Annotated in this window: 47 protein-coding genes (1 of these 47 running past the window's edge); 24 read left to right on the top strand and 23 right to left on the bottom strand. The window is 33.1% G+C overall.

Features of this window, described 5'->3' with window-relative positions:
• Positions 1-495: the 5' portion of an AraC family transcriptional regulator gene (locus ACVCXO_RS02525; protein WP_452228024.1), read on the bottom strand. It extends 405 nt beyond the left edge of the window; 495 of the gene's 900 nt are visible here — the first part of the coding sequence; the start codon lies at positions 493-495; the stop codon falls past the left edge of the window.
• A gap of 202 nt (positions 496-697) precedes the next feature.
• Here ACVCXO_RS02525 and ACVCXO_RS02520 point away from each other — a divergent pair, with 202 nt between their 5' ends.
• From ACVCXO_RS02520 to ACVCXO_RS02500, 5 genes are all read left to right on the top strand, one after another.
• Positions 698-2,113, top strand: coding sequence for an aldehyde dehydrogenase family protein (locus ACVCXO_RS02520; RefSeq protein WP_452228023.1), 1,416 nt, complete (start codon positions 698-700; stop codon positions 2,111-2,113).
• A gap of 9 nt (positions 2,114-2,122) precedes the next feature.
• A complete protein-coding gene (locus tag ACVCXO_RS02515; protein WP_452228022.1) occupies positions 2,123-3,409 on the top strand; it encodes a phenylacetate--CoA ligase family protein in 1,287 nt (428 codons plus the stop codon).
• Positions 3,410-3,438: 29 nt separating this feature from the next.
• On the top strand, positions 3,439-5,922 hold the full coding sequence (locus ACVCXO_RS02510) for a TonB-dependent receptor (protein ID WP_452228021.1): 2,484 nt from the start codon (positions 3,439-3,441) through the stop codon (positions 5,920-5,922).
• Between the two features lie 91 nt (positions 5,923-6,013).
• Complete coding sequence (locus ACVCXO_RS02505; RefSeq protein WP_452228020.1) at positions 6,014-8,011, top strand: copper amine oxidase; 1,998 nt, start codon at positions 6,014-6,016, stop codon at positions 8,009-8,011.
• 1 nt (position 8,012) lies between these two features.
• Complete coding sequence (locus ACVCXO_RS02500) at positions 8,013-8,654, top strand: SCO family protein (protein WP_452228019.1); 642 nt, start codon at positions 8,013-8,015, stop codon at positions 8,652-8,654.
• 5 nt (positions 8,655-8,659) lie between these two features.
• Here the strand turns inward: ACVCXO_RS02500 and ACVCXO_RS02495 are convergent, their stop codons facing one another.
• On the bottom strand, positions 8,660-9,130 hold the full coding sequence (locus ACVCXO_RS02495; protein ID WP_452228018.1) for an Lrp/AsnC family transcriptional regulator: 471 nt from the start codon (positions 9,128-9,130) through the stop codon (positions 8,660-8,662).
• Between the two features lie 264 nt (positions 9,131-9,394).
• Here ACVCXO_RS02495 and ACVCXO_RS02490 point away from each other — a divergent pair, with 264 nt between their 5' ends.
• From ACVCXO_RS02490 to ACVCXO_RS02475, 4 genes are all read left to right on the top strand, one after another.
• A complete protein-coding gene (locus ACVCXO_RS02490; protein ID WP_452228017.1) occupies positions 9,395-9,715 on the top strand; it encodes a GIY-YIG nuclease family protein in 321 nt (106 codons plus the stop codon).
• Positions 9,705-11,060: a dihydrolipoamide acetyltransferase family protein gene (locus ACVCXO_RS02485; protein ID WP_452228016.1), complete on the top strand. Its 1,356-nt coding sequence runs from the start codon at positions 9,705-9,707 to the stop codon at positions 11,058-11,060. Before ACVCXO_RS02490 ends, ACVCXO_RS02485 begins: the two co-directional genes overlap by 11 nt.
• A 117-nt stretch (positions 11,061-11,177) precedes the next feature.
• Positions 11,178-13,229: an alpha-ketoacid dehydrogenase subunit alpha/beta gene (locus ACVCXO_RS02480; RefSeq protein WP_452228015.1), complete on the top strand. Its 2,052-nt coding sequence runs from the start codon at positions 11,178-11,180 to the stop codon at positions 13,227-13,229.
• A 75-nt stretch (positions 13,230-13,304) separates the two neighbouring features.
• Entirely contained in the window at positions 13,305-13,661 is a 357-nt protein-coding gene (locus tag ACVCXO_RS02475; protein WP_452228014.1) for a hypothetical protein, read from the top strand.
• 59 nt (positions 13,662-13,720) lie between these two features.
• Here the strand turns inward: ACVCXO_RS02475 and ACVCXO_RS02470 are convergent, their stop codons facing one another.
• From ACVCXO_RS02470 to ACVCXO_RS02455, 4 genes are all read right to left on the bottom strand, one after another.
• Positions 13,721-14,257 carry a DUF4136 domain-containing protein gene (locus ACVCXO_RS02470; RefSeq protein WP_452228013.1) on the bottom strand — a complete coding sequence of 179 codons (537 nt, stop codon included), beginning with the start codon at positions 14,255-14,257 and terminating at the stop codon, positions 13,721-13,723.
• Positions 14,258-14,280: 23 nt separating this feature from the next.
• A complete protein-coding gene (locus ACVCXO_RS02465) occupies positions 14,281-16,260 on the bottom strand; it encodes a urocanate hydratase (RefSeq protein ID WP_452228012.1) in 1,980 nt (659 codons plus the stop codon).
• A 14-nt stretch (positions 16,261-16,274) separates the two neighbouring features.
• Entirely contained in the window at positions 16,275-16,448 is a 174-nt protein-coding gene (locus ACVCXO_RS02460; protein WP_452228011.1) for a DUF5522 domain-containing protein, read from the bottom strand.
• Between the two features lie 367 nt (positions 16,449-16,815).
• Positions 16,816-21,291 (bottom strand): T9SS type A sorting domain-containing protein, encoded by a 4,476-nt coding sequence (locus ACVCXO_RS02455; RefSeq protein WP_452228010.1) that lies wholly within the window; start codon positions 21,289-21,291, stop codon positions 16,816-16,818.
• A gap of 192 nt (positions 21,292-21,483) precedes the next feature.
• Here ACVCXO_RS02455 and ACVCXO_RS02450 point away from each other — a divergent pair, with 192 nt between their 5' ends.
• The 3 genes from ACVCXO_RS02450 to hemL are packed head-to-tail and all read left to right on the top strand — an operon-like array spanning position 21,484 to position 24,467.
• Complete coding sequence (locus ACVCXO_RS02450) at positions 21,484-22,374, top strand: 1-aminocyclopropane-1-carboxylate deaminase/D-cysteine desulfhydrase (RefSeq protein WP_452228009.1); 891 nt, start codon at positions 21,484-21,486, stop codon at positions 22,372-22,374.
• A gap of 3 nt (positions 22,375-22,377) precedes the next feature.
• Positions 22,378-23,175: a glucosaminidase domain-containing protein gene (locus ACVCXO_RS02445; protein ID WP_452228008.1), complete on the top strand. Its 798-nt coding sequence runs from the start codon at positions 22,378-22,380 to the stop codon at positions 23,173-23,175.
• Between the two features lie 5 nt (positions 23,176-23,180).
• The gene (gene hemL / locus ACVCXO_RS02440; RefSeq protein ID WP_452228007.1) at positions 23,181-24,467 is read left to right on the top strand and encodes a glutamate-1-semialdehyde 2,1-aminomutase; all 1,287 of its coding nucleotides are present in this window, start codon (positions 23,181-23,183) and stop codon (positions 24,465-24,467) included.
• A gap of 66 nt (positions 24,468-24,533) precedes the next feature.
• Here hemL and ACVCXO_RS02435 read toward each other — a convergent pair whose 3' ends face one another.
• Together ACVCXO_RS02435 and ACVCXO_RS02430 are read right to left on the bottom strand one after the other, a co-directional pair.
• On the bottom strand, positions 24,534-24,977 hold the full coding sequence (locus ACVCXO_RS02435) for a hypothetical protein (protein ID WP_452228006.1): 444 nt from the start codon (positions 24,975-24,977) through the stop codon (positions 24,534-24,536).
• Positions 24,978-25,055: 78 nt separating this feature from the next.
• The gene (locus ACVCXO_RS02430) at positions 25,056-26,567 is read right to left on the bottom strand and encodes a hypothetical protein (RefSeq protein WP_452228005.1); all 1,512 of its coding nucleotides are present in this window, start codon (positions 26,565-26,567) and stop codon (positions 25,056-25,058) included.
• 153 nt (positions 26,568-26,720) lie between these two features.
• Here ACVCXO_RS02430 and yiaA point away from each other — a divergent pair, with 153 nt between their 5' ends.
• The 4 genes from yiaA (at position 26,721) to ACVCXO_RS02410 (ending at position 30,858) form a co-directional block, all read left to right on the top strand.
• Positions 26,721-27,206 (top strand): inner membrane protein YiaA, encoded by a 486-nt coding sequence (gene yiaA / locus ACVCXO_RS02425; RefSeq protein WP_452228004.1) that lies wholly within the window; start codon positions 26,721-26,723, stop codon positions 27,204-27,206.
• Between the two features lie 108 nt (positions 27,207-27,314).
• Entirely contained in the window at positions 27,315-28,595 is a 1,281-nt protein-coding gene (locus ACVCXO_RS02420; protein ID WP_452228003.1) for a DUF2157 domain-containing protein, read from the top strand.
• 7 nt (positions 28,596-28,602) lie between these two features.
• Positions 28,603-29,160, top strand: coding sequence for a GDYXXLXY domain-containing protein (locus ACVCXO_RS02415; RefSeq protein WP_452228002.1), 558 nt, complete (start codon positions 28,603-28,605; stop codon positions 29,158-29,160).
• 45 nt (positions 29,161-29,205) lie between these two features.
• Positions 29,206-30,858, top strand: coding sequence for a dipeptidyl-peptidase 3 family protein (locus tag ACVCXO_RS02410; RefSeq protein ID WP_452228001.1), 1,653 nt, complete (start codon positions 29,206-29,208; stop codon positions 30,856-30,858).
• 84 nt (positions 30,859-30,942) lie between these two features.
• On the opposite strand, the gene ACVCXO_RS02405 is transcribed toward ACVCXO_RS02410, so the two are convergent.
• The 5 genes from ACVCXO_RS02405 to ACVCXO_RS02385 all read right to left on the bottom strand — a co-directional run bounded on the left by ACVCXO_RS02405 (position 30,943) and on the right by ACVCXO_RS02385 (position 35,664).
• A complete protein-coding gene (locus ACVCXO_RS02405; RefSeq protein ID WP_452228000.1) occupies positions 30,943-32,184 on the bottom strand; it encodes a fibronectin type III domain-containing protein in 1,242 nt (413 codons plus the stop codon).
• 115 nt (positions 32,185-32,299) lie between these two features.
• On the bottom strand, positions 32,300-33,457 hold the full coding sequence (locus tag ACVCXO_RS02400) for a M20/M25/M40 family metallo-hydrolase (RefSeq protein ID WP_452227999.1): 1,158 nt from the start codon (positions 33,455-33,457) through the stop codon (positions 32,300-32,302).
• 128 nt (positions 33,458-33,585) lie between these two features.
• Positions 33,586-33,720, bottom strand: coding sequence for a YceI family protein (locus tag ACVCXO_RS02395; RefSeq protein WP_452228094.1), 135 nt, complete (start codon positions 33,718-33,720; stop codon positions 33,586-33,588).
• Positions 33,721-34,114: 394 nt separating this feature from the next.
• Positions 34,115-34,639: a YceI family protein gene (locus tag ACVCXO_RS02390; protein ID WP_452227998.1), complete on the bottom strand. Its 525-nt coding sequence runs from the start codon at positions 34,637-34,639 to the stop codon at positions 34,115-34,117.
• Between the two features lie 155 nt (positions 34,640-34,794).
• A complete protein-coding gene (locus ACVCXO_RS02385) occupies positions 34,795-35,664 on the bottom strand; it encodes an energy transducer TonB (protein ID WP_452227997.1) in 870 nt (289 codons plus the stop codon).
• Positions 35,665-35,719: 55 nt separating this feature from the next.
• On the opposite strand from ACVCXO_RS02385, the gene ACVCXO_RS02380 reads away from it, so the two are divergent.
• On the top strand, positions 35,720-36,670 hold the full coding sequence (locus tag ACVCXO_RS02380; protein WP_452227996.1) for a winged helix-turn-helix domain-containing protein: 951 nt from the start codon (positions 35,720-35,722) through the stop codon (positions 36,668-36,670).
• A gap of 22 nt (positions 36,671-36,692) precedes the next feature.
• On the opposite strand, the gene ACVCXO_RS02375 is transcribed toward ACVCXO_RS02380, so the two are convergent.
• A complete protein-coding gene (locus tag ACVCXO_RS02375) occupies positions 36,693-38,420 on the bottom strand; it encodes a T9SS type B sorting domain-containing protein (RefSeq protein WP_452227995.1) in 1,728 nt (575 codons plus the stop codon).
• Between the two features lie 179 nt (positions 38,421-38,599).
• Positions 38,600-40,294, bottom strand: a complete 1,695-nt coding sequence (lysS, locus tag ACVCXO_RS02370) for a lysine--tRNA ligase (RefSeq protein WP_452227994.1) — start codon at positions 40,292-40,294, stop codon at positions 38,600-38,602.
• A gap of 230 nt (positions 40,295-40,524) precedes the next feature.
• Between lysS and ACVCXO_RS02365 the strand changes: the two genes are divergently transcribed.
• The 4 genes from ACVCXO_RS02365 to ACVCXO_RS02350 all read left to right on the top strand — a co-directional run bounded on the left by ACVCXO_RS02365 (position 40,525) and on the right by ACVCXO_RS02350 (position 43,078).
• Positions 40,525-40,683, top strand: coding sequence for a YqaE/Pmp3 family membrane protein (locus tag ACVCXO_RS02365; RefSeq protein ID WP_303421848.1), 159 nt, complete (start codon positions 40,525-40,527; stop codon positions 40,681-40,683).
• Positions 40,684-40,730: 47 nt separating this feature from the next.
• A complete protein-coding gene (locus ACVCXO_RS02360; RefSeq protein ID WP_452227993.1) occupies positions 40,731-41,516 on the top strand; it encodes a hypothetical protein in 786 nt (261 codons plus the stop codon).
• Positions 41,517-41,532: 16 nt separating this feature from the next.
• A complete protein-coding gene (lipB, locus tag ACVCXO_RS02355) occupies positions 41,533-42,249 on the top strand; it encodes a lipoyl(octanoyl) transferase LipB (RefSeq protein ID WP_452227992.1) in 717 nt (238 codons plus the stop codon).
• A 382-nt stretch (positions 42,250-42,631) separates the two neighbouring features.
• On the top strand, positions 42,632-43,078 hold the full coding sequence (locus tag ACVCXO_RS02350; protein WP_452227991.1) for an FKBP-type peptidyl-prolyl cis-trans isomerase: 447 nt from the start codon (positions 42,632-42,634) through the stop codon (positions 43,076-43,078).
• A gap of 85 nt (positions 43,079-43,163) precedes the next feature.
• On the opposite strand, the gene ACVCXO_RS02345 is transcribed toward ACVCXO_RS02350, so the two are convergent.
• The 4 genes from ACVCXO_RS02345 to ACVCXO_RS02330 all read right to left on the bottom strand — a co-directional run bounded on the left by ACVCXO_RS02345 (position 43,164) and on the right by ACVCXO_RS02330 (position 46,589).
• A complete protein-coding gene (locus ACVCXO_RS02345; protein WP_452227990.1) occupies positions 43,164-44,213 on the bottom strand; it encodes a nucleoid-associated protein in 1,050 nt (349 codons plus the stop codon).
• 104 nt (positions 44,214-44,317) lie between these two features.
• The gene (locus tag ACVCXO_RS02340) at positions 44,318-44,911 is read right to left on the bottom strand and encodes a hypothetical protein (RefSeq protein ID WP_452227989.1); all 594 of its coding nucleotides are present in this window, start codon (positions 44,909-44,911) and stop codon (positions 44,318-44,320) included.
• A 354-nt stretch (positions 44,912-45,265) separates the two neighbouring features.
• Positions 45,266-45,850, bottom strand: a complete 585-nt coding sequence (locus ACVCXO_RS02335) for an outer membrane beta-barrel protein (protein WP_452227988.1) — start codon at positions 45,848-45,850, stop codon at positions 45,266-45,268.
• Between the two features lie 61 nt (positions 45,851-45,911).
• Positions 45,912-46,589, bottom strand: coding sequence for a DUF4412 domain-containing protein (locus ACVCXO_RS02330; RefSeq protein WP_452227987.1), 678 nt, complete (start codon positions 46,587-46,589; stop codon positions 45,912-45,914).
• 316 nt (positions 46,590-46,905) lie between these two features.
• On the opposite strand from ACVCXO_RS02330, the gene ACVCXO_RS02325 reads away from it, so the two are divergent.
• On the top strand, positions 46,906-47,475 hold the full coding sequence (locus ACVCXO_RS02325) for an RNA polymerase sigma factor (protein ID WP_452227986.1): 570 nt from the start codon (positions 46,906-46,908) through the stop codon (positions 47,473-47,475).
• 5 nt (positions 47,476-47,480) lie between these two features.
• Positions 47,481-48,245, top strand: a complete 765-nt coding sequence (locus ACVCXO_RS02320) for a tetratricopeptide repeat protein (RefSeq protein WP_452227985.1) — start codon at positions 47,481-47,483, stop codon at positions 48,243-48,245.
• A 123-nt stretch (positions 48,246-48,368) separates the two neighbouring features.
• Here ACVCXO_RS02320 and ACVCXO_RS02315 read toward each other — a convergent pair whose 3' ends face one another.
• The 4 genes from ACVCXO_RS02315 to ACVCXO_RS02300 form a co-directional block, all read right to left on the bottom strand.
• Positions 48,369-51,131, bottom strand: a complete 2,763-nt coding sequence (locus ACVCXO_RS02315) for a CHAT domain-containing protein (RefSeq protein WP_452227984.1) — start codon at positions 51,129-51,131, stop codon at positions 48,369-48,371.
• A gap of 69 nt (positions 51,132-51,200) precedes the next feature.
• The gene (locus tag ACVCXO_RS02310; protein ID WP_452227983.1) at positions 51,201-51,845 is read right to left on the bottom strand and encodes a hypothetical protein; all 645 of its coding nucleotides are present in this window, start codon (positions 51,843-51,845) and stop codon (positions 51,201-51,203) included.
• Between the two features lie 120 nt (positions 51,846-51,965).
• Positions 51,966-54,401 (bottom strand): ribonuclease HII, encoded by a 2,436-nt coding sequence (locus tag ACVCXO_RS02305; RefSeq protein ID WP_452227982.1) that lies wholly within the window; start codon positions 54,399-54,401, stop codon positions 51,966-51,968.
• A gap of 227 nt (positions 54,402-54,628) precedes the next feature.
• Positions 54,629-55,228, bottom strand: a complete 600-nt coding sequence (locus ACVCXO_RS02300; RefSeq protein ID WP_452227981.1) for a ribonuclease HII — start codon at positions 55,226-55,228, stop codon at positions 54,629-54,631.
• Between the two features lie 131 nt (positions 55,229-55,359).
• Here ACVCXO_RS02300 and ACVCXO_RS02295 point away from each other — a divergent pair, with 131 nt between their 5' ends.
• Positions 55,360-57,330: a putative porin gene (locus ACVCXO_RS02295; protein ID WP_452227980.1), complete on the top strand. Its 1,971-nt coding sequence runs from the start codon at positions 55,360-55,362 to the stop codon at positions 57,328-57,330.
• Positions 57,331-57,671 lie beyond the last annotated feature (341 nt).

The raw sequence follows: 57,671 nt of genomic DNA, 5'->3' as shown, positions 1-57,671 counted from the left end.
CTCTCTTAATATTGCATTATTGACATGCGTGTCTAATCCTGAATTTCCAGCTTTTAAATATTTGTAAAAACGTTCAAAGCTTTCAATGGTATTTGTATCGTTAGAAATAAAATGAGAATGTTCTTCGCTTAATAAATATTCAAAATTAGCACTCCAATCTTTGTCTTCCATTAATTCTAAGACAAGCTTTTCAATAAATTCAGGAGAAATATCTAGTACTAAACATTTTGTTGGGTTTGTAAAACTCGCATTACTAATTTCTACTTTTTGAACTACATCTTTCTCTGGAATAAAAACCATTCCAGGAAAGAATTCCACTTTAGCATTTTTAGAAACCACCGTTTTATGGCCAGATAACATGATGGTAATCATGTGTTTGTCAAAAGTAAAAGAGATGTCTTTACAAGGAGAGTTTGTTTCATATATGGTTAAAAGACCATCATCAAACTTATATTCCGTGCTTTTTTCAATAAATGTCTTTCTTTCGGGTTTCATATTGTGAATTATAGTTAATAAAATCGGTTAATAATTCAAATATATTGAAAATAATTCACAAATTCTTAATAATCGTGTTATAGTTTATCTATTGTGTATGATAATTCAATTATTATAGGGCTAACCATAGTAATTTGGTTGATAATTCATAGGAACTCATTTAGCAATCATTAAAACGAATATTAATTTATAAACAAAAACAATGAAAACGTATCATACTATAATTGGAGGAAAACAAATTATTTCAGAAAACACATTCGAAGTTAAAAATCCAGCAACAGAGGAGCTTATAGGTTATGCTCCAATTTCTACAAAAGCGGAAGTTGCGGAAGCGGTAGCCGCTGCGAAAAAAGCACAACCAGCTTGGGCTGCTCTAGACGATGATAAAAGAAAAGAGTACATCATGAAAATTGCAGAAGTGCTTACGGATAATACCGAGGAATTGGCAACATGGATTACAAAAGAACAAGGAAAGCCTCTTGGTGGGCCGGGTTCTATGTTTGAGATGCAAGCTTGTGTAGGTTGGACTCAGGTTCCAGCGTCTTTAGATTTACCTGTAGAAGTTGTTTTTGAGGATGAAACGAGACGCGATGAATTACATAGAAAAGCTATCGGTGTTGTTGGAGCAATTGCGCCATGGAATTGGCCTTTAATGATTGCTATTTGGCAAATAATTCCTGCGCTTAGAGTTGGAAATACAGTGGTTCTAAAGCCATCGGAATACACAACAATAGGAACTTTAGAAATGGTAAGAATGATTAATGAAGTTTTGCCAGCTGGTGTTTTAAACACCATTAGTGGACCGGGAGAAATTGGAGCAGAATTGGTAGGTAATAAAGATATCAATAAAATAATGTTCACGGGTTCTAATAGTACAGGACAAAAAATTATTGAAGCTTCTGCTGGTAATATGACGCGTTTAACATTAGAGTTAGGTGGTAATGATGCGGCTATTGTTATGGAGGATGTAGACCCGAATGCGATTGCGGAAGGTTTGTTTTGGGGAGCATTTTTAAATATGGGACAAACCTGTGCTTGTGCAAAACGCTTATATGTACACGAAAGTAAATATGAAGGTGTAATAAGTGCGCTTAGTGATTTGGCAGAAAAAATGCCAATGGGAAATGGTTTAGAAGAAGGAATTGTTTTAGGGCCAATTCAAAATAAAATGCAATATGATAAAGTAGTAGACTTAATTGAAGATGCTAAGGCGAATAATGCAAGAATAGTTTGCGGGGGAGCTCCTAAAGAAGGAAAAGGTTTTTTCTACCCAATTACTATCGTTGCAGATGTAGAAGACGGATTAAGATTAGTAGATGAAGAGCAGTTTGGTCCAGTTTTGCCAATTATAAAATATTCTAATATCGAGGATGCTATAAAAAGCGCGAATAGATTAGAAGCGGGTTTAGGAGCTTCGGTTTGGTCTTCTAATTTGGAAGAAGCGAAGAAAGTAGCAGCAAGAGTAGAAGCTGGTACAGTTTGGATTAATCAGCATGGTGCAATCCATCCTATGGTGCCGTTTGGAGGTATTAAGGGTTCTGGTTATGGTGTGGAATTTGGTTTAGATGGTCTGAAATCAGTAACACAACCTCAGGTGATTAGTATTAATAAAGCTTAATTTTTTGATATGATTTATAATAAGGCTATAGAAACATTACCTATAAAGGAACTTCGAAAGTTGCAAAATGAACGTTTAGAAACCATGCTAAACCGAATTTATACGAAGGTGCCTTTCTATAAAAATAAACTCGATGCGCTTGGTCTGAAACCCGGAGATATAAAAGGTGTTCAAGATTTGCATCGGTTACCATTTACAAAGAAAACGGATTTAAGGGATAATTACCCATTCGGACTTTTTACTTGCGATGTGAGCGAATTAAATCGAATTCACTGTTCTAGCGGTTCTACAGGAAAGCCAACAGTAGTTGGTTATACTAAAAATGATTTAGATGTTTTTGATGAAGTAGTAGCGAGATCACTTGCATGCGCAGGAGCAAAACCAGGAATGCGTTTACATAATGCATATGGTTATGGTCTGTTTACTGGAGGTTTAGGGATACACGGCGGAGCAACAAAATTAGGTATGGCTGTAATACCTATATCTGGAGGAATGACAGATAGACAACTGCAGCTTTTAGAAGATTTTCAATCGGAAGTACTTTGTTGTACACCTTCTTATGCGCAAACCCTCGCAAATGAATGTGAAAAAAGAGGTATTGATCCTTCTAGATTCAATTTAAAATATGCAATTCTAGGAGCAGAACCTTGGACAGACGGAATTCGAAATGAAATAGAACAAAAACTAAATCTTAAAGCTACAAATATTTATGGCTTAAGCGAGATTATTGGCCCTGGTGTTTCGCAAGAAGATTATGAAGAACAAGGCACGGGAAGTTATATCTGGGAAGATCATTTTTATCCAGAAATTGTAGATAAAGATACCGGTGAACCATTGCCATATGGAGAAGAAGGCGTTTTAGTAATAACCACATTGACTAAAGAGGCGTTTCCTGTTTTAAGATATTGGACAAATGATATTTGTAGTTTATCCTACGATCATAGTATAAAACGTACACATATAAAAATGAGTGCCATAAAAGGACGATCAGATGATATGCTAATTATAAGAGGTGTTAATCTTTTTCATACACAAGTGGAAGATGTTATCTCTAATATAGAAGAGCTCTCTGTAAATTATCAGCTTATTGTAACCAAACAAAATGCGATGGATACCGTAGAAGTGAAAGTAGAAGTGGTAAATAATGAACTGCTAGACAATGAGCAGCTGATTAAAAAATTCTCTAAAAAAATAAAAGATAATATTGGATTGTCTATGAAAATCACCCTTCACCCCGTTGGAGAAATACCTAGAAGTGAAGGTGGTAAATTAAGTAGAATTATGGATAAAAGATAAAACTAACTAACTAACTAACCGAATTAATCATGAAAAAAATTAAAATAATTTTAGTTCTATTGCTGCTAATTAATTTTGCGGGTTATGCGCAAAAACAAGTTGGTGGTAAGGTTACAGACCAAGAAACTAGCCAGCCTTTATTAGGTGTTAATGTTATAGTAAAAGGAACGTCAAAAGGAGTAGCCACCGATTTTGACGGGAATTATAGTCTAGAAGTAAATACTAATGATGTGTTAGAATTTATATACCTAGGTTATACAACAAGTACGCTTATTGTTTCAGATGCTGCAGACTATAATGTTAAAATGGAAGAATCTGCACAATCCTTAGGAGAAGTATTATTAACCTCTCGTAAAAAAGCAGAATATGCCAAAGATATTCCTATTAGTATTACCGCTATCGGAGCGAAAGAATTGAAAAAAAGTGGTTCTTTTGAGTTTAGTGATTATGCTTCAAAAGTGCCAAACTTATCTTTCGGTAAGCAAGGTGGTGGTGGTGATCTTGCAGATGGTAGAACTTCTAATTCTATATCGATTAGAGGTATTACAGGTAATGCAACTACCGCTTTTTATTTAGATGAAGTGCCGTTGCCAGAAACAGTAGATCCTAAATTGGTAGATGTAAAACAAATAGAGGTTTTAAGAGGTCCACAAGGAACTTTATACGGTTCTAGTGCTATGGGAGGTGCGTTAAAAGTAATTACAAATGAACCTACAACTTATGCCTTTTCTGGTAATGCTGGTATGGAAGTGAGTTCTGTAGATGAAGGTGGTGTTAATTACTCCGGAGATCTTACCCTTAATATTCCTGTTGTTAAAGATAAATTGGCAGTGCGTACGGTAGCGTTTTATAATTTTAAAAGCGGAATTTTTGATAAGGTGCCTTTAACTTCCGAAGATACTCCAATTACCTTACTTAACGATAATCATTCCTTATTAACCAAAACAAAGGAAGATGTGGATGATGAAACTACTTTCGGATTTCATCTAGGAGCAAAATGGACACCAACAGAAAGATTAACCATACTTCCTAAATTTATTTATCAAAGTACAGAAGCAGATGGTTATAATTTAGCCGATACAAAACCAGGTAACTTTGATCAGGTGCGATTTGCAGATATAGACGAAAATTTTGAGGATAGATTTAGTAACCTAAGTTTAACCACAAAATATAAATTAGATAAGGGAGAATTTGTGTTAGCAATGTCTTCATTTGATCGATATTATTATGAAAAAGAAGATTTTTCAGAATGGTTAACCTATACGGCTTTCGAGATTCCACAATCCGATGAGGTAGGTTATCCAGTAGAGATATGGAGAGAAGCAGATTTTGAAAAGTTTGTTACAGAGTTTCGTTATGTATCTGATTTAGATGGTAAATTTAATTTTTCATCTGGTATCTTTTATGCAAAAGAAAAGAGTAATGAAAGAGGGGAAAGCTATTCTTCAGGTTTAGGAGAGTTTATAGGAGAAACCAGTCCTGAATTTGACTACGTTTATGAATTTGTAAATGGTGTAGAAATAAAAGAAATTTCTTTATTTACAGAGATGTATTATGAAATATCCGATAAGTTAAAAGCAACATTCGGACTGCGTTGGTTTGATGCGGAAAGTTCAAGATCTAGAACGGTATTCTCTTCTCTTGTTTCGGGATATGAAGATATCACCGGTGATTTGCCAGCAAATAAAGCGAGTGGTTTTAATCCGAAATTTGGTTTAAAATATAAGTTCAACGATAATAATATGATGTATGTTAGTGCGTCAAAAGGATATCGTTTAGGTGGTGTTAACGGAGTTTTGCCAGCGTATAGCGAATCAGAAGCTGTAGATCTTTTAGGTACAATAAATGTTCCGGCAACGTATAAAGATGATTATTTATGGAGTTATGAGCTTGGAGCAAAAGCAGGGCTTACCAATAAAAAGTTGCTAGTAAATGCAGCTCTTTTTTATAACGATTGGCATAATATTCAACAAAGAACCAATTTGCCAGTATCTGGGTATAATTTTATCATGAATATTGATAAAGCATATAGTTATGGTTTAGAAATGGATGTGCATGCATACCCAACCAGTCAGTTAACGTTATCTGGAAGTATTGGTTTAATAAAATCTGAAATTACTGAGGTAGGTGAAGATGCGCATTTAACCGAAGCAGAAAAGGGAGATGAAATATTGCTTATTCCAGATATTACGGCTTCTGCAACTGCAGAATATAGGTTTAAAGCGTTTAACAAAAAAGATATGTTTGTAAGAGCAGATCTTCAGCATTCTGGAACGAGATATAGTAATTATGATAGATCTCCAGCGCGTACTTTAGATGCATATACCTTAGTTAATGCAAGAATAGGTATTAGCTTAAATAAGTTTGATGTTTCTTTATTTGCCAATAATTTAACCAATGAAAATGCAAATTTTGGGGATATTATCTCTCTTGCGGCAGAGTTAGAGGGTAGAACAAGATATGCAACAAGTAGACCTTTTACAGCCGGAGTTTCTTTAAGAGCAAAATTTTAAGTGTTGTTATAATTAAAGTTGCTAATTTGCTTGAAGTATAATTTGGCAACTTTAATTTTTTTTAAAAGATTTTAATATAGAGTAAAAGAATATGAAAAAAATAAGAATAGTAATGCGTGTCGAAAAAATGTCTTTTGTGCTTTTAGTTATTTTGTTAAGCTTTAGTTCTTGTAATAAAACGGAGCAAGAAACAAATACAGAAAAAGTGGAAGTGGTTGTTTCTAATGAAATTGTACATCCTATGGATGCTTTAAGTCAGTTAGAATTAACAGATGTGAAATCAATTCTTTTAGAGGCTAAAAAAGTTACAGAAGCCTCGCGTTTCCCGGAAATCACTTTAAAGGAACCGCAAAAAGAAGCGATGTATGCTTGGGAAGTAGGGAATGTTATCGAGAGACAAGCTAATATTGTAATTAGACAAAATAAAAAGACCTACGAAGCAGTTGTAGATATCACCAATAAAAAGCTGTTAGATTGGAAAGAAATAAGTAATGTGCAACCTGCATTACTTATGGAAGAATGGATGCAAGCTGGTGCGTTATGGAAAAAAGATAAACGTGTTATTGAAGCGTTAAGAAAACGTGGCTATACTAATTTAGATGAAGTTGCAGGTGCGCCATTAACAACAGGTTATTTCGGAACAGAAAGTACAGATCAAAGACTTTTAAAAGTTTGGCTATTGGATATAAAAGGTGTGAAAACTAATCTTTTTGCAAAGCCAATTAATGGAATTACCCCAGTTGTAGACGTAAATAAAGGAGAAGTTGTAGATGTTTTAATTGAAGAAACCATCGCGAGAAATGATAAGGTTTATGATTATGATGAAGCGTCTGTTGGTGCATACAAATTAAAACCAGTAATAATAACGTCGCCAGAAGGAGATAATTTTTCATTTAAGGATGGGAAAATAGAATGGGATAGATGGAAGTTTCATTTTAGAATGGATAAGCGCTTCGGAGCAATCATTTCTTTAGCAGAATTTGACGGACAATCCGTAGCGTATCAATTATCTGCAAATGAAATGTTTGTGCCTTATATGGATTCTGCCGAAGATTGGAAATATCGTTCGTACATGGATATTGGAGAATATGGTTTTGGCTTATTATCCTCACCAATAGAATTAGGAACCGATGTTCCTGGAAATGCAACCTTATTAAATGCCGTGATTCCTATGGATGATGGTACGCCATTATTACAAGAAAATGTAATAGGTGTTTTTGAGCGTAATACAGGAAGACCACTTTGGAGGCATTCTGAGTTTTTAAACGGAACACATGAGAGTAGAGCCGAAGTGGAGTTGGTAGTGAGAACCATTCCGGTAGTAGGAAACTATGATTATGTAATTGATTATGTTTTTAGTACTAAAGGTTTATTGAAAATAGAAGTGGGAGCAACGGGAATGGACGCAGCAAAAGCTGTGGAGTCTAAAACAATGGACGATCCTAAAGCAATGCACGAAACTAAAGTTGGGAATTTAATAGCGCCAAATTTAATCGGTGTTTTTCATGATCATTTTTTATCGTTTAGATTAGATTTAGATGTGGATGGTATTAATAATTCATTTGCAACAGATGAGGTTGTACCTGTGAAATATCCAAATAATTCAAGAAAAAGTGGTTGGGAAGTTGTAGAACATCCAGAATTAAAAGAAGGACCAATTGTAGAAAGTAGCGAGGGGCATGACGGCTACTGGAAAGTGGTTAATAAAAATTCTAAAAATAGTTTAGGGCAGTACAAGAGCTACCAAATATTAGGGCATTCTTATCTATCTGTTTTAGATGATGAAGATTTTCCTCAAAAAAGAGCAGCTTGGTCTAAAGAACAACTTTGGGTAACTCCTTATGATAGATCCGAAATGTATCCTTCCGGGAAATACCCAAATCAAAGCCAAGGAAATGATGGTATCTTAAAATGGGTGGCGCAAGATAGAAATATCAATAATCAAGACATTGTATGTTGGTATACCATGGGTTTTCATCATATGACATTGCCAGAAGATTGGCCAGTTTTACCAACGGTTTGGCATGCTATGACCTTAAGACCTGCTAAGAGTTTTGATCGTAATCCAGCAATAGTTATCGGGAAATAAAATGAGTAATAAAACAATACTATTAGCAATTAGCTTTTTGTTGTGTTTGGTGAGTTGTAAGGATACAGCTCACCAAAAACAGCAAGATGTAAGCAATCCGGAACTACCAATTTTATCACCAAAAAAAGATGGTGAATATCAGGTAATAGCAGATTTTGAATTTAAAAATCAGTACAATCAGACCATTACTCAAAATGCAGTAAAAGGAAAAATCTATATAGCAGAATTCTTTTTTACTAGCTGTCCGTCTATTTGTCCTATCGTTTCAGTACAGTTAAAAGAAGTGTATCATACTTTTAAAGACGAAGAGAACTTTATGATTTTATCGCATTCTATTGATCCGGAAAACGATACGGTAAACGTTTTACAAGATTACTATACTAATACATTAGAAATAGATAAACCTTCCAATTGGCAACTGCTAACCGGAAAAAAAGAAAAGGTGCACGATTTAGCTAACTTTAGTTATGGAACGGTTGTATATGAAGATTTAGATCGATTAAAAGATAATATTATGCATAGTGGCGCATTATTGTTGGTAGATGAAAATGGATTAATTCGTGGGATGTATGACGGTAAAGATAGTACACATACCAAGCGGTTAATTAAAGATGTAAAACAGTTGTTATCGGATTTGAATTAAATTATTTAAAGTCCTAAATTGATCACATTGGTCTCTTTTCCTGTAGAAAGTGTAATTAAACTTTGCACATTTCCTAGGTACGGAAGCAATGTGAGTTTCGATATAATAAAGGTTTCATAAGCCTCAATATCTTCTACCACTAATTTTAGTAAATAATCAAAGTTTCCACTTATTCGATGGCACTCTACTACCTCGGGGAAATTATTTATTTCTTTTACAAATTTCTCTAGGTAACTTCTGGTGTGGCCTTGTAGGGTGATACCTATGAAAACGGTAAGCTTTAGTCCTATTTTCTTATTGTCTAAAACAGCAACGTATTTTTTAATATATCCTTCTTTTTCCAATTTTTTAATCCGCTCAAAAATAGGCGAAGTGGTCATGCCTAGTTCTTTAGCAATGCTTTTGGTGGTTCGGTTGCTATCTGTTTGAAGAATATTTAGGATTTGCGTGTCAATTTTATCTAGTGTTGGAGGCATAAGGAAATAGTGTTTTTAAGAGCTTCAAATGTAACTATAAAAGTAAAATAAACTTTATTTATATGTAATAAAAGAATTAAATTCTTTTCAGAATTAATTTTCAAGTTTTTAACAATCGAAAATCTTATTATAGCTTATCTTTAATTCTTGAAATAAAAATAAATTTAGCTTGAAGAATTACGAATTAAAAATGCCTAAAATGGGCGAGAGTATTAGCGAGGGAACCAACTTCCTGCGTATGCAGGAATCTCATAATAAAAAGTAATGAAATCTTGGTTTGTATACATCATGACTAATAAAGCGAATGGAACAATTTATATTGGCGTTACTGATGAAATACAAGAAAGAGTAAAGGAACATAAGTTAAAATATAGACCTAATTCATTTACTGCCAAGTATAATTGTGATAAACTAGTTTATTTTGAAGAGTATATTGCTGATGCTCCTGCATTAATTAGGGAACGGCAAATGAAGAAGTGGAAAAGAGAGTGGAAAGTAAAATTAATAGAAGAAATGAATCCAGGTTGGATGGATATTTCAATAAATTGGAACTTAAACTATAATAAGTTTAGAAATGAAAGATAAACAGATTCCTGCCTTCGCAGGAAGTTACGAATTAAAAATGCCTAAAATGGGCGAGAGTATTAGTGAGGGAACCATAATCAATTGGTTAATCGCAGAAGGAGACTCTTTTGAAGAAGGAGATATCATTCTAGAAGTTGCAACAGATAAAGTGGATAACGAAGTTCCGGCACCAGCTTCTGGGACATTAGTAAAAATACTGTTTCAAGCTAAAGATATTGTTCCTGTTGGAGAAATAATGGCTATTCTTGAAGTTTCAGAAGAAGTAAAGTCTTCAAAGAAAACTATTGTCACGTCGAGCACTTCGTCTAGGCTCAGCACAGGCTCCATCGAGACGTCTCAAAAGAAGGAAAAAACACCAAAAAAACTAAATCCAATTCAGCAAGATTTTACTTCAAATTCATTTTCAGTAAATAATACAAACACCTTCTTTTCGCCATTAGTAATCAAAATAGCGAAAGAACATCACATAAGTTTTGAGGAATTAGCGCGAATTCCTGCAACAGGACATGAAGGTCGTTTACGCAAAAGTGATGTGTTTCAATATATAGAAGAAGGGAGACCTTTTAAATTTGCACAAGCCGTAGCTGAAAAAGATCCAACCGCATATAGAATTCCGCAATTAAATTTCGATAAAGGCAAGGGGAAAGTCATTGAAATGGACAGAATGCGCCAAATGATTGCAGATCACATGGTGTATTCTAAACATACTTCGCCACACGTTACTGCTTACGTAGAAGCTGATATGACGAATATGGTCAATTGGAGAAATGCGAATAAAGTCGCTTTTCAAGAAAAACATGGAGAACGTTTAACCTTTACTCCATTGTTTGTGGAAGCTGTAGCGAAAGCAGTGAAAGACTTTCCGAATATAAATGCATCTGTCGATGGCAATAATATCATTGTAAAAGAAGATATAAATATTGGTATGGCAACGGCATTACCAAGTGGAAACTTAATCGTTCCTGTGGTGAAAAATGCGGATACTAAAGATTTAAAAACTATAGCAGCTAACGTAAATGAATTAGCCGGAAAAGCTAGAGAAAATAAACTTGGTGGTGATGATATTAAGGGAAGCACATTTACTATTTCAAATGTAGGAACCTTTGGAAGCGTGATGGGAACACCAATTATCAATCAGCCAGAAGTTGCTATTTTAGCTTTAGGGATTATTAAAAAAAGACCAGAAGTTATCACTACAGAAAAAGGAGATGAAATCGCTATTCGTAGTATGATGTACTTATCGCTTTCTTTTGATCATCGTGTTGTCGATGGCTTTTTAGGAGGAAGTTTTGTAAGACGAGTAGCCGATTATTTTGAACAATTTGATGTAGATAGAAAGATATAATTAATGATTTGTCATCCCAAACTTGATTTGGGGCCCACTTTTAAATAAAATTATAATAGATTCCGCATCGCAGTGCGGAATGACAAAAAAAGATACCTGCTTTCGCAGGCATTTGATATGAATAAAGACATACTAAAAAAAGGATTTTCAAAATTATGTACAGCCAAAGCAATGGCAGAATTGTACGAAGCTAATTTTAAGCAAGTATCCAAATATGTACATGCGACATCTAGAGGTCATGAAGCGATTCAGATTGCCTTAGGAATGCAGTTGTTACCGCAAGATTATGCATTTCCGTATTATAGAGATGATGCTATGTTATTATCGTTCGGCTTAGAGCCTTATGATTTAATGTTGCAATTATTAGCTAAAAAAGACGATCCGTTTTCTGGAGGGAGAACTTATTATTCCCATCCAAGTTTAAAGGATGATGATAAGCCTAAAATCCCACATCAATCCTCGGCAACAGGAATGCAAACTATTCCAGCCACAGGAGTTGCTATGGGAATGCAATACAAAGAATTACAAGGTTTAGATGATAAAACGCTTAAAGATTTACCGTTTGTGGTTTGTTCTTTAGGAGATGCTTCCGTAACCGAAGGAGAAATTGCAGAAGCTTTCCAGATGGCAGCTTTAAAACAAATGCCGATTTTATATTTAGTACAAGATAATGGTTGGGATATTTCTGCAAATGCAGCAGAAACAAGAGCGCAAAATGCTTTTGAATATGCTAAAGGATTCCATGGGCTAGAAGCTATTTCTATTGACGGCGCAAACTTTATAGAAAGTTATGAAGCCGTAGAAAAAGTGATAAAAACAATTCGTGAAGAACGAAGACCGTTTTTAATTCATGCAAAAGTACCGTTATTAAATCATCATACTTCTGGTGTTAGAATGGAATGGTATCGTGATGATTTAGAGGAAGCGCGTTCTCGTGATCCGTATCCAGTGATAAAACAACAATTAGTAGATAATGGGTTTACGGAGGCTGAATTGGAAGGGATAGAAAATTCCGCGAAAGCGAAAGTACAAGCAGACTTCGAAAAAGCATTATTAGCGGAAGATCCAAAACCGGAAGATTTATTTACAAACGATTTTGTGCCAACACCAATTACCGAAGAAAAAGGTACACGTGCACCAGAAGGAGCAGAAAAGGTAGTCATGGTAGATTGCGCATTATTTGCTGTGGAAGAACTGATGCGAAAGCATAAAGAATGTTTGCTTTACGGACAAGATGTTGGTGGGCGACTTGGTGGTGTTTTTAGAGAAGCAGCAACTTTAGCGCAGAAATTTGGTGACGATCGCGTTTTTAATACGCCAATTCAAGAAGCCTTTATTGTAGGTTCTACCGTTGGTATGAGTGCGGTTGGATTGAAGCCAATTGTGGAGGTGCAGTTTGCCGATTATATTTGGCCTGGATTAAATCAGTTATTTACAGAAGTAAGTAGAAGTTGCTATTTAAGTAATGGAAAATGGCCAGTAAGTATGATTCTTCGTGTGCCAATTGGTGCTTATGGAAGTGGAGGGCCTTATCATTCGTCTTCTGTAGAAAGTGTACTTACGAACATTCGTGGTGTAAAAATCGCATATCCTAGCAATGGAGCCGATTTAAAAGGTTTGATGAAAGCGGCGTATTACGATCCAAATCCTGTGGTGATTTTAGAACATAAAGGTTTGTATTGGTCTAAAGTAGCAGGAACCCAAGGAGCAACATCGGTAGAACCAAGTGAAGATTATGTATTGCCTTTTGGGAAAGCATGGGTTTTACAAGAAATTTGGAAACAAGAAAATGTAGAAACATTAACTATTGTTACTTATGGAATGGGAGTGCATTGGGCAATGAATGCATCCGAAGAATTTGGAATGCAAGACCAAATTGAAATTATCGATTTAAGAACGTTATTTCCTTTAGACGAAGAAACTATTATGAAATCGGTAAAGAAAACCGGAAAGTGTTTAGTGGTGACAGAAGAGCCTTCTAATAATAGTTTTGCTAGAGCATTGTCTGGAAAGATTCAAGAAGAGTGTTTCAAATTTTTAGATGCACCAGTAATGACTATTGGTAGTGAGAATATGCCAGCAATTCCATTGAATTCTATTTTAGAGGAAACCATGATTCCATCGACAGAAAAGGTGAAGGCTAAAATGAAGGAACTTTTAAGCTATTAGATAATTCTATTATAGGTTTCAATTTATTTTGTATATTGAACTCTTAAAATTATAACTATAATATTTGAAATAATTATGAAAAAGTATATTACACTTTTAAGCTTTATTGCTGTATTTTTTATTGGGATGCAAGGATCTCAAGCTCAGGAAACTTTAGTAGCGGAAACAGATAGACCTGAAGCTGTTGCCAAAGTACAAACATATAACTTACATCAATTAGTAGAGTTAGATGGAAATCAGCAAGCTGCAGTTTATAATGTATTTGTGGATTTAAACCAAAACTTAAAAGGTTTGGAAGGAAATAAAGACATCGCTAAAGTACAAGGAGCAAAAGCTTCTTTATTGGAAACTGTAAAAGCTAAATTAAAAAGCATTTTAACGAATGAGCAATATCAAGGGTATTTGAAAACATTAGAAACACCTAAGAAATAATTCGTTATTCATATAAAAATAAAAAACCACTCTAATTTAGAGTGGTTTTTTTATTCCTATTATTGTTGTTGTAAACCTGGAGGATATTTCTCCATGATCTTAGTAACAAAATCTTGTATTCGTTCTTCCTTTTTGTTTTGAGATAGATAGCCAGTACCTTGTCCTTGCCATACTAACTCTTTTTTGCTAGCATCAATTAAATCGATGTAAAGAATACCTTCCGTAGATTTAGATACTGTATTGTAGTTGTTCCAATAATAAGGACTCCATCCCCAACCATATCCATAAGGACTAAAGTTGTTGCTGTATACATTTATTTTTTCTCTAGATTTTGTAAAAATACTAACTAGTAAATCTGGGTTTTCAGATTTTGTAAAACCTTTTGCAAGTAATTCTGCTTCAATAGCACGAAGAATTCTACGTTTGTCTAGATCATTAATTTCTGCTTTGTCAATTCCTGTTTTGTAGAAAGCAAAGGTTTTAAAATCGTTAAAGTTTGCTTGCTTGTCATAATCTGACGCGACTCTTACCGAGCTACAAGACGTTGTTACTACTAATAAAAGAAGTAGCGATGTAATGGTGAATAGATTTTTCATAGTTGCAATTTTTTAAATTTTTTCTAATTCAATAAAGCATCATCTACGTGATTTGGAAGTGTTACTTTTAGATTTGGTTCTACTTCCATTGCTCGTTTAATAGCAAACTCAGCTCCTGAATTTCGTGCCCAACTTCGTCTTGAAATCCCGTTGTTTACGTCCCAGAATAGCATGGATTTTAAACGTTTAGATGCTTCTATACTACCATCAAGAACCATACCAAATCCGCCATTTATAACTTCTCCCCAACCTACACCACCACCATTGTGAATGCTTACCCAAGTTGCTCCTCTAAAGCTGTCTCCAATTACATTTTGTATTGCCATATCTGCTGTAAATCGAGAGCCATCGTATATGTTACTTGTCTCTCTATATGGGGAGTCTGTCCCGGAAACATCATGATGATCACGACCTAGAACTACATATCCTAATTCTTGTTTTGCAATGGCATCATTAAATGCTTGCGCAATTTTCATGCGCCCTTCTGCATCTGCATAAAGTATTCTGGCTTGTGAGCCTACCACTAATTTGTTTTCTTGTGCGCCTTTTATCCATTGGATATTATCCGCCATTTGTTGCTGAATCTCTTCTGGCGAATTCTTTTTTATTTCTTCTAAAACAGTACATGCAATAGCGTCTGTTTTTGCTAAATCTTCTGGTTTTCCAGAAGCACAAACCCAACGAAATGGTCCAAAACCATAATCGAAACACATAGGTCCCATAATGTCTTGTACGTAACTTGGGTATCTAAAGTCGATACCATTTTTTGCCATAATATCTGCTCCAGCACGGGATGCTTCTAAAAGGAAAGCATTACCATAATCGAAAAAATAAGTTCCTTTTGCGGTGTGTTTATTTATAGCTTCGGTATGACGACGAAGTGTTTTTTGGACTTCTATTTTAAACTGCTCCGGATTATTTGCCATCATTTCATTAGCGTCTTCAAAAGAAATACCTACAGGATAGTAACCTCCAGCCCAAGGATTATGCAATGAAGTTTGATCGCTTCCTAAGTCGATATGAATGTTTGCTTCATCGAATTTTTCCCAGACGTCCACGATGTTTCCTAAATATGCTATGGAAATGGTTTCTTTTTCGGCTTTCGCTTTGGTAACACGAGTTACTAAAGCATCTAGATTCGAAATTTTTTCATCTATCCAACCTTGATCTAATCGTACTTGTGTGATCTTCGGGTTTACTTCTGCACACACGGTAATACAACCCGCAATATTTCCGGCTTTTGGTTGTGCGCCAGACATACCTCCTAAACCTGAGGTTACAAAAAGATTTCCTTGTGGTTCTTTTTTTATTTTTCTGAAGGCATTTAATACGGTAATTGTTGTTCCATGCACAATTCCTTGTGGTCCAATGTACATGAAACTTCCAGCAGTCATTTGTCCGTATTGTGTAACACCAAGGGCATTGAATTTTTCCCAATCATCTGGTTTGGAGTAATTGGGAATCATCATTCCGTTGGTGACCACAACGCGAGGTGCATTTTTGTGACTAGGAAATAATCCCATAGGATGGCCAGAGTACATAGCGAGTGTTTGCTCGTCATTCATTTCTGCCAAATATTTTATGGTTAATCGGTATTGTGCCCAATTGGAAAACACAGCGCCATTACCTCCATAAGTTATTAATTCGTGAGGATGTTGGGCTACCGCATAATCTAAATTATTCTGAATCATTAACATAATAGCAGCAGCCTGTTTTGTCTTTGCAGGATATTCATCTATTGGTCTTGCATACATTTTGTAATCCGGACGTAGACGATACATATAAATTCTTCCGTAGGTTTCTAATTCGTTTTTAAATTCGGGAAGTAATTCTGCATGATGCTTTTTATTAAAATAACGTAGTGCATTGCGAAGTGCTAGTTTTTTTTCTTCCGCAGATAAAATCGCTTTACGCTTTGGTGCGTGATTTATTTCTGTTTCGTATGCTTTTGGCTGTGGTAATATTTCTGGAATGCCTTCTAATATTTGATTTTTGAATGTCATATTGGTAACCGACTTTACTTTTTATTTATTGTTTTACTGGAAGTGGACGTGTTAAAACCGTAAGGACAATGTCTGCAGCCACTTTCGCAACAGTATCCCCGTTTTAAATGGTATTGCGCTGTAAAACATTTGTAGCCTTCGGGTGTTAGGTAGTAATCGCCTTCTTCAAGAGGTATAAATTTCTTCATATCACAAATATAATGTAATTTGGATTGATTTTTGAATGGTATAAAATATGATTTTTATTTCAAAATATATGGTACCCAAAGGATATACGGGAATAGCTATTTTTCCTTTTATATTTTTAAAATATAGCAGTTTAAAGGAGGATGTTGTTTTATTAAATCACGAGAAAATTCATTTGAGACAACAGCTAGAATTGTTGATTATTCCTTTTTATATCTTGTATTTTTTGGAGTTTATTGTTCGGTTTATTCGATGGCGAAATTGGCAGCAGGCCTATAGAAATATTTCCTTTGAAAGAGAAGCGTATGTAAATGAAAAAGACCTCAATTATTTGAAATCAAGGTCTTTTTGGGATTTTATAAAATATTATTAATGTTTTAAAACTACTTTCTGAATTTTCTGTTTTCCGCTAGAGAGTATTGCTTTTACCATATAAGTTCCTTCCGAGAAGTTGTGGTTATTAAAACTGATTTCTGAAGCATTAATTTCTGTTTTTTCAACTAATATTCGACCTAATAGATCATAAACAATTATAGTGCTTATAGGACTATTTCCTGATTTTACTTTTATAAAGGAATTATTAGGGGCTAGTATTTCTAATCCAGATAATTCATAATCCTCGATACTTAAAGCGTAATCTGTATATCTTAATATGAATCTATCATTATAGATGCCTGCATCTATATTAAAACTGTATGGATTTACACGTAAGTCATGAATGATATTTGTGTAGGTGTCTTCTATGTAAATTGCCTGATTGTTTTCTGTAAATAAACCATCTAAAGCATTTAATGCTATGGAATAGTTGCCGTTTTCATTTATTTCAACGCCTAAAGGCACTCTATCTGTATTATCAAAAGGAAGCGATTTTCCTTGAATAGCAAATGCCTCGTCATCCATTATAGAGTAAAAGCGAGTGCTGGTTTCACTTAATTCGTAGCCATCAAACAATCGATCCAATGCATTGGTTGCACCTTCCACATAACCTACTAAAATAGAGTTAGCAGTATTATCTGGTGAAATTAAATCTAACCAAATTCTGTTTTTTTCAATATCTATAGTAAGTTCTGTGTCTGTTCTGTAAAACTGACTATTAATTAAAGTTTCACTGCGCATAGTATTGTTAAATACTACATTCGAACTTGCAGGCGCGGTATGCTCCATAAGTACAAAAAAGGCTTGTCCAGCAGCAATATCTCCTCCAAATCCTGCTGGGTTTGATCCAGTACTGTTATAAGCTACATAATCATTTGGGTTATAATTATAAACAAAGCCATCGTAAAAAGGGTCGTTTACGGCATTACTAGGAGTAACTAGGTGTCTCCATAAATATACGGTTCCAGAAATTGTAGGATCGACATCATCCGTAATTGCAGCTGCATTTACAGCGATAAAAGTGTCTGCAGAAATAGCGGAAGGATATGGGTTTCCAATTAAATTCCAGTTATCATCTAGGTTTGTAGCAATGGTATTCCCGCCACCAGTATAATCTGTTCCATTGTAATTTCCTCTTGTTATTGCTTTGGTAATTACACCATTGTTAGGTTTTCCAACAAATTCTGGGGTGGAAGGAGCAGGAGTTCCGGTTACATTTCTAATAATGTATCCCTTTCCATTTATCATGTTCTCGGTAGTAGCTTGCCAATTACCAAAGTTTCCTACGCCATTGCCTGCTATATTTGGAATCCATTCATAAATTAAAGTAGATCCAGGGGAAACATTAGATACTCCAAACCCTTCTACAGGAGAGGACCAATAAATATAGTCGTAAGGGCTAGCAATGTTTGCAGTTCTTTGCATGTTGATGGTGCCTGTTCCAGTGTTATTATTAAAATTTGGAGCGCCATCTGTAATTTGAATTAAGCTACCAGTATTTCTTATGTTTATTACTCCATCTGTATGGACCCAATCTGTAACAACTAACTCAGTATCTGAAGCTATTTCAAGACTTGCGGTTGAAGCAACTGTTAAGTTTAAAGCATAAGCATTTTGAGGAGGTAGTGGTATTAAGTTTACAATATCAGCAATTGGTGCATCTACATTTGAAACAGCAACATCAGGAATTAAAACACAATCGCTGGGAGTTGGAACTCCATTTGGTTCCCAATTTCCATCTACATACCAGTTATTATCTATATAACCCATCCACGTTTTGCTAGATTGATTTACAATGATTTCGTCTGTTAAATTAGTGGTGCCTGAGCAGGTTGGGTAATTTGATACAGCAAAATATGTATCAGGTGTAGTCACAGTAATTGTAGATCCTGACCCTATAGACGTACCGCCAAATCCACCACTACTTGTTGAATACCAAGTAACATTATTTGGAATTAATGCAGCTCCATCTGGAGTAAAGCGCCATGCTTCTTTGGTTGTTTCCCAATTGGTGTCAAGACCATTTCTACATGGTGCAGCTAAATATTGGTTATTAGGAGCTAAAGGTGTAATATCTCCTTGAATACCAACGATGGCATTTCCTCCATTCCATGGGTTGATATTTCCATCGTCGATACGTTTCTCTTCTATGAATACTTCTATGATGTTTGTAGTTTCATGAAGTACAATCATACCTGTATAAAGAATTGAATTGTCACTAAACATAGGGACATCATGCCAAGACACTTGAAATTGTCTGCAAGGAGTTGTACCAATCGTTCGACTTTTAATTGGTTCTCCTGCTCCTGAATAATGGAAGGGATTTATATCATGATAAACGCCATAGATGGTTTGCTCGAACAAATTATTTGCTATACTTGGAAGATTATTAGAAAAACTATATCCACTAGCACTTCCTGGCGCAATAGTATTATCGAAAGTTATCATGCTATTAGCTCCAATTAAAGTTTGAGTATATGAGTTGTTATAGAAACAAAAAGGGAATCCTAAATCAGTTCTAGTATTTGCCCAAATATCATCAGTTGGAATTTGTTGAGCCGTTCCATTTCCAAGAATTGGAAAATCGTAATTAGGAGCAGGATTTGGATATGTTATTTGTTCTACTATGTAACTAGTCGTTTCTTTTAAGTTAGAATTTACTTCTAAAGTAATTGTAGGAAGACTACAATCTAGATTTGCACTGGGGTTTAATGTTAATGGATTGAACGGATTATTGCCCTGTTCATCAATAATTGTAGTAGGACATAGTGTTGGATATGTACTTATTGGGTCTGAATTAGTACATGGCTCTGTAATACAAATTTCAAAAGATGTAGTTTCAGGGCCAGAAGAATATGTAAACACTTGAGCAAAGTAAGTTGCACCAACTGTTAAACCTATTAATTCAGTAGAATTTCCGTCATTACAGGAAATATTATCTGCAACAGCAACACTACAATCTGGCGGTGTAAAAGGTCCATATATAGCATGATACATATCCGTATCGCTTCCAGAAATATTAAATAGACTTACTGTTTGACTTGGGTCTGTAGCCACAAAGCTATACCAAATGTCATTGTCTGGTGTGCCAAAACAAGAATCTATACCAGAATTGGTTGCGCTATTAACAGTTCCTGTTGTACCTATACAAGTGGGGTTTACTGATAAGCTATCTGCGGAACAAGGCTCATCATTATTTGCTGGAGGAGGAGGTGTGCCAATACATACATCAAAAGTTGCGGTTGAAGACCCACTATAATAAGAATAAACTTGTACAAAATAGGTGTTTCCAATAGTAAGGCTAGTAACCGTACTAGAGTTTGGGTCTGAACAACTAATATTATCTGCTGCTGCAACGGAGCAATCCGGAGCAATAAAGCCACCATAAACGGCATGATACATATCTGTGAAACCAGAAATATTTAATAAATCTACTGTATGACTAGTATTAGTAGCAACGAAACTGTACCAAACGTCATTATCAGCTGTTCCAAAGCAAGGGTTTAGTCCAGAGTTTGAAGCACTGGCAACAGTTCCAGAAGTTGTACTTGTACATGAGTAATCTGGATTGACTGTTAAGCTTACAGCTCCACATGGAACATCATTTACAGGTCCTGGAGGTGGTGTGCCAATACATATATCAAAAGTTGTAGTTGCAGATCCATTGGAATAGGTATACACTTGAACAAAATAAGTTTGACCAACTGTTAATCCACCAATAGTGTTATTATTAGAATCAGAGCAACTAATATTATCACCAACTGCTACACTGCAATCAGGAGCAATAAATCCTCCATAAACACCATGAACCATATCAGTAGTACTTCCTGTTATATTTAATAAATCTATAGAATGGCTTGTGTTAGTAGCTACAAAACTATACCAAACATCATTGTCTTCAGTACCTAAACAAGCATTGATGCCAGAGTTAGAAGCTCCTACAACTGTACCAAACGCTGTACTTGTACAAGAAAAATCTGGGTTAATGGTTAAAGCAATTGCTGAGCAAGGTTCATCATTTGTTGCAGGGGCAGGAGCATTTGAAATTAAAGTTACTACAATATCACCATTTGAAGAATTTGGAGTGGCAGCGCAGTCATATTTGTTTACTTGAATTCTGTAATTACCTGTTGTAGGAGGTGTAAAATCAATAGATGCTGCAATCCCGAGACAAGCTGGGCCATTATCATCATTATATGCAACAGAAACTCCGCCCGCATTTCTAATGGTCATTTGGGTGTCTAGTCCAGAATCGCAATTAGAAACTCTATACGTCGCACCGGCTATCATATTTGTTATTTGAAAGTTTCTTCGACCACCATTGTTATTTGGTGTAGTACAGGTGATGCTATTACTGATGACAGTTGGGGCAGCTTGAGAACAAGCATTTTGTGCGATAGATGGGCACTGACTGTAGGTAATAGTACTTAAAGAAATAAAAGCTATTAAAAAGTGTAATTTTTTCATCATAAACTTTAAATTTGGAACATAAGTTTATGTCAAAAAGACATTATAAGAGAAAGAAAATTGTAGATTTTGGGAATCTGTGAAAGATGAAATATTTTAATCTATTTAACGTTTTTGTTGAATTAAATTCAATCTATTAACATCTTTAGCTAAAATAATATATTAATTGAGAATATTGGGTAATTTATTGATTAAATGAAGAGTTTAACGGTTAAAATTGATTTAGGTGCTGATTATCAGGTTTTTATAAGAAAAACCTATTTAAATCATGCGTTTGTTTCTGGAAATAAATTAAGTAAGCTGAAGTATAATATCATAGAAGCTAAGCTCCAGAGCAAAACTACTTTAGTGACTTTTGGAGGCGCTTTTTCAAATCATATTGCCGCTGTTGCAGCCGTAGGAAAAGAATATGGTTTTAATACTGTTGGTGTTATTCGCGGTGAAGAGTTGGCGAATAAGGTGAACGATAATCCTACTTTGAGCTTTGCTAAACAGCAAGGCATGCAGTTTCAATTTGTGTCACGAGAAGCTTTTAGAAGTAAAACATCTGACTTGTTCTTAGATGAATTAAAAGATGCTTTTGGCGATTTTTATTTAATTCCTGAAGGGGGAACAAACGCACTAGCAGTAAAAGGTTGTGAAGAAATTTTAAAAGAGGGCGATGAAGTGTACGATTATATATGTTGTCCTGTAGGAACCGGAGGGACTATTTCTGGGATTATTAATGCTAGCTCTTCAAATCAAAAAATTCTGGGATTTCCAGCGTTAAAAGGAGACTTTTTACAAGAAGAAATTAGTAAATTTACCACCAGAACAAATTGGGAGTTGATAACGGATTATCATTTTGGAGGTTATGCTAAAATAAATCCAACCTTAATAGCGTTTATTAATTCCTTTAAAAAGGAAAGTAATATACCTTTAGATCCTGTTTATACAGGGAAAATGCTATTTGGTATTCAAGATTTAATAGCAAAAGGATTTTTTCCGAAGCATTCGAAAATATTAGTGATCCATACGGGAGGATTACAAGGTATTGAAGGAATGAATACCGTTTTAAAAAAGAAGAATTTACCATTGATTGAATAGAAAATGAAGAAATTAATTATTGTAAGCTGTATCGCTCTGTTTATGTTTAGTTGCGGGTCAAGTAAAAAAGTGACTCCTAAAAAACATAAGCGAGCTGTAGTGGTAAAAACTACGGAAAAAGAATCGGAACAAGAAGATGTAGCTACACCTGATGTAACGCCGGGTACTCCAGAAGTTTACGCGAATTCTACCGAGGAATATGTTGCTATTTATAGTGATATAGCACAAGATGAAATGCGTAAATACGGTATTCCTGCTAGTATTACTTTGGCGCAAGGGATTTTAGAATCTGCTTCTGGTAAAGGAAGACTTTCTGTAGAAGCTAATAATCACTTCGGGATTAAATGTCATGATTGGACTGGAGCAAAAATTTATCACGATGATGATGCGTCACAAGAATGTTTCCGTAAATATAATAACTCTAAATATTCGTTTAGAGATCATTCCCTTTTCTTAACAGGAAGAACAAGATATAGTGGCCTGTTTGATTTTGAGAAAGATGATTACCAATCTTGGGCAAAAGGATTACGCGCTGCGGGTTATGCTACAGATAGAAAATATCCAGCTAAATTAATTAGTTTAATTGAACGTTATCAATTACATAAATTTGATGCAGAAGTATTAGGGAAAACTGCAGATAATAATGATAAACATACCGTAGCAAAAGGAGATACATTATATTCTATTTCCAAAAAACATAAAATTACAGTAAAAGAACTTCAAGAATTAAATGGTTTAGAAGGTACAGGCTTATTTGTAGGTCAGGTGCTTTTTGTAAAACCAATGCCAAAAGATTATTAAATTTCATGAACTATACACGTAGTAGCGCATTATTTGCGCAAGCAGAAAAAGTGATTCCTGGAGGAGTAAATTCTCCGGTAAGAGCATTCAATGCAGTAGGCGGAACGCCAATTTTTATTAAAGAAGCAAAAGGAGCTTACTTAATAGATGAAGACAATAACCAATATATAGACTATATAAATTCTTGGGGACCAATGATACTTGGTCACGCTTTTCAACCTGTTGTGGATGCAGTTGTAGAGAAAACCAAAAAAGGAACTTCTTTTGGAACACCAACAGAGATTGAAACGCAAATTGCAGAATTAGCGGTTTCTATGGTGCCAAATATAGAAATGATTCGTTTTGTGAATTCAGGAACAGAAGCTTGCATGAGTGCAGTGCGTCTTGCTCGTGGTTTTACAGGAAAAGATAAAATTATAAAATTTGCAGGTTGTTATCACGGACATAGTGATTCGTTTTTAATACAAGCAGGAAGTGGTGCCGTTACTTTTGGATCACCAAATAGTCCCGGAGTTACTGCAGGTACTGCCAAAGATACTTTGCTTGCGGTTTACAATGATATCGCCAATGTTGCCCAAATTGTAGAAGCAAATAAAGGAGAAATAGCTTGCGTTATTTTAGAGCCTGTTGCAGGAAATATGGGATGTATTCCTCCGAAGAATGATTTTTTACAGGAGTTAAGAAAGCTTTGTGATGCGAACCATATTCTTTTAGTTTTTGATGAGGTTATGACGGGTTTCCGACTAGCAAAAGGTGGAGCCCAAGAACTATATGATGTAAAAGCAGATATTGTTTGTTTTGGAAAAGTAATTGGTGGCGGATTACCAGTTGGTGCATTTGCTGCTAATAAAGAAATTATGAGTTATTTAGCGCCTCTTGGACCTGTGTATCAAGCAGGAACTTTAAGTGGGAATCCTTTAGCGATGGCCGCTGGTTTAGCAATGTTACAAGAATTAAATAGCGATGTAGTTATTTATAATCGTCTAGCTGAAAAAACGGAATACCTTCATAAAGGGATTGCACAGGTTTTAAAACAGAATAATATTATACACACTATAAATAGAGTAGGTTCTATGGTTTCTGTACATTTTGCGGAAGGTGAAGTATTGGATTTTGAAACTTCGGCAGCAGGAAATAACGAAACCTTCAAGAAATTCTTTCATGGTATGTTAGAGCAAGGAGTTTATATTGCGCCAAGTGCTTTTGAGACTTGGTTTATTACAGATGCGTTAACCTATGCCGATTTAGATAAAACGATTCTTGCCGTAGATGCAGTTTCTAAAACATTATAAAATATAAAAGCACCTTAAAGATTTCTCTTTTAAGGTGCTTTAAAAAAAAACTAAAAACTAACTATACTACTCTTTATTAGGTTTGCTGTCACGCTCTCCTTTTTTGCCTTTTCCTTTTTTATGATGCCTTTTGCCTTGCGTAGATTCCCATTTAGTATATTGATCTGCATTTAAAATGCTTTTCATTTTTTTCTTCGTTGCAATTTGAGCATCTAATCTGTCATTTTTCATTTTAAGCCTTTCTTCTTTACTCGGTTTTTCTTCCGAGTCTTTTTTGCTTTTTCTAGCTTGCATTTGTGCTTTTCTAGCTTTAGCATTTTCTAAATTAATGACACCTACTTCTTTTTGTTGTGCTTCGGTTAGATCTAAATCTAAAGTCATTTTCTTGGTTTGTAATTGTGCCATTTCTTCTGGAGCTAAATTTGCTTTTTTACCTTTTTCTCCTCTTTTTTCTTGCGCACTAACTTGTATAGTTATTAAGGCTAATGCTATTACTAATAATTTTTTCATCTGTTTAAATTTTATTGTTATTTGTATCTAAGACGTTGAAAAAATGAAATGGTTTAATGGTGAAAATGTTTTTAACAACTAATTAACTAATTGTGCTTGTTTAATTAGGCTTAGCGTAGTTTTCAATAAATCACTTTTTTCCATCTTGCTTTTTAACCAGGCGTAAAAGCTAATTACAAAAATATCTTCTTGTTTTGCGGGAATCCATTCGAAAGAATCTTCCACCAAATTCCTAAATTTTTCTGTTGTAATAATCTCTGGTTGTTTGTAATATTTTTCAACAAGACTTAAATACGTAGTCACGCGTTCCTGATTTATTTCTTTTAAATAGATTGTGTATTGTCTTTTAAAACTTAGCATTCTAGATTCTACGACGTCAATGTCGTTAAGCTCTATTTGTAGTAAGATGTCTGTAAGATTTTTTTTAATAGTCCATTCTATTCCTGCTTTTTCTATGTAATATTTGTCGGTATGGTAAAATTTAGAAAAAACTTGTTTTGCTTTGGTTAGGTCTTTGTTTTGAATGTAAAACATAATTAAGCTTAATCGAATATCTAATAACGTTTCTGTATCTGTATGTTTGGAGTTCAAGTAAGGTTCTAAATACGGTATTGCTTCTTCTTGTTTATTGGAGTAGTTTAAATTTAGAGCAAGAAGTAAATCATGTTTTAATATAAAGGTGTTGTAATGCTTCTTTTTATTGGCAAGCATAAGGTTGTGCATGACTTCTAAGTGTTCCTTTGATTGTTTGAATTTTTTATTTCGGAATAACGCATTTGCAATCATATAAACCACTTGAATGTGATAGCGTAATTCTTTTTCATTGGTTTTACGAAGCTGTATTATAGAGTAAGTTTTCATCAAGAAAGATTCAATTTTTAAATAGTCTTTAGTAACAAAAGCCGAAATACTAACAATATGCATTAATTGGTATAGCGATTTAAAAGAAATGGAATCATGTATATTAATATGATGCTCTTCTAAAGTGTTATTTAATAAGGTTTCAAAATCTACAATTTCTTTTTTATAGGAAATGTTATTCAATGCTTGTCGGATTTTTGCATACACAATATTGAGTTGATCTTCTAAATAGTGTTTTTTTTGATTGCTATTATATTTTAAAATCAGTTGCTCCATATCTAAGGATGGGTCTGTATACGCATATTGAATTTTTGTACTATAAATTTCATTTAGTATCGCGAATAAATGATGTTCTGCTGCAAGAGTTTCTGCTTTGTCTAAAATGTGATAGGCTAGCTTGGCTTCTTTCATTAAAAAAAAGTTTCGCGAAGCAAGAATGAATTTTATGATTTGCATGTCTATGGAGTTTTCTTCTTCCAAATTAGTATTTGCAATAAAATCAATGATCGATAAGTATAATCTTTTCCGTAAGGCGTGATATGCGTTTTTATTGGATGTGTTGTACAAGGTTGTGAAAATAGCATCAGACGAAAGCTGATTTTTCGCAATTAACTGAAATAAAGCCACGTTTTTGATATCGTTTCTTTTGTTCTTTTTCTTTAGATAGATAAGGAATCGTTGCTGTTCTTCGGAAGAAAAAGTAGAAATAATCGTGTTTAAATTAGTCATTTAATCGTCAGTATTATTTTGAGTAAAGTACTAAATATAATGAATAGGTTTATTTTTTACATGAAAATATCGTCAGTATTATTAAAATTTTGTGTTTCGACTCTTTCTGAAGTGTTACATATTTGTCCCAATAATCATTTAAAACAAAAAATTATGGATTATCAAACAACCGTTTCAGGAAATGAAACAAAAAATAAGAAGAAGATTAAAAAAGAAGTAAAGGCATTCGATCAAAAACCAACTAACGCATTTATTGGTGCTTCCTGGTTTGTTTTATTAACCGGTGTAGTTTCTTATTGCATAGGTTTATGGAATGCAGGAATGGAATTAAACGAAAAAGGCTATTACTTTACCGTTTTACTATTTGGTTTGTTCTCTGTTATTTCTGTTCAAAAAGCAGTTAGAGACAAAATGGAAAATATTCAGGTCACCGAAATGTATTACAGTATTAGTTGGTTTACAACTATTGTATCTATTACATTATTAGTGGTAGGTTTGTGGAATGCCGATTTAGAACTTAGTGAAAAAGGCTTTTATGCTATGTCCTTTGTATTGAGTTTGTTTGCCGCAATTGCAGTACAAAAAAACACAAGAGATGTTGCATTTATAGATAATAATAGCGAAACAGAAGAGATTTAAAACTTTGTTTTGATGATTGGTTTTTATAAACCCAAAGCCTCGCAATTCGTTTTGTGAGGTTTTAAACCAAAGAACTATCACTATCTTTAAACTTTAAATTCTAAAGTCATGCACTCAAAATTTATAAAAGAATTACCAGATTTGATTAAAAATGAAGTGATTTCTAAAGAAGTTGCTTCTAAGATCGAATCGTATTATAGATCAAAGCAAGAAGATGTGCCAAATAAACTGTTTGTTGTTTTTGGCGTACTCGGATCTTTATTAATAGGGTTAGGTATTATTTTAATACTAGCCCACAATTGGGACCAGTTTTCAAGAGCTATTAAAACGGTATTTGCTTTTCTGCCTTTAGTTATTGGACAACTTTTTGTTGGCTATTCCATTTTTAAAAATAAAAGTAGCACCTGGAAAGAAGCCTCTGGAACTTTTCTCTTTTTTGCCGTTGGCGCTAGTATCGCTTTGGTAAGCCAGATTTATAATCTGCCAGGAGATTTAGGTAGCTTTCTGTTAACTTGGATCGTACTTTGTTTACCAATCATTTATCTGCTTAAGTCCCATACTTTAGCAATCTTACATATTATTTTTGCAACCTATTATGCCTGTGAAAGTGGTTATGGCTATCCATCAGGATATTCGCCTTGGTTATATATTATTTTGTTAGTTTTGGTATTGCCACATTATTGGAAACTTTTAAAACAAAACCCAAAAGCAAATATTACCTCTATTTTTAATTGGTTCATCCCATTAAGTGCAACGATTGTTCTTGGCGCATTTGTAGAAACAAATTATAGTATTGGTTTCTTATTGTATATCCTACTTTTCGGATTGTTCTATAATATTGGTAAAATTCCTTTTTTCTACAACCAGCAATTAAGACGTAATGGATATATCATTATTGGTTCTATAGGAACAATTATCATTCTGTTATGGACGAGTTTTTCATGGATTTGGGAAGATTTAATACGAGAAGTGGTTTTCTTTTCACAAGAGTTTTACATTGCAGTCGCTTTATTTTTAGCAGCTCTTGTTGTTATCGGATATTCGTATTATAAGAAATGGATTAAAGAGTTTCATTTATTTCAATATGTGTTTGTCTTTTTTAGCATGCTCTTTTTCTTCGGATTTTCTTCGGAAACCATACCAACCATTTTGGTGAATGCTTTATTATTTGTCTTAGGATTAATAACCATAAAAATAGGAGCAGACCGGTTTCATTTTGGTGTTTTAAATTATGGGTTATTCATCATAACAAGCTTAGTCGTTTGTCGATTTTTTGATACAAACATGTCTTTTGTAGTAAGAGGTTTATTGTTTGTAGCCGTTGGTTTCGGATTTTTTATAACCAATTATTGGATGCTTAAAAAGCAAAAACAAATACTTAAAAAATAAGGGACACATGAAAACAATACACCTATTTATATTATTCGTCTTAGTAGCACTTATACAATTATTTGTGCCTGCTCAAATGATTTTTAATCAAGAAAATACGCTGGAAGATGGTACCGCTTATAAATTTAAAACAGAGCCTATTGATCCCACAGATCCTTTCCGAGGAAAATATATAACGCTTCGTTATGAGATAGATTCGTATCCAACAAAAGATTCTATTTGGGAGCCACAACAAGATGTTTTTGTGTATCTAAAAACGGATAGTTTAGGATTTGCAAAAATTGATCAAGTAAGTAAAACGATGTTAGATACAAACTCAGATTATATAATAGCTAAGGTTAACTCTTATAGTACGTACCAAGATGTGCTTCGTATTCATTTTCCTTTTGATCGTTTTTATATGAAAGAAACAAAGGCGAAAGATGCCGAAATTGCACATAGAAATGCACAACGGGATAGTTTACCAAATAATACCTATGCTTTAGTTTTTGTTAAGAACGGAGCTTCTGTATTAGATAATGTTTTTATAAATGACATTCCAATTTCAGATTATGTGGTAAAGTAAATTATTATTGGCTAACTTTGAATATAAACTAATCTAGATATAAAAATGAAACGACTCGGAATTCTATTATTAATACCTGTTTTTGTGATTTCTTGTAAAAAGGATGCTAAGAACGATACCGCGAATACAGAAGAAATTGTAGCAGCAAAACCATCAGAAATGGAACAGAATTTAAGTAAATATGTATCGGTGAAACTTACTGCAGATGTAAGTGTGCTTACCGAAAACGAACAAAAAATGCTTCCTATTTTAATAGATGCAGCCAATAAAATGAATGATTTGTTTTGGTATGAAGCATATGGAGATTGTGATGCTTTGTTAAATACTATTTCCGATGAAGACACCAAACGTTATGTAAAAATAAATTATGGTCCTTGGGATAGATTAAATGGAAATGCATCCTTTGTAAAAGGAATAGACGCGAAACCTTTAGGAGCAAATTTTTATCCGAAAGACATGACTAAAGAGGAATTTGAAGCTGCAGACATGAAAGATAAATCTAGTATTTATAATTTTGTGCGTCGGGATGAAAACGGAAAACTATTTACCATTCCATATCACGAAAAGTTTAAACATGAAGTAGAAGAAGTTTCCGAATTATTATTAGAAGCTTCCAAACTGGCAGATGATGCAGGATTAAAAAAATATTTAGAATTACGTGCAGCAGCATTATTAAAGGATGACTACCAAGCAAGTGATTTAGCTTGGATGGACATGAAAACAAACACCTTAGATATTGTTATTGGGCCAATTGAAACCTACGAAGATCAACTATTTGGAAACAAAGCATCGCATGAAGGTTATGTACTTATTAAGGATCAAGCTTGGAGTAAACGTTTAGAAAAATTCTCAGCGTATTTACCAGAACTTCAAAAAGGATTGCCTGTAGATGCCGCTTATAAAAAAGAAACTCCAGGAACAGATAGTGATTTAAATGCGTATGATGTTGTTTTTTATGCAGGGGATTGTAATTCAGGAAGTAAAACGATTGCAATAAATTTACCAAACGACGAAGAAGTACAATTAGCAAAAGGAACAAGAAGATTGCAACTTAAAAATGCAATGCAAGCAAAGTTTGATAAAATATTATTACCAATATCGGAAGTGTTAATTGATGAAAGCCAACGCAAGCATATTACATTTGATGCCTTTTTTGCGAATACCATGTTTCATGAAGTTGCGCATGGTTTAGGAATTAAGAATACAATTAATGGTAAAGGAACAGTTCGAGAATCTTTAAAAGAACATTCTAGTGCATTAGAAGAAGGCAAAGCGGATATTCTTGGATTATATATGATTCAGCAATTACATGCGAAAGGTGAATTAAAGGAAGATTTAAAAGATAATATGGTAACCTTTATGGCAGGAATTTTTAGATCTGTACGTTTTGGAGCTTCTTCTGCACATGGAAAAGCAAATATGATTCGTTTTAATTTCTTTAAAGAAAAAGGCGCTTTTACAAGAAATGAAGATGGTACTTTTATGGTGAATTTTGATAAAATGGAAGAAGCTATGAAAGATTTATCGAATCTTATTTTAACGCTTCAAGGAAATGGAGATTATGAAGGTGTAGCTAAATTGGTTGCAGATAAAGGCGTTATTTCTTCCGATTTACAAGCAGATTTAGATCGATTAAGTGCTGCTAATATTCCTGTAGATGTTGTTTTTGAACAAGGGAAAGAAGTATTGGGTTTATAAACAGTAAACAGTAAACAGTAAATAGAAAAAAAAAAGGCTTTCGTGAAAACGAAAGCCTTTTTTTGTCATTTTTTTAAATTGTAATTATAAAGAATCTACAAACGCTTCAATTAAATCATAGCCTTCGTCATGTATGATTGTTGTACCAATTAAAGGCATAGAATAATCTATAATATAATTTTGGGTTCTAGCTAAAATGGTATATCTAAAAGTATAAATATCGGTATCCCCAAAAGGAGTCTCATATCTAAAATCTAGAGAAGAATCTGGGAAACAACTTCCTTCTGGTTGATGGCAATGTGCGCAGTTTACATCAAAGTATGCTCTAGTTCTTTCCATTAAACTATAATCATCTCTATTCGCCCAATCTGGTAAAACAGATACACTTGACGGATCTGCAAGATTAGAAAGATAATTGTTATCTATAAAATCCTGTAGTTGGTTGTTAAAATTCATTGTGCGTAATTTTGGACCAATCGGTACGATGTTGTCATTATTACTATGGCAGGTAGAACAGTCTGTGCTAGACGGTATTTGGTAATTCAAATTCTTTGTGTCTCCACTATTATTTACATAACTGTAAGCAACAACACCTCCATCTACATCTAAAGTAGCTTCGGTTTGTGCGTCATTCCATTTATAATTTCCGGTTATCCAAGAACCGTTTTGTTTAATTAAAATTCTAGTTTCCATAATTCGTTTTCCTAATGTTTCATCCCGTTCATCATTAAAATAGTAGAATGTTTTTGCAATAACAGTATTGTCTGGAAATGTTGGTAGGCCATCATCTACATACTGCATAGTTCCGCCGGAAGGCAAAGCAATTATGCGTTGTTTATGCGAATAATCTGTAAATAAAGGTGTTGTTAGATCATATTCAAAAGCATAAACACTTGGTGTTAAATCTTCAAGAGTACCAGAAAATATATGAAGTTCGGAAAGATTGTTTAGCAGTTGCGGAATAACAACAGGAGCTGTCGTTGTAAAGGTTGCAACTTCTGTTTGCATACTCGCATTATCGCTACAAATAGATTGTATATATACATGGTATGTTGTGTTCGCTTCTAAGTTTTCTAAAGTTGCGGTTGTTTCTGTAGCTTGTAGGGTTTCGCCTAAGCCTAGTATAAAACCAGAAACGCCGTATTCTAAAGTATAGGTGGCAGAAGTATTACTGTCTTCCCAAGTAATAGTCGCACTTTCATGCGTTGTATTACTAACTTGAATGTTTGTTGGTGCGGTGCATTGCGCAATAAAGTCGTCGTCAAGATCATTAAAACAAGAGACTAATGTAAATGCGAATAATAAGGTGAAAATTACTTTCTTCATGATTGGTAAATTAAATAGCAGTTGTGAAAGTAATGAAATGGATATTAAAATGTATGAAAAACGCCTATAAATTCAATTTATAGGCGTTTTTAAAAGTGAATAAGTTGTAATTATGTTAATTAAGTATGATTTTTTTTGTCGTTGTTTTCTCGTTCGTTTTAACAACTACTATATACACTCCTTTTTGTATTTTCTTTAAATTTATTGTTTCGGTTGCTTGTAAATTTGTTTTTATGTACACCTGTTTTCCTAGAATATCATAAATAGTTATGGAATTGTTCATGCTGCTTTCATCTAAAAAATTAAGATGGACCAGACCATTTGTACTCGGATTTGGATATATCTTAAATGTATCCTGTTCATTTTCGTTAATACTTAAAGGGTTGGAACTAGCAAATTCTAATAAAGCACCTAATGAACCTTTGGTGACTTCGGTTAAGAATGCAGGATCCATATTCGCTAAAGTATCTGTAGGAGAGTGTGGATGTGTTGATTCATTTGTTTCATATAAACCGGTTATAATTTCGCCATTATTTTCAAAAGGAATATAATCGGATGCATAGGCATAAGATATTTGTGTATCTAGGCTAGAATAAAATTCTATGCAATTCGCTAAAATTGTTGTCATTGCAGAAGAAGCACTGTTATTAGCAGGAGGATTACTTCTATCTTCTTCGCAAGTAATGGTATTATTTGTTGCTCCGCTAACGCCTCCAACTTGATCAATATTGAAAACTAAATGAATATCTAAGTTATCTATATTTACGGTATTGTCTACATAGTAATTACTACCAACTAAACCATCTTCTTCTCCGCTAAAATGTATAAATTTTATAGAGTACTCTGTGTTTATATCTTTTAATAATCGAGCTATTTCTAATAGTAAAACGGTACCACTTCCATTGTCATTAGTTCCTGGGCCATTAATCGTGTCATAGTGCGCATCAATAATGATAAAGGTGTTTGGATGGACCGTTCCTGTTTTAGTAATAATGATATTATTACTTGTTCCAGAAGAATAGGTAAAAGGTTGTAAAACGATATCTGTATATCCTAAAGAAGTGTATCGCGAAGAAATCCAGTTTTCTGCATCTGTTAAATTGGTAGAACCAACATCTTTTACTCCAAAACTTTCAAAACTAGTGAGGTCTGTAAGTATGTTGGATGCCGAAACATTATCTACAACACTTTGGTAATAGCTGTTGTAGGTCTGTGCATAGGTTGTAAGGCTTAAAAAAAATAAGAATATCGTTTTTGTAATGGTAGGTTTCATCAAAATTAATTTTAAGCTAAAGTATAATAATTTATTAAGATTAGTTTCCGTTTTTAATTAAGTACGCAAGTTATGATCTCTGTTGCATCTGCTCCAACTTGTAAACTTCCAAAATCTGTACCTATATTCTACGTCAATCTATTTATTACTAAATCGCCGACAAAGGTGTTTTTTGAAAATGCAAACGGAATTTCAACTTCTTTGGTAACTCCATGAATCGTAAGATTCCCTGTGGTGACATAATCGCTTGTCGTTTTTGTGATGGAGGAAGATTCAAAACAAATCTGAGGATATTTCTCTACTTCAAAAAAAAACAGGACTACTTAAATGGGTATCTCTTTTATTGTTTTCTGTATTTACTGTAGCTGCATCGATACAAATATTAAAGTTTGGATTTTTAAAGCAGTAGTGTCTAAATCAAAATCGCCTTGCATGCCTGTAAAAGTTTCTTTTATTCTAAAATTCCTCTTCCAGTAATATGAAAGTTGATTTTAGATTTTTCTTGGTTTATAGTTTGCTGGGCTTGTGTAGTAGAATAATTGGTTAAGAAAAATAAGGCGAATAAAAAGGGCGTTTTTTTTTATGTTTTCTATGTGTTTCCTAATAACAATCGAATTAAAATCACCATAATTTCAATGTCTTATATAGATGGTAACTTTAATTAACAACACAAGTAATTTTAAGTTTTACCATGGTGCCAATAACGAAAGGGTTTTGATTTTCAGCAAGATGATAGTCGGTTCTATTTATTTTAAATTCGCCAACAAACGTCTTGTTTTTATACGTAAACGGAATACTAACCTCTCGCGTAACACCTAACATGGTGAGTTTTCCTGTGGTTGTATAACCAGCTTCTGCTCTTTTAATGTTAGAAGATGTAAAACAGATGGTTGGATTATTAGCTACATAAAAGAAATCTTCCGAACGTAAATGTGTATCTCTTTCTTCGTTTTCTGTGTCTACCGTTTTTGCAGCAATACAAACATTAATGGTGGAAGCGCTTAAGTCTTCGGTATCTATATCTAAGGTTCCAGACATTTCTTTAAAAGTACCTTTAACATTATTAAAGACTAAATTGTTGATTTTAAAATCAACTACAGATTTTTCTGAGTTTACGTTTTGTGCTATACCAACAATAGGATATATAAATATAAGCACTAGTAAAAGGGATAACTTTTTCATTTTTAAAAGTTTTAATTCTAGTTGTTGCTTAGGGAGAAATTATAATTAAATATAACAAAAAAAAAGGAACTACATTTCTGTAACTCCTTTTGTATTTATATTTTACTGTTTGTTTTTTGAATGTGTTTTACCTTTAAAAATAGATTGTATTGTGATTAGCAACCCATTAATCCAAAAGAGACTACCAGTTCTTGTTCCATTTTTTCTCCTTTTTCGTTTTCAGCAGGTTTCCATGTTCCTGGTAAATTATTAATTAATTGTAGCATTGTTTCATCTATTAACGGATAATTTGATGACCTGTCCAACTTCACATCTTTAATCATTCCTTCTTTTGTGACTATAAAATATAGCATAGCTGGTTGTAATTTCTTTTGATCCACATCGGCTTTCGTTCTAGCTTCTTTACTGTTTTCATCAAAAAATTTCATAAAAGCTTTCCTGCCTTCACTGTATGTAGCTTGTTTTTCTGGAACAATTGTTAAGTGTGGAGCGCTATTGGTATCTTCTAATACTCCAGTCGTTTTATTCTTTTTGAGATATTCTAGTTTTATAATAAAATGTGACGCGTAATCCAACGATTTCAAAAGTTGTAATTGTGCTTCTGTTAACATATTACTATAACCAATGATACGTTTTTCTGTTTGAATATCGTTTTCAACGATAACAATTTCAATAGATTTAATAGTGTTTACGGATTGTAATTCTTCCCATTTAAAAAAATCTTCAATAGATTTTGCTCCTACTAATTTGCTTTTTTTAAAAGCTCCAAATCTTGGTCCGAAATTGTAATTGTAACCTTCATATAGATTCTCTTCTTCTGTATAACTGGTTAATATAGGACCAAACATTGGTGCATAATTAGCATCGGGATTTGCCTTTTCTACCGTTGTTGTATGAATAGCAACTTTCTTGCTTTCTAAAATTTTTGATTTTTCTGTTTTAACCTCTTGCCAGTTTATTACTCCAAAAGCGGTGAGGCTAAAAGTAATTAATACGGCACATAAAATAAGGATGCTCTTTTTCATAGTATATAGATTTAATAATTAAGTGATGCTTTTAAACTATTGTAAAACTAGAAGATTGATATATGGAAAATGTCAAAAGAATGTAAAAGAAGTGTCAACTATTGTAAAAAGTCATCAAATTGTATGTTATTTACCAATGATTATGAATAATACGATTACACTTTTATGGAGGCGTTTTTCTTTATGCGCACTTTTTATATGCATTTTATCTTGTAATAAAGATACTAATGAGCACTTTCCGGAACTTGTAAAAGTGTCTTTGCGTGAAGTCGGACATCAATTATTACTGACTAATGGAGATACTACTTCTGTGGTTAGTCCTGTAATTGCTTTAGAGGCAAATAAATTTCAAGTAACTTTTGAAAATACCTTAAGCATTCAACCAGATAGTTTGGTGTCTATTATTAAACGTAGTTTTGAAAAAGCAGATTTACCACAACATTATATTACCGAAGTCACACAATGCGAAGATTTTGAAGTTGCCTATAGTTATGTCATGCAGAAAAACACCGAGAAAGGGATTATACCTTGTCGCGGAAGAGAATTAAAAAAAGGATGCTATCAAGTTACGGTAAAGTTTACAGAAATCACCGAGCGAAATAAAACCCAAACCAAAATTCTATATATTCTTTTTTTAGTGTTTCTAGTACTGCTTGTGCTGTTTTCGTACAAGAGAAGATCGAAACAAACCATCGAAACAGAAGCTGTCGAGTTTACCGCTTTAGGAAGGTTTCAGTTTTATCCAGAGCAAAACAAACTGATAAAAGAAGCTACCGAAATTAGCCTATCTAAAAAAGAATGCGAATTACTAGCACTTTTTGTAGCGCAACCCAATCAAGTTATTAAACGCGAAGAGCTAACTAAAAAAGTTTGGGAAGACAAAGGGGTTATTGTTGGTAGAAGTTTAGATACCTATATTTCTAAACTTAGAAATAAGTTAAAAGACGATGCTTCTATAAAAATAATTAATGTGCATGGCGTTGGTTATAAGTTGGAGGTGAATTAGAAATATAAACGACTAGGCTATTTTAACGTTTTAATGTAAAATGCCCATTAAATATTCTTTCTTTTTTATCACCATCAAAGTAGTGAAGTGTAAACCAATAGTCGTCGGTTGGCACTAATTCGCCATTAAAAGTGCCATCCCATCCATGGTTGTTACTACCAATTTGTTTTAATAATTTGCCGTATCTATTATATATAGAGACTTTTACAACTTGAAGGGAATCGGCACTTTCAATGTGCCAATAATCGTGTATAGTATCTCCATTTGGTGTGAAGAAACTGGGGTAATTAAAAAAGAGTTTCTCTAGAATAATTTCATGGCAGTCCAAATTATTACGGATATAAAAATGGTGCAGACCTTGACCAATATTACTGAAACTATTAGAGGTTTGATATTCGCCTTCATCCAAACGGAATTCAAATTCGCCATCTCCAACAACAATAATTTCTACAGCATTGCTTACAGCAAATAATGGAGAAGTCACTTTTAAAGTAGCATCAAAAGGAGTGAAGCTACTTAAAATCTCTATTTGGGTCTCAATTTCGTTTGCGCAAATAGCATCTGTGAAAGTGAAATTAGAATACATACCAGAAGCTAAGCTACTAAGGGTAACACTTCCATTGGTATCTGTAGTATAAACTTCGGGAGTGCTTGGCGATCCATTAAAGGTATATTCAATTGTATAGTTTTGATTGGGGTCTAAACCAACCGCTATAATTTGACCAGTATCCGGTTCGCATGGAAGTGGGTTTATATGTGAAATATTTATGACTGGCGGCGGATCAAAACTTACATCCAGTTCTTCTAGAATGTAATAATACGTAAATACGGCAGTTTCGTCTGGCGCAATATTTCCGAGATTGAAAGCGATAGAAATAGCTTCGTCTACTTGTGTCGAAGTACTACCTTCTGCGGTAGTAAATGCATAGCCATTCCAAACTTCGGAAGCCATGCGATTAAAAAAACCACCATAACTAACTCTCGATCTACTATCTAAAGCATAAAAACTAACCACAGATCCATCAGAATCGTCCATGATTCCTAAGTCGTTTACATGGAAACTTGCTGGTTGCGAAGCACTAACTAAGCTAATGTTACTCGTAGAATATCCTTGGGATATTATTTCTAAATCGGTATCATATTCATACGGGTTTAAGATAACCTGATTGTTGTCAGGATCTACACTATGCATAAAAAAAAGGTTTCGTTTCGTTTCCGAAGATGCATTATAAATAATGGTGGACATTTTAATAAAGAGTCCGTCCGATGTAATATTATAAAACCTTCTAACCTGCAGATTTTCTATTTCTCCTTCCCAAAGGAGTTGTGAATAATCGGAGTAGCAGCTAGAAAGTATCGTAGTAGCACTACTTACTTTTCCTTGAATATCAAAAGAAATATTTCTAGGATTCGAGTTGTTGCTGTAATTTACACCATTTATTTCTAGTGTAAATCCTTCTTCCGCTATTCCAGGTGTAAAAAAATCACCATCATAATCTATCCAATTATCTTTTTGCGGATTCGCGATAAACCCAAACTTCTTGGTTAGGTATTCTCTGTTTTCGTGAAAACTGGAAGGTTTATTTGCTGTTCTCGCACCAAAACTTCCAGGTCTTCCAATTCCAATTTCTATGTAATTACCTTTTGCCCAGCCTTCATTATCTATAATTACAGCTTCTACTTGGCAAAAACTAAACTCGAAAAAGAAAAATAGAAAAACAAATAAATAGGAGTATCGCTTATTTCTCAATAGTATCTTTTTGCTATAAATATAAAGAATTAAATATAAAAAAAAGGCTACAAAAAAAAAAGGAACCACATTTCTGTAATTCCTTTTTTTAATAGTACTGTCATTGCGAGTGTAACACAGCAATCTCATTATTTAGAAACAGATTACTTCCGTCGTTACTCTCCTTCGTAATGACATAATTATACGATTTCCACAAACAAACCTTCCTCTGTCTTCTCCACTTTGGCAAGATTGTTTTTAGTAAGTTCTTTTATCGTTTTATCCCATTTTTTATTTGATAAACCAGATTTCCCTTTTAAATCGTTAAGTGCTAGTTTTTCTTCCCCTTTTAATATTTTTAAAACATCTTTTGCTTCCTCGCTAATTGCTAATGCTTTTTTCTCTGGTCGCATTTGCGGAAAGAATAAAACTTCCTGTATACTTTGGTTATTGGTTAAAAACATGATTAATCGGTCCATACCAATTCCCATCCCAGAAGTTGGAGGCATACCATATTCTAAAGCACGTAAAAAGTCATGATCTATAAATTCGGTAGCTTCATCATCTCCTTTTGCAGCTAATTTTAATTGGTGCTCAAAGCGTTCGCGTTGGTCAATTGGGTCATTTAATTCTGAATATGCATTTGCAATTTCTTTACCACAAACCATTAATTCAAAACGTTCCGTTAATTCTGGGTTATCTCTGTGTTCTTTACATAACGGACTCATCTCTTTCGGGTAATCTGTAATATAGGTTGGCTGTATATAGTTACCTTCACACTTTTCGCCAAAAATTTCATCAATAAGCTTTCCTTTCCCCATGGTTGCATCTACAGCAATTCCCATTCCTTTTGCAGCTTCTCTAATTGCATCTTCACTTTTATCTGAAATATCAAAACCAGTAAAATGTTTTATAGAATCGGCCATCGTTACTCTAGCATAAGGCGCTTTAAAGTCTATTTCATGTTCTCCAAAAGTAGCTTTTGAAGTTCCGTTTACTGCTATTGCGCAATATTCTAATAACTGCTCACAGAAATCCATCATCCAGTTGTAATCTTTATAAGACACATAAATTTCCATTGCGGTAAATTCCGGATTGTGCGTTCGGTCCATTCCTTCGTTTCTAAAGTTTTTAGAAAACTCATACACACCATCAAAACCACCAACAATTAAACGTTTTAGGTATAACTCATTAGCAATTCGCATATATAACGGAATGTCTAAAGAGTTGTGATGCGTAGTAAAAGGACGTGCAGCTGCTCCACCAGGAATTGGTTGTAAGATTGGCGTTTCTACTTCAAAATATCCAGCGTCATTAAAGAAAGAACGCATCGCATTAAAAAGTTTGGTTCTTTTTACAAAAACCTCTTTTACTTTCGGGTTTACCACTAAATCGGCATAACGTTGTCTGTAACGTAATTCCGGATCGTTAAATGCATCGTGTAAATTTCCTTCTGCATCTTCCTTTGGTAATGGTAACGGCTTTAACGCCTTGCTTAAAAGCGTAAAGTTGGTAACTCGAACACTTTTCTGTCCCACTTTAGTGGTGAATAATTCGCCTTCAATTCCAATAAAATCACCAATATCTAGTAATTTTTTATATACATCATTGTACTTGGTTTTGTCTTCACCAGCACAAATTTCATCTCTATTAAAATATACTTGTATTCTGCCTTCACTATCTTGAAGCTCTGCAAAACTCGCATTACCTTGAATACGTCTGGACATTAATCGTCCGGCAATATTTACTTTTTCTCCTTCTTTAAAATCCTTCTTTATCTTACTAGAAAGATGGGTTAAAGGGTATAAATCTGCAGGATATGGGTTAATGCCTAATTCGCGTAATTTGGCTAACTTATCTCTTCGTACTAATTCTTGTTCCGATAATTGCGACATGTTAATTTTATGTTTTTTAAGAAGCCACAAAGATACATTAAAGCTAGTAATTAGAAAATGGTTTTTTGGGCAATCCCTCTTTCGCTTAAAAAAAAAGCTTCAGAGGGCTGCGCTATTCGTTATATCTTTTGCGAAAAGCAAAAGGATGCCACTACTATCGCTATTGCAAAGTGTAACAAAACAGAAACACTTGCGTCCAATATGTACATCAATCAATTAAATCAAATCACATGAGTTTTTGGAGAGTCTTACTTGCCATTTTATGTCCACCATTATCTGTAATAGGTAAAGGCTGTGGATCTATATTAATTGTTTTTCTATTGTGGCTTTGCGGCTGGGTGCCAGGCGTTATAGCAGCACTCGTTATTTTAAACAATCCAGAAAGATAAAATACGTACCTTTGTTTTATTAATATCGAACTTTCAAATCCTTAAGAATGAAACAATTTTTACTAGCAATTGCAAGCGTTTTTTTATTAACCAGTTGTAATTTTACCGAAGAAATAAGCTTTAATCCAGATGGTTCTGGAGAATTTGTCATGCGTTATGATATGAGTGAAGTGATGAAAACCATGGAAGAAATGGGTGGCGGTAAAAATGACGATGGTAAAGAGAAAATCAAGCTAGATAGCGTCATGTACTTTAAAGATATGTTGGTAGAAAAAGCCGATAGTATCGCTACTTTATCTGCAGAAGAACAAGCGAAATTAAAAAACTTGGAAAACATTGTCATAAAAATGAAAATGGATGAAGAAGCAGGTGTTTTCGATATGGGATTTGGTTCTACATTTACGAATCTGAAAAATTTACCAGAAGCTTTAGAAAAAATTGAAGAAGCTAAAAAAATGAATTCGGAAAATAATTCGCAATTTGGTAAAATGGGAGAGAGCGCAATTACTAAAGCTTCAGAAAGTATTTTTGAATATGTAGACTTTAGCTATGATGGGAAAACATTTTCTCGATTTATAAAAGAAGATTATGAAATTGCGCCCGAAGATCTGGAAGCTTTGGATGCTGAAATAAGCGAAATGGGAGATTCTAAAGAGGTCTTTGATGCAATGAGTTATACCTTAGTGTATACCTTTCCAAAAGAAATAAAGTCGGTAACTAATAAAAACGCCGTGATTAGCGACGATAAAAAATCGGTTACTTTAAAAATGAATTTTATCGATATGATAAAGGCACCAGAAAAGATGGCTTTAGACGTAAAATTAGTAGATTAATTAGAAGCGTATTACTTTGAATAAAACCGTAGAATTACAAGATTTAGGATTAAAAGATTATAAGGATACTTGGGATTATCAAGAGACTTTATTTAAATCGGTGGTAGATGCTAAAATAAAAAATAGAAGGCAAGAACTTAATTTGCCAACGACTAACTATTTCTTATTAGTAGAACATCCACATGTGTATACTTTAGGTAAAAGTGGCGATATGTCTAACCTTTTAGTAAATGAAGAACAGCTTGCCGAAAAAGGCGCACGTTTTTACAAAGTAAATAGAGGTGGAGATATTACCTATCATGGTCCTGGACAAATTGTTGGCTATCCTATTTTAGATTTAGATAATTTTTTTACAGACATCCATAAATACCTTCGTTTTTTAGAAGAAATGATTATTCTTACTTTAGAAGAATATGGTTTAAAGGCAGAACGTAGTCCTGGAGAAACCGGAGTTTGGTTAGATGTAGGAACGCCATTTGCTAGAAAAATTTGTGCCATGGGCGTTCGCGCTTCCCGTTGGGTAACCATGCACGGTTTTGCATTAAATGTAAATGCGGATCTTGGCTATTTTGATAATATGATTCCTTGCGGTATTCGGGGTAAAGCGGTTACTTCGCTACATGTAGAGCTTGGTAAAAAAGAAGTGAATATAGAAGAAGTAAAAGAAAAACTATTAAAACATTTTACAACGCTTTTTGAAGCGGAGATAAAATCTTCAGTAAGTAGTATGTAATTCGTTTTTTATAAAACACAGTGCTATTATAAAACCAAAGCCGAAGTGTATACTTCGGCTTTTTTGTGTTTTGGCGTTTCGTTATAGAATAAAGGAAAGCTACTTTTATATAATTTGTCATTATTTTTTGTGTTAACTGACATATTTGCAGATAGCATTATTTTGCCACAGATTAATTTTGAAGACTTTTATAAAGTACTCATGTGCTTTTATTAAAGGGATACGATCTGTTTTTTAAGGACGACTGTTTGTTGCTGTGAAATTTTCATTTCGGGTTTTTAGGTTCTTGGCGTGGTTTTGGCAGCTAAGGCTAAAGTAAGTTTAAAATAAAATGGTTGCTGCGTAAGAATTATGCAAAACCCATTTATTAAAATGAAATAATATGAGTCAAGTAAAAGAAAACAATACAGTAAAAGTAAACTATACAGGTAAATTATCTGATGGGCAAGTTTTTGATAGTTCTGAAGGAAGAGAGCCATTAGAATTTACTTTAGGACAAGGACAATTAATTCCTGGTTTTGAGAAAGGAGTATTGGACATGAAGTTAAATGAAAAGAAAACCATTTCAATTCCTAAAGAGGAAGCGTATGGAGACATTCATGAAGAGTTAAAACAAGAAGTGAATAAAGCAGATCTTCCTCAAGATATGAAGCCAGAAGTTGGTATGGGACTAGTTTCTAAGTCTCCAGAAGGACATGAAAGAAATTTACGTGTGATTGAGGTTAAAGAAGAAAGTATTGTTGTTGATGGGAATCATCCTTTAGCTGGTAAAGATCTTATTTTTGATCTGGAAGTAGTTGAAATTAAAGATGCAGCAGTTACAGAATAAGTTACTTTTTTAGTACGAATAAAAAAAGCCGAAGTTTATACTTCGGCTTTTTTGTTTCTTTTAAAGAGCAATTAAAAATTATTCTTTATCCTTCGGCATTAAAAAACACCTTATAATAATACATTTTCTTTTCTTCGTCATAACCACGTTCTAGATATTCTTGAGCGGCATCTGGCGCATCAATATCTAGTTTGATCTGAATATTTGTGTCTAGTTTAATATCTGTTTTAATTTTCTTTTTGTCCTTTTTAACTACAGCTTCCGCTAAATCAAATTGATTACGTAGTACTAAATTTTGTTCGCCTTCGTATTCCTTTTTAAAATCTTCAAATAACTGAATGTGATTTTCTTCCGTAAAGACTTCCTCCTTAAAACGTTCCACATTTATAATTTCATTTTCCTTGAAATAGTCAATGGTTTTTGCTAAAAAGATATTTCGTTCTTGTTCACCAAAACTTGTTTTTAAAATTTCGGTAGAAAACTCACTACACATATCTAAATAGTTATGTGTATGGTTATTCATATCATCTGCATATTTAATATTCAGGAATTTATCTAACCAATATTGTGCATCATAACTATTGTTGTCTACACTTAAAATGATATTTCCTTCCATATCGGTCTGATTTAAAATCAAACAACCTTTATCTACTTTTTTACTAGAAATACCTTGTTGTACTAAAACGTCATAACTATTGTTTTCTAAAAAAGTTTGAAAGAAACTAGTCTTGTTTTCTATTTTAAAAATACCAATAGCATTAGTAACCATATCTTTGTATTCTATCCCTTCAAAAACGGCAATTAAAACATCACCCGTTTTTATTTGTGCAGAATCACTTTGCTCAAACAAATGTTTTACGATGTTTTTTGAGGTTTCTACAAAAGCATCATCGTCGGTGAAAATACTTTTTGCATAACTATTAATTTCATTAAGTTCTACATTTGCATGATGGTTAAAACGGTAGCTTTGTACTACAGAACCAAAAGGTCTTAATAGAAATGGAAGCATAAGTTCATAACTTTCTTCATCAAAATGAACTTCTTTATCGGAGAAAGCATTTTTGGTGTCGTTATGTTTATTACCAACTTTATGAATAATAAATTTTGAAATCGTTGCGAGTTTGCGTGTAATCATGATTGAGATATTAAGATTGCAATACTAATCATTTCGTAATAAAAAGACCTAAAAAAAACCGAAGCTTTTTAGCTTCGGTTTTAAGTTTTAAATAAAATGGATTATTAGTAATCCATTCCATAGTAATCACAAACAGCATAGTAATCTGTTATGTCTACTCCAGCTTGTTTTAATTCGTTGTATGCTTGTTGTTTTGTGCTAGTTTCTCCAGTGACACTTGTTTTGCCAGCCGTTGTACTATTCGATTCTATAATAACCATTTTAAGCAAAGTATAACGATTTGCAGGAATAGAAACGGAAGCACCAGTCATTCTATCGTAAAAAGTTAGTTCTACAGCGGAATCTATTAAAATAGTTTTAATCTCGTCGCTAAAACTAGTACCAGGTATTGGGTAATAATTACTGCTACGTTGTATGTAAACCAAAATACCATCGTTATCTAACACATCTTGGGTAAGCTGAGGTGTGTTGATGTTTATAGTCGCTCCAGTTAATGCAGAAATGTCAAAGGTGTATGTTTCTACATTGGCATTACCGTCTTCTCCATTTGTACCATTTGTACCGTTTGTTCCAGCAGGACCTATCGCACCAATAGCTCCGTCTTCCCCATCTTCTGGGTCACAAGAAAAACTAAAAGCGACTAATAGCGCTAAAAGAAAATACTTCGATTTTGAAATTGTTGTTTTTAAAGTTTTCATAATTTTTAAATTTTATTGATTAATAGTTGTTTACAGTTTAATGTCAAGTCTTATAAAAGGTTAACATAATTCTAAAAAAAAGTCGAAGAAATTTTCTCCGACTTTTAATCCAGCAGTTTCCTACTTGGCTATAGTAACCCAAAAAAACACTATAGATTAATTTGTTTTCCTTTTTAGCGCGTACAAGTCTTTATGTTTTTTATTTGAAAAGGTTAACCTGCAAATAAAAAAAAAGCTTCAGAAGGTTTTTCTGAAGCTTTTACATTGGTAGACGAATTCCAATAAAATAAATAGATATTAGCAGGTATCGTTATATGTAGATTAATTTCTTATTTATAACTAGCAATATGCGGACTAAAGGTTTAGTAAAACTCCAGCGTTTATAACTACTTGACTGTAATCACTAACCACAAATTTTGGTTCTAAATACACTTTTAGTTTTTCCGTAAATTGGTACGTGGCTCCTGCTCCAATATTACCACCAAATGCATTATCTTTTACTTGATAAGTATTATCTGTAAAGAAAGCATTGTTGTATCCTCCAGTTTTGTAACTAGAAAAATTTACACCAGCAATTGGATATACTTTTAGTTTGCTTTCAATGATATCAAAATAATAATGTGCATTTACATCTACAGCAAGTATGCTTCGTTTATAACCATATACTTGATTACCAAAAAAATAAGATGCACTTGGTGAGATAGCAATATTGTCTGTAATAGTAAAAACACCTTTTAGTGTAATTCCTGGGGCCGAAATTTTTTCGTTATAAGCTAAACCTCCTCCTATAGAAATTTGCGCTTGCATTTGTGTAGCAAATAGAAAGGTTATTGTAGCAAATAGAAAGAGTTTTTTAATGTTAAAAGTAGGGGGATTAACAACTTTTAAGGTTGTACAATGTTTCGTTTGGTTTTTGCGGATTGTAATAGCGTTGTTCATTTTTAATATGTTTTTTTAGATTATATTAATTAGTGTTTATTTATTTAAAAGGTTAACAGGTTTAAAATATTTTTTTATAATCGCTTCCGTTTATGGTTAGATTACTTTTTTCTAGAGCAATACATTGCATTACCATATGCTGTTCTTTTCGTTTTGAAGTATCGGTTATATTCATTTTCATGGTTAGTCCATCAACGCTAGACATCCAAGGTTGGTTCAGTCCTTTTTTATCTTTAGTTTTGTAAAACACTTTTGAAAAAGAAACTCCTGCATCATTGGTTACCCAAATGGTTCCGAAGTAATCTTTACCTTCTACCTTATATTCATGACAAGTATAATTTAAGATGGTTTTTGTTTTTCCGGTTGCTGTAATTTTTACTTGTTGCTCTTCCATACCATCTTTTGTAATGCTTTCTAAATCTATCGGGATAGACATTTGTGTTTTCTGCTCATTTATTGTCATAAACATCGTTGCTGTTTTATTAGAAACATCAAGTACAGAAATCATGCTTGTAATATTGTTTTCTAATTCTATACTGCTACCAATATAATTAGCAGTATCATTTAAAAAATAGTGGATGGTAGTATTGTGTTTTCCGCTTTCAATTTGCATGACATACTTGTGCGTAAATGTGTATGTTTTCTGAATTGTGCCAGAAACACCCATATTAGCTTCACGTTGTTCTATTCTGCTTCGTTTTTCTTTTTTTCTAATAGAATCGATCCTTTTTTGATTCACTTCGGAAGTTTTTTTATTTCTATTGTTATCTAAAGAAAGATCTATAGTGTGTGCTAGTGCTTTGTCTGCTCTTTTTAAAAGTTAGGCTTGTGTATTTATTGAAACACTAAGGCTTAAGGTTATTATTACTAATTTTAAAAATTTCATGATTACGCGTTTTTATATTATTCCCTTTTAATAGTGGCGTTTGTTAGAGGTTAACATTTAGTGCAAAAAAAAAGACTAGAAGATATATCTGTAAGAAAATTAAAGAGTTATGCATAAAAAAAGTTAAATTAGCACTAGCGTGTTAACCTTTTATACTTAGTTACATTAAATGCATAGAGTTGAAAATAATATTACTATTGAGGATTTAAAACAAGGCTCAGATTCGTTGTTTAAAGAGATATATGAAGACAACAGAGACAAGTTTTTAAATTTTGCTAAAAAGTATAACTTATCTCAAGATGATAATATAGATGTCTATCAAGATGCATACATTATTTTTTACAATAATGTGATGCAGGGTAAAGTGCAAGAATTCACAAGTAGTATTTCTACCTATTTATTTAGCATTGGTAAGTATTTGATTTTTGATAAAATGAAGAAAAACAATAAGACTATAAATCCAGATTTTGATTTGTCTATTGTTAGAGAAAAGGAAGAACTTGTAGATCCAGAATTAGAAATGGAACAACAAGAACTAACTACAGAACAAGTTTTATTAAAAAAGTATTTTGTTACTCTTGGAAAGAAATGTCAAGAATTATTAACCTTATTTTATTACCGAGGTTTTACCATTAAGGACATTATTGAAGCTGGAGATTACACTAGTGAAAACGTAGTGAAAAGTGCAAAGTCCAGATGTATGAAAACCCTGAAAGAAAGAATTAACACAAAAGATTAATAGCAATGAATAATCAAGACCTACTATATCATTATTTTTCTAACAGCTTAACTGCAGCGCAGGAAAAGGTGTTTGAAAATTTATTAGAAAAGGATACCGAATTTAAAGCACAGTTTTTATTTGAACAAAACTTAAAAGAAGTAATTAAAAGTAATGAAATAGATACTTTAAAAGCAAAACTTCAAGGGTTTGAAAAGGAGCTGTCTACTAAGGATACGACAAGAATAGAATTTTTTGATAGTGAAACCACGAATACTAGAAAACCTCTTTTTAATTCTAAAACCTTTGCCATAGCAGCATCTATTGCCTTGTTGATGGGTTGGTTTGGTTATAATTCGTTTTTTGGAACCAATTATTCTAGTTTGTATAAGGATAATTTTAGTAGCTATCCAAATACGGTGTACACTATTACTAGGGGTGATACCGAAAATACAATAGAGCGTGAAGCTTTTGTAGCTTATGAAAGTAAAGATTATAAAACCACTATTGAAAAACTAGACGCCATTCCAACAGAAGCAACAAAAAACTACTATAACTTTTATAAAGCACAAGCATATTTAAATTTAGAAGATACTGAAAATGCTAAAACATTTTTCACACTTGTGCTACAAGATAATAATAGTTTTGTTGCCGAATCTACTTGGTATTTAGCGTTGCTTTCTTTAAAAGAAGAAAATAGTAAGGAAGCAAAAAGGCATCTGGAAAACCTAATTGCTAATTATGATTATAATAAAGAAAAAGCACAGGCACTTTTAAAAGCACTTCATTAGTTCTGTCACTTCGAGGGCTTCCAATTTTTATTGGAATCGTATCGAAAAGTTGTAAGGCGATACATTTTTCGATTTAGTTCGAATACGCTTTGTCATGCTGCACTAGATGCAGAATACACAACTTTATATTTTTGATCTTCTACGTTTTATAAGTATTCCTCCAAGTATAATGAAAATAACTGTCCCCAATACATACCATAACAAATTACTGCTAGAATCTAAAGCAGCAGTATTTCCAGAAATTACAAAACCAGACCAATAATAAGGATGTACTAAAGCGTTTTGTTTATTCGTATTTAAAAAGGTTAATTGTGCATTTTGCAAGGCAATGTCTTTTGTTTCCTGTTTGGATAAGTTTTTGTAAAAAGCATCCATAATGTTTAAAGCGGAGGCATCGTTAATTTTCCACAAAGTACTGGAGATACTCGATGCACCACTAAAGTAAAAGCCGCGAGCAAGACTCATAAAACCTTCACCTCGTTTTAGATTTCCTATACCGCTTTCACAAGCGCTTAAGGTTACTAGATTAGTATTTAGGTTTAAATTATACAAATCACTTACATATAATAAGTTGGTGTTTGTGGCATTTGGTTGAAATGCTAAATAGGAGTATTCCGGACTTTCATCATTTAAAATAGCGTGTGTTGCAAAATGTAAGATTCCGTATTTGCTGCTTTCTGTATTAAAATTTTCAAGTGTCGCTTGGTTGCTTGTTAATGTTTTTCCTTTAAAATAATTTAAAACAGCTGTTGCTTCTGCTTCATTATTTGGTAAAGGCAATAAGGTGGAAGATGCGTTACTAAAGCGAGGAGCAAAGGCAAGGACTTCATTATGGACTCCTTTTTTTGTTATTAGTTGTTTTAATAAGGTTGCGGAATTAGCATAACTGATAGCATAATCTTCTACTAAATACCTAGAAGTATCTGGATTGGTATTTAAACTAGAAAACGGAATGTAATTCAATAAACCGTCGGCAATAATAATAAGATTTTCTGCGTTTCGGTTTGCTAAACTTGGCGCCACTAATTCTTTATATAACCTATATGTTTTGTTATTTAAGGTTTCTAAATCTGATTTCGGATTGTTAAGCATTTCATAGATTGCAAAAATTTCTTCCTCTAAATTTGTATCTATTTTATAGTACTGAATAGATTTAGAGTCTTTTGTAATGGCAATAGTATAAATACCGTTGTTGCCATAAAAATACGAAAGCAAAATGTCTTCTGGTTGTAAATGGTTTTGTACTTGGCTAACAGAAACTACTTGTGAGTTATACTTTAAATCGTAATAACTTTTATAATTGGTTTCAATGGTAGTTATCAATTCTCTGTATTCCTTTTTTAGGGGAAATAATTGGTCTTGTAAAATAGCACTTGAAGATCGATTAATCTGCTTTTCAATATGATTGATTTTGGACTTTAATACTTGTTCTTGCTCAATAATTTCTTTTGGTATGTTAGCAAATATGGTTGCTTTTGTACTTAAAAGCGCTTCTAGTAATAATGCAGACTTGCTTTTTTCGGAATAAAAGAAAGCTTTGTCAATTAGCGAATCTTGTTTCGTTTTTTGATATAAGGTATAAGTTGCTTCTAAACCAGTTTCAAAAACAGGAAAAGCTTCCTCCATTAAAAAGAGTTTGTCTTCATTATTTTTAAAACTTGGTTTAAGTGCGTCTAAAGTTAGAATCGCTTGATTTACGGTTTCTATACTTTCTATAGAATTAGCTAATGTATTTAAGTCTTCAGCTTTATTCTTTAAAATCTTTAAAACAGCAGTTTGGTTAATAGCGGAAGGATTTTCGTTTTCAGAGAATTGGAGCAATGCTAAATTGTAATTTTCTAATGCTTTTTCTGGTTGGTTAAACCTTGCATGTAATAAGCCAATTTTATTATATGCTTCTGCAATATCATTATGCGGTTGGTTTTTCCATTTCGTCTTTATAAGTTCTAATGCGGTTTGTAGTTCTTTTTCGGCTTCTATATAGTTGTTTTCTGCTTGTAGAATTTTTGCGTTAGCTTCATGAAAAACATTCCATCTAGGGTGATTTTTAGAGAGATTCTCTTTCATTATTTTTAGATAGTATTTGGAGCTATCTATTTGCACTGTACTTAAATAATTTTCTAATAAATGATTTGCTTCTGTTACAATACTGCTCGAGTTTCCGTTATTAAGTAAATTGTATTCTAGCGACTTTTTAAAATATTGATTAGATAACGCGTATTGTTGTTGGTTTTTTAATACTTCGGCAAGAAGGCTGTAGTTTCTATTTCTTTTATAGAGATCTTCTGCTTTTTTAGTTTCCAAAATATGAATATTCTTCGTGTAGTATTCTTTTGCTAAATCATACTTACCATCATTAAAATACATTTTAGCTATAAAGCTATATGCACTGGTTAATAGGTCTAGATGATATATATTTAATTCCTTTTCTTTTAATGCTTCCGTTGTGTTAATAATAGTAAGAAAGGCGTTCCGAGATTTTTCATTATCATTTAATAAATAATAATAGATGCCTTTATCTTGGTTTATTGAATTGGTGTAAAACAGCGTGTTTTCCATTTCTTCCAGTTTGGTTTCGTTTTTTAAAACAATAGAATCTAGTTGTTTGAAATTAGCTTTCATTTTCTCTAAATCGTAAAAATGCGCAGCGCTTTTATTAGATGCATTAATACTATGAATTAAAGTTTCAAAGTCGTTTTTATTCTTAGCCAGTTTATTTATTTTATGATAATAGTGATAGGCAGAATCTTGTTGCGAGTATATAAATTGATTCGCTTTAATAAATAAAGAGTAAATATTACTAGAATAAATAGAGTCGTTTGTGCTTTGTCCAAAGAAATTAGTTGTAGAAAGAAAAAGGAGGAATAGAAACAGTTTGTTTTTCATAAAAAAAGTCTTCAAATTTAATTGAAGACTAATTTACAAATATTTAAAGTATTAATATGCTGTTATTTATTACTGAGGAGGATAAAAATCAGCCAGAAAGGAATAGCTACCGTTTTCTGTTTGAACGTTTATCGTTGCTTCTCCAGTAAAACCCTCTTGTCCAAATTGAAAAGATTGATACATTCCTGTATTGTTTGTATTTGGTATGGTGCTTATTAACGTATTTGGGCTGGTACTTACCAAAGTCTCTTCATCTTCTGTAGAAGTTATAGTTAAACTCATTTGATTGTTTCCTGGCTGTAACGCAATCGCGCCAATGGTATTATTTACAATTAAACATAAACAAGGTGAAGGAGCAGGAGGAATTGGAGGAATTGGGTTAATAATTATAAAAGCCTCTGCAGGACTTACAATGGTATCCGACTCTATTTCATTCGCTTCAATGGTAGCATTTGCTTCCGCGATATAGTTTTGGGTAATATCATAATCGGGATCCGAATCTGGTACTTGTTGCCAGACGGCAATACTTTCGCCTAGTCTTGTGTTTTCTGTTGCCAAATAGTATTTACGTAAGTCCCCTTCGTAAATATAATTAGTAGAAGTGAAATTTACTTGTTCTGGATCATTGTTATTGTTATCCTCATCTTCGTCACAACTAACATTTGCGAATAGGATAAAGGATAAAAATACTAGTACTACATAACGTGTTTTCATAATTTTTTAATGTTTTTTGGGTTACACTGTAGCTAGTTAATAGTAAGGAGATGCTAAAGTTAACATTTTTTCAAAAAAAACATAAAAAAAGAGGAGTTATTTTGATTAACTATTTGGCTGTTAGTTTATTTGGTAAATAATAACAGTATTGTTTTCACCTTTAGTTACAAATTCTAGGTTGCGATCTTTATCTAAATTATCTAAAGCAATTGCCGAGTTTCCATATACCGGGAAATTGTTTTGTAGCTTCCCATTGCTATCATATAAATATACTTTTTGTGTTTGTAGGTCTGTTACAGAAACGTATATCTTATCGTTGATATAAAAGAGTTTTGGTGTATCATAATTACCAAAATCTAAATCTAAAGTTTTACTTTTTATGGTTAACTTGTTTTCAGATTGTGCGACTAGTGTTTTTGTGGTAGTTGCTAAATGATGTTTGCTACCAAGATTTAAGTTTTGTGTACTGCTAGTTCCGTGGGTGCTAAAACTAACCAGTTTGCCATCTTTTGTTGTGGTTGTAAATTTGTTATAATATAGGTATAACGCTTGATTAGAAAAACTGAAATTACCTTTTGGTGTTATTCTTGTTTTTCCAACTCTATCTACAATATATAATTTATTGTCTGTTTTAAAGGTCAAGTAATCTTTTCTCCCAATTCTAAAATGTTGTGGTTGGTGGTTAATCGTGCTTTCTGCAGATTTGAATTTGAAACCGTTTACCGTTTTTCCTTTAGCATCATACATTAAAACATTTTTGTCTTGTGTTACTAATAGTCTGTATTTTCTATTGTTGTCATAATCAAAAACAGAAAGTGGTTGGGTAATGGCATCTTTAAATTTAATAGGAAAAGGAGCAACGTCCTTTCCTGTTCTATCTAAAACATAAACCCTGCTTGGCGTTGCAAATGCTAATTGCAATCTTCCGTTTTTGTACATATCGATTTGCTGTACTTCCCCAAGAATAGCACCTGGAAGTTGTTTTTTCCAAAGCACTTTTCCTCTATTAGAAATAAGATATAAATTATTTTTTATGTCTTGAACTACAATTTCCTTTTGCTTGGTAATGTGATTGTCTACTAATTGCGGATGGTTTAATAAGTCGGCATCTAACTTAATGTTGTATAATTCGGTTACCGAATTTTCTCTAGCTTTCGTCTTGTTCTTTTTTATAACCGCATTGACATGTGCAAAATTGGTATCGTACACAAATTGTAAAGCCGAAGTTTTATAATCTTCCAATTTAAGATTTAGGTCTTCATTAAAGTTGTTCTTTATAATGGCTTTTAAAGCTGATGGATTTGCAACCATTAATAAAGACGAAGCATTTGTAAGATGCTCTTTGGTACTTTTATAATATGCTTTTTCACTGTACGTGGTTTTGTTTTGATAATTAGCAATTATATTTTCTAAAGCTTCTTTGGTGTTTGTAAAAACAAAGAAATCATTTATGTTCGCGTAGTAATTTGCCTTTTCAAAAGTAACTAAAGGTAAAAATGTATTACGAAATAACGTAGCTTCACTAAAACCGTATATGTTGGTTTGTCTATATTCTTCCACTAAATTTTGGTCATTTAGCAATGCATCTTTTGTCGCAATAACATCTAAAGAGTTTAAAAGAATAGCTTGGTTTTTGCCTTCGTAAATAATTCCGACTTCCACAATATTATCAAATAGGGTTGTGGTAGTGGTTAAAGAATCGGTACTTCGGAATTGTTTTAGGTTTTCATTTAAAACAGAAAAATCATGAAATGTAAAACTCATAAAACCATCGGCATTACTAGGAGCAAGGCTTGCTGTTCTATTCTCTTGCGAAATCGTATTTTTAAAAATGTTAATCAGACTCTTTGTAGAATCTGTGGCTTTGGTGATTCCATTTAAAATAATGGCATCTTGATTAATATCCGCATCAACAAGTGTGTAGTTGGTAAAGCTGTTAAAAGGAATAGAATCATTAATAAAAATAGATTGTATTGGTTGTTTGTTATTATTGTTAATTAGTATAGAGAATGGTTTTTTAGTATCACTCGTTTTTAAAATAGTTTTTAAATCTTCATCTTTATTGGTGGTAATTAGCGAATTCTCTAAAATCTCTTTGCTAGAGGAAGCAATAAAAACACTGTCCTTATACGTATTATAGGTAATGTTCTTTTCTATTTGGGTTTTGTTAATAGACAAACTTTGAAATAAATAGGCCTCCACAGTAATGTTTTGCAAAGAATCTATAGCAAATAAATCTGGTGTTTGTTTGGTAATAACGGTGTATTGTAAGCTGTCTTTTTCGTCATAACTAAAACAAACGAAAAGCGGATTTGTAGTATTTAAGTGCTTTAAGTTTTCTAGTTTGTTGGTTATATTGGTATAAGATTTACTCTTCTGAAGGCCTTCTAAAAAATCACTATTGTTTAGATTACTTTTTAAGCTTTCTAAATTATTCACTTGAATAATTACCGAAGCATTTTCTGGAATATAATCGGCAGTATTTATATGAGTATTCGTTGTATTACAACTAATAAGTAAAAGGCTAATAAGAAAAAGGTTCCAGATTTTTTTCATGTAAAAAGGGATTTGTACAAATATAGGAATGCGTTTATAAAAAGCACTTAAAGTGTTTAAAGTATTTGAAGTTATAGGGAGCTAAAGTTTTTCCGTTCATAGGATAATCTTAAAGGTGCTTTTTTTAGTTTCAACTTCAACTTCAACTTCAACTTCAACTTCAACTTCAACTTCAACTTCAACTTCAACTTCAACTTCAACTTCAACTTCAACTTCGCTAGCAATACTTATACTTCTAAACGTAATTGTTCCGGTAATAGTCTAAAAGATTTTCGGTGGTACTTCGTGATTCCGTATTTTCTAATCGCCGCTCTGTGCTCTTTTGTCGGATATCCTTTATTTTGTTTCCAATTATACATCGGGAATTCTTCATGAATTGTATTCATATACGCATCGCGATAGGTTTTTGCTAAAACCGAAGCAGCAGCAATACTTAAAAATTTCCCGTCTCCTTTTATAATGGTTTCATGCGGAATATCCTTATAAGGTTTAAACCTATTCCCGTCTACAATAATAAAATTAGGGACTTGTTTTAAGTCTGCAATAGATTTGTGCATAGCCAAAATGGAAGCATTTAAAATGTTTATTTCGTCTATTTCCTCCTGAAAAACATGCGCAAAAGCAAAACAGATAGCTTCCATTTCAATAATCGGTTGTAATAAATCACGTTTTTTTTCGCTTAATTGTTTAGAATCATTAAGTATTTTGTTCTTGAAATTATCAGGCAAAATCACAGCAGCAGCAGTAACTGGACCAGCTAAACAGCCTCTTCCAGCTTCGTCTGTTCCACATTCCATTTTTAGATTCGAGTAATTTAATTTCAGCATTTAAGTAATTGTTAAGAATAACAAGTTGTTATAAATTGTAATATTGTATTTAATACCGATTAGATATTTTCTATTTTTGGCAAAAAAAAGACAAGTCGGCTTTAGTTTGTTGCAAGGTCTAAAAAATAATTATGAAGCAAAAAATTCTGATATTCTTTTTATTAAGTGTTTTTCATTTTGGGTATGCGCAAATTACGTCTAAACCAAGAATAGAAAAAGATACGAATCAAGTTTATAATGTAAATGATACATTATCTTCAGGAAGAAGTACAAGAACCAGTACTTCAAATGTTAAAGATCCAATAGCAAAAGTAGAAGACTACTTGATAATCTCACATAAAAGAGATACCGTTCATGTAGATACCACGCTAACTATTAAAAAAGAATATAAATTTAATTACTTACGTAGAGATAATTTTGAATTGTTGCCATTCTCTAATGTCGGACAAACCTATAATAGATTAGCGTATGATTTTCATAGTGATAAGCTAATGCCTTCCTTTGGAGCACGTGGACGACACTTTAATTATATGGAAATTGAAGACATTAATTATTATCGAGTGCCAACACCATTTACCGAACTGTATTATAAGACTGCCTTTTCTCAAGGACAACAAGTAGACGCGTTTTTTACCGTAAATACGTCACCACAATTAAATATTTCTTTAGCATATAAAGGTTTGCGCTCTTTAGGGAAGTACCAACACATACTAACAAGTACAGGGAATTTTAGATTTACTACAAGCTATAACACCAAAAACAAACGCTATACAGCGAATGCGCATTTTGTAGCCCAAGATTTAATGAATGAAGAAAATGGCGGGTTGAAAGACGATAATGTCGCCTATTTTGAAGCTGGTGATCCAGAATTTACAGATAGAGGCGTTTTAGAAGTTAATTTTGAAGATGCCGAAAGTATCTTAAAAGGAAAACGTTTTCATTTAGACCATCAATATAGTATAACAAAACCTAATGACTCTCTAGCGTCAAATACTTTAAGCGTTGGCCATATAATATCCTTTGAAGATAAATTCTTTCAGTTCGACCAAGATAGTGAAACCGATTATTTCGGAGAATCCTTTAGAGCATCTAATTTGAAAAAACGAGTTACACTAGAAAACTTCTATAACCAAGTGCATGTAGACTATACCAATAAAACCTTGGGAGCTTTACAATTTAATGTAAGTCATAACGGTTATAATTATGGATATGATAATGTGGTCATTTTAGACGAAAACAGAATAACCAACAGAATAAAAGGACAAGTCCTAGCTTTAGGTGGTGCGTATAGCAAGACTTTTAAAAAATTCCATATAGAAGGAGAGATAGGAGCAAACATATCTGGAGATTTTAATGGTAACTTTTTAACCGCAAAAGCAACCTATCCAATTAATGAAGACGCCGTGGTAAGTGCGACTATGAATACCAATTCCAAAGCGCCTAATTATAACTTCCAATTATATCAAAACGATTATATAAACTATAACTGGGAAAACAATTTCAATAATACAAAAACGCAAGAAATAGAATTTCAGTTGCAGTCTAACAAGATCGCAGATGTTTCTTTGAGCTTTTCTTCCATAGATGATTATACATACTTTAAAAGTAATCCAACAGATAACCTAATTAAACCGTACCAAAATAACACAACCATAAACTATCTCAAACTAAAAATAGAGAAAGATATTAAGTATAAAAAAATAGGTTTATACAATACCATATTATATCAAAACGTAAAAGACGACAACAATACCTTAAACGTTCCAGAGATAGTAATGCGTAATACACTATACTATGCAAATACTTTCTTTAATAACGAACTGTTCTTACAAACCGGAATCACCTTTAGCTATTTCTCTAAATACTATATGAATGGGTATGATCCCGTTTTAGCAGAGCTATATGTGCAAGACCAAAAAGAATACGGCGCATTCCCAAGATTAGACTTTTTTATAAATGCTAAAATTCGTCAGGCAAGAATCTATTTAAAAGCAGAACACTTTAATTCAGCCTGGACAGGTTACGATTATTACTCCGCACCAAATTATCCATATAGAGACTTCACCGTGCGTTTCGGTGTGGTGTGGAATTTCTTTTTATAATTTTCAGGGCGTTCCGTTAGTTACCCAAAGGGGTAACTAACGTCAGGCTATCCGCTATATCTTTTTGTTACCTTATATATAGAGTAGAGAAGTAGTCTATATATAAGGAGTCTTATTTTATAAAGTATACGTTTCATTACTGCCAAAAAGGATATCGCTACTATCCTTAACGCAAAAACCAAACTACAGGCATTGAATTTGGAAAAAACTTCAGGCTATAAAAGGTTGAAACTAAAGCCTTAGAACGCTTCAAAAAAAATAATCAAAAAAAAGATTAAAAAAGGTATTGTCAAGAAGAAAAAGGTATCTATATTTGCACCCCGCTACGGAAACAATAATAT

The sequence above is a fragment of the Lacinutrix sp. MEBiC02404 genome, assembly GCF_053601575.1.
The sequence above is the reverse complement of the archived record's forward strand: the minus strand, read 5'-3'. Positions and strand labels throughout refer to the sequence as shown.

Bases quoted from the DNA above. Each gene is read 5' to 3' on its own strand.
- ACVCXO_RS02520 (WP_452228023.1), top strand. From the start codon at position 698: ATGAAAACGTATCATACTATAATTGGAGGAAAACAAATTATTTCAGAA.
- ACVCXO_RS02515 (WP_452228022.1), top strand. From the start codon at position 2,123: ATGATTTATAATAAGGCTATAGAAACATTACCTATAAAGGAACTTCGA.
- ACVCXO_RS02510 (WP_452228021.1), top strand. From the start codon at position 3,439: ATGAAAAAAATTAAAATAATTTTAGTTCTATTGCTGCTAATTAATTTT.
- ACVCXO_RS02505 (WP_452228020.1), top strand. From the start codon at position 6,014: ATGAAAAAAATAAGAATAGTAATGCGTGTCGAAAAAATGTCTTTTGTG.
- ACVCXO_RS02500 (WP_452228019.1), top strand. From the start codon at position 8,013: ATGAGTAATAAAACAATACTATTAGCAATTAGCTTTTTGTTGTGTTTG.
- ACVCXO_RS02495 (WP_452228018.1), bottom strand. From the start codon at position 9,130: ATGCCTCCAACACTAGATAAAATTGACACGCAAATCCTAAATATTCTT.
- ACVCXO_RS02490 (WP_452228017.1), top strand. From the start codon at position 9,395: ATGAAATCTTGGTTTGTATACATCATGACTAATAAAGCGAATGGAACA.
- ACVCXO_RS02485 (WP_452228016.1), top strand. From the start codon at position 9,705: ATGAAAGATAAACAGATTCCTGCCTTCGCAGGAAGTTACGAATTAAAA.
- ACVCXO_RS02480 (WP_452228015.1), top strand. From the start codon at position 11,178: ATGAATAAAGACATACTAAAAAAAGGATTTTCAAAATTATGTACAGCC.
- ACVCXO_RS02475 (WP_452228014.1), top strand. From the start codon at position 13,305: ATGAAAAAGTATATTACACTTTTAAGCTTTATTGCTGTATTTTTTATT.
- ACVCXO_RS02470 (WP_452228013.1), bottom strand. From the start codon at position 14,257: ATGAAAAATCTATTCACCATTACATCGCTACTTCTTTTATTAGTAGTA.
- ACVCXO_RS02465 (WP_452228012.1), bottom strand. From the start codon at position 16,260: ATGACATTCAAAAATCAAATATTAGAAGGCATTCCAGAAATATTACCA.
- ACVCXO_RS02460 (WP_452228011.1), bottom strand. From the start codon at position 16,448: ATGAAGAAATTTATACCTCTTGAAGAAGGCGATTACTACCTAACACCC.
- ACVCXO_RS02455 (WP_452228010.1), bottom strand. From the start codon at position 21,291: ATGATGAAAAAATTACACTTTTTAATAGCTTTTATTTCTTTAAGTACT.
- ACVCXO_RS02450 (WP_452228009.1), top strand. From the start codon at position 21,484: ATGAAGAGTTTAACGGTTAAAATTGATTTAGGTGCTGATTATCAGGTT.
- ACVCXO_RS02445 (WP_452228008.1), top strand. From the start codon at position 22,378: ATGAAGAAATTAATTATTGTAAGCTGTATCGCTCTGTTTATGTTTAGT.
- hemL (WP_452228007.1), top strand. From the start codon at position 23,181: ATGAACTATACACGTAGTAGCGCATTATTTGCGCAAGCAGAAAAAGTG.
- ACVCXO_RS02435 (WP_452228006.1), bottom strand. From the start codon at position 24,977: ATGAAAAAATTATTAGTAATAGCATTAGCCTTAATAACTATACAAGTT.
- ACVCXO_RS02430 (WP_452228005.1), bottom strand. From the start codon at position 26,567: ATGACTAATTTAAACACGATTATTTCTACTTTTTCTTCCGAAGAACAG.
- yiaA (WP_452228004.1), top strand. From the start codon at position 26,721: ATGGATTATCAAACAACCGTTTCAGGAAATGAAACAAAAAATAAGAAG.
- ACVCXO_RS02420 (WP_452228003.1), top strand. From the start codon at position 27,315: ATGCACTCAAAATTTATAAAAGAATTACCAGATTTGATTAAAAATGAA.
- ACVCXO_RS02415 (WP_452228002.1), top strand. From the start codon at position 28,603: ATGAAAACAATACACCTATTTATATTATTCGTCTTAGTAGCACTTATA.
- ACVCXO_RS02410 (WP_452228001.1), top strand. From the start codon at position 29,206: ATGAAACGACTCGGAATTCTATTATTAATACCTGTTTTTGTGATTTCT.
- ACVCXO_RS02405 (WP_452228000.1), bottom strand. From the start codon at position 32,184: ATGAAGAAAGTAATTTTCACCTTATTATTCGCATTTACATTAGTCTCT.
- ACVCXO_RS02400 (WP_452227999.1), bottom strand. From the start codon at position 33,457: ATGAAACCTACCATTACAAAAACGATATTCTTATTTTTTTTAAGCCTT.
- ACVCXO_RS02390 (WP_452227998.1), bottom strand. From the start codon at position 34,639: ATGAAAAAGTTATCCCTTTTACTAGTGCTTATATTTATATATCCTATT.
- ACVCXO_RS02385 (WP_452227997.1), bottom strand. From the start codon at position 35,664: ATGAAAAAGAGCATCCTTATTTTATGTGCCGTATTAATTACTTTTAGC.
- lysS (WP_452227994.1), bottom strand. From the start codon at position 40,294: ATGTCGCAATTATCGGAACAAGAATTAGTACGAAGAGATAAGTTAGCC.
- ACVCXO_RS02365 (WP_303421848.1), top strand. From the start codon at position 40,525: ATGAGTTTTTGGAGAGTCTTACTTGCCATTTTATGTCCACCATTATCT.
- ACVCXO_RS02360 (WP_452227993.1), top strand. From the start codon at position 40,731: ATGAAACAATTTTTACTAGCAATTGCAAGCGTTTTTTTATTAACCAGT.
- ACVCXO_RS02350 (WP_452227991.1), top strand. From the start codon at position 42,632: ATGAGTCAAGTAAAAGAAAACAATACAGTAAAAGTAAACTATACAGGT.
- ACVCXO_RS02345 (WP_452227990.1), bottom strand. From the start codon at position 44,213: ATGATTACACGCAAACTCGCAACGATTTCAAAATTTATTATTCATAAA.
- ACVCXO_RS02340 (WP_452227989.1), bottom strand. From the start codon at position 44,911: ATGAAAACTTTAAAAACAACAATTTCAAAATCGAAGTATTTTCTTTTA.
- ACVCXO_RS02335 (WP_452227988.1), bottom strand. From the start codon at position 45,850: ATGAACAACGCTATTACAATCCGCAAAAACCAAACGAAACATTGTACA.
- ACVCXO_RS02325 (WP_452227986.1), top strand. From the start codon at position 46,906: ATGCATAGAGTTGAAAATAATATTACTATTGAGGATTTAAAACAAGGC.
- ACVCXO_RS02320 (WP_452227985.1), top strand. From the start codon at position 47,481: ATGAATAATCAAGACCTACTATATCATTATTTTTCTAACAGCTTAACT.
- ACVCXO_RS02315 (WP_452227984.1), bottom strand. From the start codon at position 51,131: ATGAAAAACAAACTGTTTCTATTCCTCCTTTTTCTTTCTACAACTAAT.
- ACVCXO_RS02310 (WP_452227983.1), bottom strand. From the start codon at position 51,845: ATGAAAACACGTTATGTAGTACTAGTATTTTTATCCTTTATCCTATTC.
- ACVCXO_RS02305 (WP_452227982.1), bottom strand. From the start codon at position 54,401: ATGAAAAAAATCTGGAACCTTTTTCTTATTAGCCTTTTACTTATTAGT.
- ACVCXO_RS02300 (WP_452227981.1), bottom strand. From the start codon at position 55,228: ATGCTGAAATTAAATTACTCGAATCTAAAAATGGAATGTGGAACAGAC.
- ACVCXO_RS02295 (WP_452227980.1), top strand. From the start codon at position 55,360: ATGAAGCAAAAAATTCTGATATTCTTTTTATTAAGTGTTTTTCATTTT.